We start from the raw sequence: 55,448 nt of genomic DNA, 5'->3' as shown, positions 1-55,448 counted from the left end.
GGCATCTTCCTGCATCGCGGCATCGACATGGTCGTGGCGCTCTACGCGGTGGCGAAGGCGGGGGCGGCCTATGTGCCGATCGATCCGGACCTGCCCGATGCGCGGGTCCTGGACATGATCGCGGATGCCGGCGTCGATTGCATCGTCGCGCAATCGGCGCAGGCCGGACGCGTCGCACCCGGCGGCGCGCGCGTGCTGGACCTGGACGGGATCGCCGATGCCCTGCGCGCAATGCCCGAGACCTCGATCGCGCTGCGCCAGCCATCGAGCGGAATCGCCTATCTCATGTACACTTCGGGCTCCACCGGACGGCCCAAGGCGGTGCAGTTTCCCATCGATGCCGCGATCCTGTCGATCCGCTGGCTCCAGCACCAATATCCGGTCGAGCCGGGCGATCATCATCTGTTCAAGACGCCGTTCGGTTTCGACGTGTCCATCTGGGAGATATTCTGGCCGCTCTACCATGGCGGCACGCTGGTGGTTTGCGGGCCCGACGGCCATCGCGATCCCGCCTATCTGCGCAGCCTGATCGAGCGGCATGGCGTAACCTGCGCCAATTTCGTCCCGTCCATGCTGCAGGTCATGCTCGACGAACTGCCCCCGGCGGCGAGCTGCCCGTCGCTGCGCTGGGTGCTGAGCGGCGGAGAGGCGCTTTCGCCCCAGCTGCGCGATCGGTGCCATGCGCTGCTGCCGCATGCGACGCTCGTCAATCTCTATGGGCCGACGGAGACGCATTCGGTAACCGACATCGTGGTGCCGAGGGATCCGGGCAATGGCTTCGTCCCGCTCGGCCGCCCATCCGCGGCCTATCGGCTCTATGTTCTCGACGGCGAGCTGGAGCCGGTGCCGATCGGCGTCGTGGGCGAGCTCCATATCGGCGGCGATATCGGCGTGTCGCACGGCTATCTGGGCAGGCCCGCGCTCACGGCGGAGCGCTTCGTCCCGGATCCGTTCGGCTCGCCCGGCGCGCGCATGTACCGCAGCGGCGACGTGTGCCGCTATTACGCCGATGGCGTGCTCGAGCATCTCGGGCGGGGAGACCGCCAGGTGAAGATCCGCGGCGTGCGCGTCGAGCTTGGCGAGATCGAGGCCGCGCTGCTGGACGAGCCGGGGATAAGGTCCGTCGTCGCCGCGGCGATCGGGGACGGCACGGATCGCCAGCTGGCGGCATTCGTCGTGCCGGAGGATGGCGGGATCGAGGCGGCGGCGGTGCTGCATCGCGTCGCGGGCCGGTTACCGCGGCACATGATCCCCGCGGCGATCGTTCCGCTCCCGGCGATTCCCCATTCGATCAACGGCAAGATCGACCATGCGGCGCTGGCCCGGCTCTGGGCCGCCCGGGCGGACGCCTTGCCCCTGGGCGACGGCGCGCCGGCGCTCAGCGACACCGAGCAACGGCTCAAGCGCCTGTACGAGCAGATTCTGGGCCGCTCCGACATCGATCCGGAGCGCAGCTTCTTCGAGATGGGCGGCCATTCGATGCTCGCGTTCCGCCTGACGGCGGCATGCGAGCGGGAATTCGGCATCGTGCTGTCGATGCAGGCGCTGTTCACGCACGACACGGTCCGGGGGCTCGCGCGCGAGATCGAGACGGTGCGGACCAGCCAGCGGCTGTCGCTGGTTCCGATGGAGCGCGGCCCGGAAGCCGGGCGACGGGTGGTCTTCCTGGTGCACGGCGCCGACGGCACCACGGTGCCGCTTCGCCATCTCGCAAAGGCACTGCGCGGCGATTGCGCGGTCTACGGCTTCCAGGCGCCGGGCCTGGACGACGAGAGCGATATTCCGCGATCGGTGCAAGCCTATGCCGAACGCTATGTCCGGATCGCGGAGCAGGTGGCCGAGGGGCGCCGGATCATTCTGGCCGGCTGGTCCTATGGCGGCGCGGTTGCGCTCGAGATGGCGCGGCTCTGGCAGGAACAGGGCCTGCCGGTGGAAGCCACGATCCTGCTCGACTCCTTCGTCCTCGCGCCCGTATCGGCATCGCGGCAGGGCGACGCCGATGCCGGGTTCGACGGCATCGATTTCCTGGGTGCCGGACCGGTGGGGGAGGGCGTGCTGCTCGATCGGCTCGCATCGATCCTGAAGGCGAATCTCCGCTCGTTCCTCCGCTATTTTCCCGAGCGGTTTTCCGGTCGCGTCGAATTGATCAAGGCCGGTCGCGGCTTTCCCAATCTGTCGGGCGCGCTGCTGGGCGATTACGACTCGACGTCCCGAAGCTGGGAGCACTTCCTCGACCATATCGCGACGCATGAGGTCGATGCCGATCATTTCGATCTTCTGTCCGAAGGAAGCGCCGAGATGACCGCGAAGAAGATGCTGAATATCATGGATTTATGCCATGAAACATAGATCTGGATCAGCCGAACTTCATGAAGTTCATGCTTAATATGGATAATAGATATGCCGGAACTTTGATGTTATGCTGGTTGGGTAATCAAGTTCACGGGAATTCGTATAGACAAGCGGGAGGGAAGGCATGTCCACGAAGAATCCGGTGGCATTCGTGCCAGAGGCCTATAATCCAGACGCCTATAATCCCAACGCGTATAACATGATCGTCTATTCGCGGCCGCAAAATCATTCCGAGCTGATGTTCTTTCCCCGGCGGCCGCAGGGCGGGCTTTCTACCCTGGAGGAAATTGCCAGCTCCAGCGGCGGCCAGGATATCCAGAGCGCGAGCGAACGAGGCGGGCAGCAGTTCGGCGCCGCGTTCACCGCCAAGGCGATGACCGCCGAATCCCGAAGCGAGCCGGGGGCGGTCGTGGCCTTTCTCGAAGGCTGCTATCCGATGGCGGTCATGTTCAACACGGCCACCGGCGCCTGGACCTCGGCACAGGCGCAGGCCGCCATTGCCGCCGCGGACCGGACGAACGTGTTCCGCGCGCTCGAAGGGCTTCCCGGCCAGACCGAGGTGCCGGTCGTGGTGGAATCGGCAAAGGCGCTTGGCGACGCGATCGGCAAGGTCGCGAGCAGCGCCGGGCGTGCGCTCGTCCAGTCGAGCGTGGCGCCGATGTGCGCGGACATGCGGCTCGTCGACGTCTCGCGCAGCCCGGCCGTGCCCGTCGATATCTATGAAGCGGCGACCAAGACCTCTCCCGATCATCTCCTGATCGTGGCGCCGTTCCTCGGCCAGAAGGACTCGAAGCCGGAGATCTGCTGCGACGGCATTCTCGCGAATGGCGAACTGGTCTTCTCGGCCTTTTCGGAAAAGGCGCGCGTCGCTTCCGAGCCGCCTTATGAAGATCTTCGCATCGTCACCTCCGATGATCTCGATCCCGCTGTCCGCGAGGCCGCGCGCGATGTGGCGGCGCAGCTGGCGGCGAAGCTCGGGGTGCGGAACTGCGTGTTCCATGCCGAATTCTGGGTTACCGGCAATGGGCCGCAACTCAGCGATTTCATGACCCGTCCGGGCGGCGGGCTCATTCCCGAGATGGTGAAGGCCAAATGGGGCGTCGATCTGCGTGCCGCGCACGTCTATGCCAGCTTTGCGATGGCGGACGAGCTGGTGCGTATCGCGAGGGAAGCGAAGACCGCTCCCGAGCAAGTGGCGATCGGCAGCCTTTATTCCGCTCCCGGGAAGACCGCGACGATGCTGGGGAATGACGAGCGCGCCACCCTGGCCGAGGACGGGCGCGTGATCGCCTACAGCGTCGTGAGCGAGTTCTCCAACTCCGCCGTGGGCAGCAACGATTCGCGTGGGGCCTTGTGCGTGAAAGGAGCCGATTCCGCCGGAGCGGTCGCCGCGCTCGATGCCATCGCCGCGCGCTTCGGCCTTGCTTGAGCATGACCGTCAGTTGAGCCGGATCATTTTGGGAAGGGAGGGCGCTATGCGAGCCTGGTTGTCGATCGCGGGCTGAGATGCCCGCACAGCAGCGCCCGTCGCGCGACCGGGATGCACCGTGAAGCAATGCATTTCGGATCGGGCGAGGGGCGCTCGTTCCTGTTGTCCGGGTCAGTCGCGGTTGCGCGGTGACTCGCCGGACGAAGTGCGTCTCGGCGGCCGGGGACCGGCATCGATTGGATATTCCCTCGTTGCGCGTGGGGGTGGGCGGCTTCGTGCCCGCCATCGGTGTCGTCGCGCCCCATGGGACTGGCATTGAGTCATAGGGGGCAAGCCATGCGAGACGAGTATCTTTCGTTGTTTCTGCCGCAGGACATCCTGCTCGAATCCTTCACCTTCCCCTTCTTCGACATCAACTACACCGTCGATCCGGTGGCGATGGCGAGCCTGTTCCACAACACCCCCGATCCCACGCCGGGGCGCGGCAAGCGCGGGCTCTATGTCCACATACCGTTCTGCGAGACGGTCTGCGCCTTCTGCCCCTTCATAAAATCGGTCGGCACGCTGGAGCGGATCGAACGCTATCTCGAGGCGCTCCATCTCGAGATCTCGATGCTCGCGGAAACGCCGCTTTGCGGGTCCTGGACGTTCGATGCGGTGTATCTCGGCGGCGGGACTCCGTCGGTGCTCAGCCCGCGCCAGATCGATGCGCTGCTGGTGCATATCCGCTCCGCCTTCCGCCTGTCGTCCGATCTCGAAATGACGATCGAGGTCGAGCCGAAATCGGCGACGGAGGCGTTTTGCGCGGCAGCGGCGGGCGCGGGGGCGAACCGCGTTTCGTTCGGCGTCCAGACGCTGAACCCACGCTATCGCGAGATGATGAACCTCACCGCCTCGCTCGACCAGATCCAGGCATTGGCCGCCCGGTCGCGCAAGCTGTTCGAGGCCGCCAATTTCGACATGATCGTCGGCTATCCGGGCCAGACCGAGCGCGAGGTGGAGGACGACATGGCCGCCGCGCTGGCGCTCGACGTGGGGAATATCTCGGTCTTCCCGCTCGATTATCTCGCCACCTTGCCCAGTTTCCTCGATCGTGTCCGCCGTGGCGAATATCCGCCGCCGCCGCCGAGCGCGCGGCGCTGGGAGCTCTTCCATCACGCCCGTGCCGAGCTCGCCAGGGGCTATGACGCCCAGAACATGTATTTCTTCTCGGAGCCGGGAATGCCGGGTTGCCGCTACATGTTCGATATCGTGTACGGCGGCTATTTCGACGAGTTCGTCGGGGTCGGGGCGGGTGCCTACAGCATGCTCAGGGGGCTGGCCTACAGCAACGATCAGTTCGAGAGGAACTATACGCAGGCGCTGCTCGAGGAGCGCAGGCTGCCGATCGCCATGGCCACGCCGGGCCATGCCTATGAGAAACACTATGTCTATTTCGGCAAGCGCACGCGCGCCGATCTCTCGGAGGCCCGGGAGCTCGGCATCGATACGGTCATCGCCGCGAAATTGAATGCGCTGGAGGGTGCGGGCTATGTCGCGCGCGATCGGCAGCTTTACACGCTCACCCCGGCGGGGGAACGTATCTATGCCCAGATCATGGTAGGTTTTCTGAGCGACCATCAGCGCCGACTCTACGATCGGGTCTGCCTGCGGATGAAAGACAAGCTGAACTGGAACTTCGACGGCGCCCAGAGCGCGGACACCGCCGCGGCGCGGGGCCTGGCCGCGTTCAATGTGATGCCGCAGCGCAAGGCGCTCTAGTCGAGCGGCGGTTCGTGGGCACTGCTGGCTGGTCAAACAAGGCAAAGCGTCAGCGCGATCGCCGCCATGGGCATCCAGGGAGCCGTGGCGATCGCAGGCCAGCGCGAATGGACGAGGACGAGTGTCACTCCGCTTGCCGACAATAGCGCGAGCCACGCGGGAACGGCCTGATAGGGGCCAAATCTGTGCGCCGCGGCGAACAACGAGGCGAGGAGCAGGAACCAGCCGATGATCCGCGCCCGAGGTTGAGCGGGGCGGAGCGATCCGGCGCGTCGCTGCTTCCCCTGCGCGAGATTGGCGAGACCCGCATAGCCGAGCAGGGCAACTTCAAGCGACATCGGCAGCCTCCCGAACCTCGGGCCGGGCAACCTCGGGCCGGGCAGGGACGGTGCGCCGGCTTGGCCGGGCCGCGGCGATCGGCCGCTTTGCCAGCCGCCACGCCGCGAAGCCGAGCGCCGCGGCCAGCAGGGCCATGGTGGCGTCGAACGCGAGGAAGAGGCCATCGAACGGCTGCGGCGCCGACGGAATCCCGCGCATGGCGGCCAGATCCGCGATGGGGATCGCCGCGAAGACCAGGGCAGCGATCGCCAGCGTCTCGATCCACGCCCGGCGGGCCGGACGGAGCAGCGACAGCCCGGCCAGCCCGAACCAGGTCCAGAACATGGCGGAGACCTCCAGATCGGCACGGCCGGGCAGCATCGGCGGCAGCAACCGGTTGGCGAGCAGATAGGCCGCCATTCCCGCGGGCAGGCAGGCGATCACCCCGATATTGAGCCGTTCGACGAGCGACAGGCCGAAGAAGGGCTTCGCGCCCGGCCTGCGTCGCTTCACGGTCCACAGCACCAGGCCCGTCGCGACCATCGCGCCGCCGGTAAGGCCGAGCAGGAAGCAGACCCAGCGCAGCAACGGCCCGGCGAACCAGGCCAGGTGCAGGCCGAGCATCACGCCGGCGGTCTCCACGGCGGGGCCGGGCGCGGGAGAGGCGGCCAGCCTTTGGCCGGAGCCGCCGGCATAGGTGATCGATGCACCGCGCGCGTTCAGCCTGTCGTCGCTCGAGCGGAGCAACGTGACGGTGGAGGATGCGTCGTCGGGATTGCCCACGATGATCCGCGAGACCCGGGCACCCCGCCATTCCGCCGATGCCGCCTCGACGAACCGTGCGATGTCGGCGAGCTGTCCCGGCCGCCCCGATGCGCGCTGATTGGCGGTGTCTCCATAGAGGCTCGCGGAAAAGGCGGCGGGCTGCGGATAATTGGCCGCGATCGGCCAGGGCATGTACATCACGACGAGCGTGATCAGCCCGGTATAGGTGATCATCGCATGATAGGGCAGGGCGAGCACCGCGGAGACGTTGTGCGCGTCCAGCCAGCTGCGCTGCCCCTTGCTCCAGCGCAGCGTGAAGAAATCGACGAATATGCGCTTGTGCGTGATCACGCCGGACAGGATCGCCCCGAGCATGAACATCGCGCACAGCCCGGCGAGCCACCTGCCCCAGGGGTGGGGCAGCTGCAGCTGGAAATGGAAGCGATAGAAGAATTCGCCGCCGCGGGTCTCGCGCGCCTCGACGGGGAGGCCGCTTGCCGGATCCAGGCGGATTTCCGGCCGGCGCGGCGCACGCGGCGCCCTGGGATCGGAGTTGGGCCGGGCGCGTGTGAACACCCGGGTCACGAGCGTGCGCTCGGTCGGGAGGTAGATGGTCCATTGCTCGTCGTGCGGCGCGTTCCGCTGGAGCCAGGCGATAGCGCCGCGGGCCGCTTCGGACTGGGCGACGGGCCGCGGCCGGAACTCCGGTTGCATCCACCGAGTGACCTCGGGGCGGAAATAGCTCGCGGTGCCGGTCAAGAACATCGCGAAGAGGATCCAGCCGGCGACCAGTCCGAGCCAGCCATGGATCCACGCCATCGACTGGCGCAAGCCCTTGCCCCTCACGGGCGGATCCCCAGCAGCAGCGCGGTGCCGCCGGCGGCGATGGCCGTGCCCCAGATCAGGCCCGCAACCCGCACGAGCCGCGGCTCGTGAAACGCCCATAGCCCGAACATGGCATAGAGCAGGAAGGAAAGGATCATTCCCCAGACGGTGGCTTCGACCCGCGCGACCGGCAACGACCGAGCCGCCAGCGTCGCCAAGGCCGCCGCCGCGGCATAGCCGCCGACCAGCGCGGTCAGGCAGCGCCCCGCCATCGACCATCGCTGCCCGACTCCCTGGGCCCTTGCCATTCCATTCCCCCTTTTCCCGCCTTGCATCGGCTGGCGATCCCTCCTAGCAGCAAATGCGAATCGTTATCAATAACAAAGGGGGTTTTGTGGCTGCTGCTTCCCGTCGCTCGCGTTTCCGTGGATTCCTGATGCATTCGGCATGGGTGCCGGCGTTCGCGCTCCTGTGCGCACCCGCCCATGCCAAGGATGAGCCGGACGAGGACAAGGCCCAGGATTCCGCCATCGTGGTGACGGGCCTGCGCGAGAAGCAGGCGGGGTCCGGCACCAAGACCGACACGCCGCTGATGGAGACGCCGCAGACCATCACCGTGATCGACAATGACGAGCTGGTTCGCCGCAACGCGCTGTCGATCAACCAGGCGCTCGGCTATGTCGCGGGCGTGGCGGCCAATCAGCGCGGAGGCATGGTCACGCGCTACGACCAGCTCATCCTGCGCGGTTTCGCGCCGGGGGTGTATCTCGACGGCATGCGGCTGCTGGCCGGTCCCTATTCGACACCGCAGATCGACTTCAATCGCATAGACCATATCGATGTCGTGAAGGGCCCCGCATCGGTTCTGTACGGCAATTCGACGCCGGGTGGCCTGATCAACCTGACGAGCAAGATGCCCGAGCGCGTGGCGTCCGGCCGGTTCGAGTTGCAGCTGGGCAATTACGACACGGTCCGCGCGGTGGCCGACATCAACCAGCCGCTCGATGCCGACGGCCGGTGGCGCGCGCGCATCGTCGGCGGCTGGCAGAAGGGGGACGGGCTGACCCGCGGCACCTTCTCCGAACGCTATCACGTCAGCCCGATGCTGACCTTCGCGCCCGACGATGCGACGAGCCTGACGCTGATCGCCTCCTACCAGCGCTCGCCGAGCGGCGGAGGCTATTCGGGCGTTTCGGCCTATGGCTCGGTCCTGCCCAATCCCAATGGCCGGCTGCCGCGCGACATCAACACCGGCGATCCCGGCTATGAGCGCTACGATCACCGCGCCAAGTCGATCGAGGCGCTGTTCCGCCACGATTTCAACGCGAACCTCTCGTTCCGGTCGAGCGCCCGCTTCCAGAACAACTGGCTGAGCTATCGCCAGCTCTATGTGACGGGCTTCGCGACGACCGGGACGGGCGCGAACCGCAATACGGACTATTCGACGATCATTCGCGGCGGCGGCGGCGCGGACGAGAATTTCGACACGCTGACGCTCGACAACAGCTTCAACGCCCGGTTCGAGACCGGACCGCTCCGGCACAACATACTGGCGGGCATCGACTATCAGCACATCGCGGGCGAGAATTTCCAGCAGTTCAACACCGGGGTTTCGAGCAATCCGCTCACCAGCATCCCCAATCTGAACCTCTATCGTCCATCCTATGGCGGCACCCTGCCGAGCTTCGACCTGACCAAGCTGTCGAGCGCCTATACCAACAGCTACAGCAAGCGCGATCAGGTCGGCGTGTATCTGCAGGACCAGATCGCGATCGGCCGGCTCCAGCTCATCGCCAGCGGACGCTATGACTGGTACGACCAGACGACGCTCAACAAGCGCAGCAATGCGATGACGCCGTTCGGCCAGACCGCGTTCACCGGCCGGCTCGGCGCGCTGTACGAGCTGCCGTTCGGCGTCTCGCCCTATGTGAGCTATTCGGAATCGTTCGAGCCGCAGACGGGCGCGACCTGGGACGGGGTTCCGTTCGATCCGGTCTCCGGGCGCCAATATGAGGCGGGCATCAAATATCAGCCGCGCGGCACCAATGCCCTGTTCACCGTCTCTGCCTATGACCTGCGTCGCCAGAAGGTTCCGGTGGGCGATCCGCGCGCCGGCACCAACGGAATCCCCTCGACGGCGCAGATCCAGATCGGCGAGGTGCGTGTGCGCGGCCTCGAGTTCGAGGGGCGGGGGGAAGTGACTCCGGGCTTCGACGTGGTGGTCGCCGCCGCCTATACCGACGCCATCATCACCCAGGGCGCGCCCGCCGTCGCGCCGACCGCGACCAGCAGCGGCACGCCGACCACCACCGGCACCCGTCAGCTCGGCACGCCTGAATGGGCGGCCTCGACATTCCTGTCCTATGATTTCGGCAAGAGCGGGCGCATCGCCGGCCCTCTTGGCGGGCTCAGGACAGGCTTCGGCGTTCGCTATGTCGGCAGCTCCGACGGCACCACCGCCTACAAGGTGATCAACGGCGTCACCACGTTCGAGCGCTTCACGACCGGGAGCTTCACTCTGGTCGACGCGATGCTCGGCTATGATCTCGGGCGGGCGACGCCGGCGCTGCGGGGCTTCTCGCTCGCGCTCAACGCGTCGAACCTGTTCGACAAGACCTATGTGTCTGCCTGCCCCTTCAGCAACAGCTGCTATTTCGGCGCGGGGCGGACAGTGGTGGGTTCGCTGCGCTTTCAGTGGTGAGCGGTGCATCGGGGCGGCCATCCGAAGGCCGCGCCTGGTGTGTTCCTGCCGGATGAGCGGTCAGGTCGTCACGGCCCCTTGCGGACGATCTCCTGTCGAGATGTCCAACGGGGGCCTGATGCGTGTCGTGAGCCCCAGCGTGCGGCCCTCATTGTCCTTGAAGAAGGCCATCCATTCCTCGGTGCCGTCTCCGTACCGATGGATCCTGCGCGGCGGGTTCATGAATTCCACGCCCGCGGACTGGAGCGCGACGAGCGTCAGGCGGATATCCTCGACTTGAAAATAGAGGATCGATTCTCCGCCGCCGCCGCCGGGCTCTTCGGTCAGAAGCAATCTGACGCCGCCACAATCGAAAGCGGCCAGATCGCCGAGCGAGAAAACATGCTCGAGCCCAAGCACCTCGCCATACCAATGCCGTGCAGCGGCGATATCCTTTACCTGGCGCGAAATCTGGCCGATCGGCCCGATGACCAGCTGGGTTGCCATTTTGTCGGTGCCCTTCGCATGGAGTGAGCCATCGTTGCGTCGCCGATCCGATCCCCGAGTTCGGCGCGGCTGCGCGGGTTAGGTTTCGCGTGAATGCTGGTGACGCGATATTTGGCCAGGATATCGTGCAGTGACCCGATTTTCCCTCCCCTTGGGCGATATGCCGGCGTCAGCGCCTATACCGGCCTTTCGGACCTCGGAGGCGGGGAGTGAAATTCCCGTCTCGCGTCGATAAGCTTCGGGCATGAACGCCAACCGGAAGAGAGGACGGCCCGCCCATCCGGATATTCTGACGCCGGGGGAGTGGCGCGTCGCGAAGGCGGCACGGTTCGGCATGACGAACCGGCAGATCGCCGAGCGGCTCGAAATCGGCGTCGAGGCCGTCAAATTTCATCTCGCGAACATCCTGCTCAAGCTGAGCATGGCGCGCCGGCAGGACCTGGCGAACTGGCCGGGCATGCCGGCGACCGATCGGAATTCTCAGGAGGCCGAAATGCAGCAATCGACCAGGGAAGAATCGCAGCCGCTCATCCCGCCCGGCTTCACGCGGGTCTTCCCCTATCTCTTCGTCAGGAACGCCCGCGACTATCTGGGATTCCTTGACGAGGGCCTGGGCGGCGAAATCATCGACATTCACGCCGCGCCCGACGGCACCGTCCTGAATGCGCATGTTCGCTTCGGCGACACGACCATCATGGTCAGCGAGGCTCGGGGCGAGCAAGCCGCGTCGCGCGCGGCCATCTACCTCTATGTCGTCGATGCGAAGGAAGCCATGGCGCGTGCCGTTGCGGGTGGCGGGCGCGAAGTCAGTCCGGTGGGTTTCCGGCCCTATGGAGAACGGCAAGGCGGCCTGGCCGATCCCTCCGGCAACATCTGGTGGCTCTCGCAAAGACTGGCCCCGGGCGGCTATTGAGGCCGCTCAGCCGAGCGTCCACGCCGAATGGTGCAAGGCATTCGCGATCAGGCGCAAGGACGCATCCCGGTCAGCGCGCGGCCAGCGACCTGATACCGGCGGCGACAAAGGCGGGCAGGCGGTCGGCAATTCCCGCGAAATCCTCGGAGGAGACGGACCCTCCGGAGATTCGGTCGATGCGGCCGGTCTGGCCAAGCGAGAAGGTGAAAGCGCCGGTGAGGAAGTGATAGCCCCAATATAGGGTTTCGCGCGGAACCTCGGGCATCAGCCGCTGCATGTCGTCGATCAGCACGCGCGAGACCTCGTCGAAGACTTCCGACATCAGCGCATGCATGGTGCCGCGCGAGCTGTTCACGAACGCGACGATGGCGGCGTAGTTGCGGTGCCCCTCGCTCAGCATGCCGAACTCGAAGCCCGGGCGGGTAAATGCCTCGAGGAGCCCCTCGAGCGTGCCTTGCCCGCCGGTCGCGGCGCGATAGGCGTCCAGCGCCTGCACGCGCAGCGCGTTGACCACGGGACCGCGCCTGCGGAAGACGGCGGCGAACAGTTGCTCCTTGTCACCGAAATAATAGCGCATTAGCGCGGCATCCACGCCCGCGGCCTCGGCGACGCTCACAAATGTCGTGCCGTCATATCCCTTGGAAGCGAACTCCGCCTCGGCATGATCGAGAATGATCGTCATCGACTCTTCGCGACGTTCGGCGTTCGAGCGCCGCGATGACGGCGACTTTCTCGACTTCCGTTGCGTTGTCACGTCCAAACCCCAGTTGAAACTGTTGCCGCCCCGCCTCTCCCGGCGGGGGAGAAACTCGCGGTGATGCCCAAGCCTCTCGTTCTCGGTAGGCACTTTTTTCCAGGAAAGAAAATAGATTCGCCCCCGATTCCGAAGGGGTTCGCCGCCAGGGGCGAACCGGTTGCGAAACATATTCCTTCCTAACAAAAGAAAGATATTGACTTGGCGGCGCTGTTGGCGGAGTCATTGGATGGAGAGGACGGGCAGACGACGATGGTCGCGCCCAAGCTGAAAAGGGGCGGGTCAATGATCAGGCCGATATTGTTTGCGTCCGCATGCTCGGCAGCGCTGATGGCGGCTCCCGTATATGCGCAATCCGCAGCGAACCCGTCGGGGGAGACGCTGCCGCAAGACTCCCAGAAGGATGCGGGAGCGACTCCCGCCGACGGCGCGGATATCGTCGTGACCGGATCGCGGGCGATCCGCGACGGGTCGCAGGCTCCCACGCCCGTCACGGTCATGGCCGCGGAGGATCTCGCCAAGGCCCAGCCCGGCCTGATCGGCGAGGCGCTCAACCAGCTGCCGTCGTTCCGCGGATCGACGCGCCCGGCAGGTGCCTTTACCGGGGCGGTGGGGCCGCAGTCCGGAAGCTATCTCAACCTTCGCAATCTCGGCGTGCAGCGCACGCTGGTGCTTATCGACGGCCGCCGCGCGGCGCCTTCGTCCCGCGACGGTTCGACCGACATCAACCTGTTCCCGCAAGAGCTGGTGAAGCGCGTCGATGTCGTGACCGGCGGTGCCTCGGCCGCCTATGGGTCCGATGCCGTGGCCGGCGTCGTGAACTTCGTGCTGGACACGCGCTTCACCGGGATCAAGGCGAGCGCGCAGGCGGGCATCTCCGACAAGGGCGACGCCCCGACCTACAAGGCCAGCATCACCGCCGGCCAGTCCTTCGCCGACGGGCGCGGGCGGATCGTGGCCAGCGCCACCTATTTCGAGATGGGCGGCATCCAGAGCGTCGGCGACCGGGACTGGGGGCGGCGCGGCACCGGCTTCCTAGGCAACCCGGCGGTTCCGGGCCAGTTGATCTTCCGCGACGATCTGCGGTCGTCGACCGCGTCTCCCGGCGGCCTGATCCTGAGCGGACCGCTGGCGTTCCAGCAATTCGCTCCCGGCGGAACGCTGGTTCCCTATTCGCGCGGGTCGGCGCAATCGGGGCTGATCCAGGTCGGCGGGGACGGCGCCCAGGTGTTCAGCAACCTTTCCGCCGACGTCACCACCCGCAGCTATTTCGGGCACGCGGAGTTCGACGTAACGCCGTCGCTCACGCTCTATGCCCAGGGCAGCCTGGCACTCGCGCGCAACCACTATAACCAGGCCCAGCAGTTCAACCCGGGCGGCTTCAACGGCTTCACCATCTTCAGCGGCAACGCCTTCCTGAATCCGGCGGTGCAACAGGTGCTGACCACGACGAACACGCCCGCCTTCGCGATGGGCCGGGTGAATTTCGACTTTGGCGAGCCGGCGAACGCGACGGCGCGGGCGCGCACGCTCGATCTCACCGCCGGCTTCCGCTTCGCCGGGGCGGGCGGGCTCCAGGTCGAGGGCTATTTCGAGCATGGCAGGAACCGGACCAACATCCGGACCTACAACAACGTGGCGCTCGAACGCCTCTATGCCGCGGTGGACGCGGTGCGCGATCCTGCCACCAGCCAGATCGTCTGCCGGGTCACGCTCACCAACCCGGGCCTGTATCCCGGCTGCGTTCCGATCAACCTGTTCGGAGCCGGCGCGCCTTCCCAGGCTGCCATAGCCTATGTCGAGGGGGCTTCGAGCTACACCACCAACTTCACCCAGGACGTCGCCGACCTTTCGTTGCGCGCGCAGCCTTTCTCCACCTGGGCGGGGCCGGTCTCCCTCGCGGCCGGCGGCCAGTATCGCCGCGTCGCGCTGGACCAGGTTGCCGACGATATCGCGCAGAGCATCAACGACGCCACCGGCATGCGCGGCTTTCCCCCGGCCTATCAGAACCAGCCCGGCGGCTGGCTGCTCACCAACGTCTTTCCGGTGAAGGGCGCCTATCATCTGTGGGAAGTGTTCGCGGAGGCGGCGGTGCCGCTCGCCCGCGACCTGCCCTTCCTGCATGCGCTCGATATCAACGGCGCCGTGCGATATACCAACTACAGCACGAGCGGCGGAGTGACGACCTGGAAGGCCGGCGCGGTGTGGGAGCCGGTGGCCGGGGTGCGCCTGCGCGGTACCGCCTCGCGCGATATCCGCGCGCCCAACGTGCCGGAGCTGTTCGCCGGGATCGTGCAGAACACCGGCTCGGTGATCGATAACGGCGTCACCGTGCCCATCGTCCAGGCGGCTCGGGGCAACCCTTCGCTGCAGCCCGAAAAGGCCGACACCTATACCGCGGGTATCGTCCTCAGCCCCGCCTTCGCGCCGGGGCTCACCCTGTCGGTCGACTATTATTCCATCGACATCGCCGGCATCATCTCGTCGCTGACGCCGCAGCTGACGCTGAACCAATGCCTGGCCGGCGCCACCAGCCTCTGCGCGAACATCACCCGCAACCCGGCGGGGCAGATCACCCGCATCGAGTCCCCGACGCTGAACCTCAACCGGCTGGCGACATCCGGCCTCGACATCGAGCTCAATTACCGGCCGCGCGGGCAGGTCCTTGGCGGTGCCGCGAGCCTGAGATTCATCGCCAGCTATCTCGACAAGCAGCGGCAGGACATCCGCAACGGCCCGTCCATAGACCGGGCCGGGGAAGTCGGCCTCAGCGCCAATCCGCGCTGGAGCGCGACCGCCGGCCTGGATTGGAAGAGCGGCCCGGTCGAGCTCTTCGCGCAGGAGCGGTTCATCGGCGCGGGAACCTATGACGTCACCCGGGTGGAACCGAAGACCATCGAGAACAATCGCGTGAAGTCCGTCTTCTATACCGACCTGACCGCCGCCGTGCGGCTCAAGGATGGCTATCGCTTCTTCCTGACGGTCAACAATCTGTTCGATCGCGCTCCGCCGCTGGCGCCGAACGGTACGCTCTTCACGTTCATCCCCACCAATCCGCTGCTCTACGACGTGACTGGACGCCAGTTCACGGCGGGTGTGAACATCAAATTCTAGCCCGGCGCCAGAACGCTGCCGAACACGAATGGGAGATCGCTCGATGCATGACCAATCGCTCATTTCACGCCGGAGCGCGCTCCTTGCCGCCGCCTGCGCGCTGGCGAGCGCGAGTGCCCCGGCCCGCGCGCTCGCATCGATGCCGCTCCGCCGGGCGCCGGTGCCGCTGCCGTCCGCCGCGGATATCCGGCGGGACTATCAGGAAATGGTCGATTTCGGCCCCCGGCTTCCCGGCAACGCCAACCATCTCGCGTTCGTGGACTGGATGGCCGGCCAGTTCCAGGACGCCGGCCTCCTGCTCGGCCCGTGCGAATCGTACAGCTATCGGCGATGGGATCCCAAACGCGTCAGCCTCGAAGTCCTGGACGGCGGCGCGCGCAGGCCCGTCGACAAGGTCACCTTCTTCGTCCGTTCGGCGCCCACCGGTCCGGAAGGCGTCACCGGGCCGCTCGTCTATGGCGGCTCGCTGAAGCCGACCGGCCCCGAGGCGCTTCCCGATTTCCCGAAGGGCAGCATCCTCGTCTTCGACGGGCAGCTTCCGCGGATGACGATGGGGAAGCTCACTCATCCCCATTTCGTCCATGTGCGGGACGAACCGGCGGCCGCGTCGCTCGACGCGCCCTATCACCGGCTGTGGACGACCCCGGCATTTCCGCTCGACGCGCTGGCCGAGCGTGGCGTCGCCGGCGTGGCGATCATCATGGACGTCTCGTCGGCGATGATCGAGGGCAATTATTCCCCCCATGCCTCCCATTACCGGCCGAAGGTACCGGCGCTGTTCGTCGGCCAGGATGCGGGCGAGGAACTCCGCCGCGCGGCCAAGGCCGGCAAGACGGCCCGCCTCACGCTCGATGCCGAATGGACGACCGGAGACGTGCCGCAGCTCACCGCGATCCTGCCCGGCGAAAGCGACGAGGTGATGATCATCGACACCCACACCGATGGCCAGAATTTCGTCGAGGAAAATGGCTGCATCACCCTGCTGCACCTCGCCCGTCACTTCGCCAGCCTGCCCAAGGGCGAGCGGCTGCGCCGGAGCCTGGTCTTCGCGGGCTGGCCCGGCCACATGACGGGCGAGATGCCGGAGGCGCCGGGCTGGGCGCTGGCGCACCCCGAGCTCATGAAGCGCGCGGCGGCGGCGTTCACGATCGAGCATCTGGGATCGAGCGAATGGCTGGACATCCCCGGCAAGGGCTATGGGCCCACCGGGCACAACGAATATATGAACTGTCCGACGTCCGCCGGGCCGCTGACCGATATCGTGATCGAGGGCATTAGGCGGCACGACCTGCTGCGGCACGGCGTCGAGCCGGGCCCCGGGGTCACCACGGGCGTGGTGTTCCATGAAAGCGGCGTTCCGCACATGGCGCTCATCGGCGGCCCCAGCTATCTGCTGAGCATCGCTGCCAACGGACATATGGACAAGCTGGATGCCGGGCTGGCGGCGCGCCAGACGGCGATGCTCGCCGAGGTCATCCGCAAGGCGGATCGGGTTCCGATGGCGATGCTCAAGGGCAGCGACCCCAGCCTCGGCGCGAAGCCGGTGACCGGGATGGACACCAGCAGGCGCGGTGCCTGCCGCCCGCCACGGCGCACCACGCCCAATTGATCGCAACTGCCGCCGGAGAAGCCGTGACCACCCCGAGAATCCTGATGACGCCGGCAGCGGATGCCTATGCCTATCCCCTCCTGCTGCGCCACCTGCTCGCCAATGTGGCGCAGCAGACAACCGCGGAGATCGTGAGCGGCCGGCGGCGCTTCAGCTATGCCGACCTGCTCGATCGCGTGACGCGCCTGGCGACGCTGCTCTCCGAACGCGGGGTGCGGGCCGGCGACACGGTCGCGGTGATGGACTGGGACAGCCATCGCTATCTCGAATGCTATTTCGCCATTCCGATGATGGGGGCGGTGCTGCAGACCGTGAACGTGCGGCTGTCATCGGCCCAGATCGAATATACGCTGCGCGAATCCGGCGCTTCCTTCGTCCTCCACCATGCCGATTTCGTTCCGCTGTTCGACGGGATCCGGCCGAACCTTCCCGCGGTACGCGACGCGATCCTGATGGCGGAGGAAGCGAGCGCGGACAGCTATGAGGCGCGGATCGCGGCGACCCCGCCTTCCTTCCGGTTCGCAGATTTCGACGAGCATGCGATCGCGACCACCTTCCATACGACCGGCACCACCGGCAGCCCCAAGCAGGTCTTCTTCAGCCACCGGCAGCTCGTCCTCCACACGCTGGCATTGGCGGCTACCCTGGCGAGCCAGCCCGTCGGCCAGGGCCTTCGGCGTGACGACGTCTATATGCCGATGACGCCGATGTTCCATGTCCATGCATGGGGCCTGCCGTTCGTCGCGACGATGCTGGGGCTCAAGCAGGTCTATCCCGGGCGCTATGATCCGAAGCACCTGCTGGCGCTCAAGCGGCGCGAGCGGGTCAGCTTCTCGCATTGCGTTCCGACGATATTGCGCATGTTGCTCGATGCGCGGGAAGGCGCGGAGTCCCTGGGCCCCTGGACGGTGATCATCGGCGGTTCCGCCCTGCCGCCGTCGCTGGCGGAAGAGGCGGCCCGCGCCGGCCTGTCGACGCTGGTCGGCTTCGGCATGTCCGAGACGGGACCGGTCGTCGCGCTGGCGCGGTCGCCGGGCGGCGATACCGCGGAGCTGTGCCGGGCCGGCTTTCCGATCCCGCTGGTCCATGCGCGCATGGACGAGGCAGGCGGCGGCGAGCTGATGCTGCGCGCGCCCTGGCTGACGCAGGGCTATGGCGCCCAGGCCGCCTCCGACACGCTCTGGGAGGGAGGCTGGCTCCACACCGGCGATGTCGCCGCGATGGACCGGGACGGGGCCATCCGGATCGTCGACCGCCTGAAGGACGTGATCAAGACCGGCGGAGAGTGGGTCTCGTCGATCGCCCTCGAGGCGCTTCTCATGGAGCTGCCCTCGGTGGCGGAAGCCGCGGTCATCGGGGTTCCGGACAGCAAATGGGGCGAGCGGCCCGTCGCTTTCGTCGTCGCGGCCGCTCGCGGCGATGCACCGAGCGCCGAGCTTCTGCGGAACGGCCTGATGCACCATGTCGATGCCGGGCGGCTGAGCCGATACGCCATTCCCGAGCGGGTGCTCGTGCTTGCCGGCCTTCCCCGGACCAGCGTCGGCAAGGTGGACAAGAAGGCGCTTCGCGCCCGCCTGGCCAATGACGAGGCAGAGGCGGGCGCCTGAGAGTCCCGGCCGGGATGGCTTCCCCGAATTGCGCCGCGCAGCCGCCGCGGATCACCTTCGCATGGGTTTCGGGCATGCGCCTATACCATCGTAGCGTTGCGCCATACCGACCACGGGGAATAGTCCGAGCGCGGCATCGGGCATCTCGCGCCCATGCAGTCAAGGGGATGAGATGAACCTGCGAACCGGTATCCGTCGGACGATTGCGGCAAATAGGGGCGCTCAGCGCCACGGTCCGCATCGTGCGATGACGGAAGGTCGATGAACATCGACGCCGCGGTGCCGGCGACGAGCTGATCGCCTTCGCCTTCCGGGCCGTTCCCGAGGGGGCAAGAATGCGCAACGCCTGATTTCATCGCCGCCAGCGCGCCGCCGGCGGCGGTCGCGAAACCTGTTTCCTACCCACGCCTCATCATCTGCCGTTCGCGCGGCGGACGGATGGCGCGTGCGCCGTTTTAAGAAAGAATTCCCGTGCTCCCATTCTCGAAAATCCTCATCCATTGCGGTCGATCGGCGCTGGCGATCGGCCTGATCGGCGGTGTCGCCGCGCCGGCCCGGGCGCAGACATCCGATGCGGTGACCGCGCCGGCCGCGGAACCCCAGCTGGACGCGGAGATCACCGTGACCGCGACGCGCGCGGCGCACTCCGACGGCACGAAGCGCCCGGTCGAGGCAGGCGATTATGCCCTTACCAAAAGCGACTGGTCCGACGTGCTGTCCGGCAGCAGCGCCCTGGCGCTGGTCAAGAATCTGCCGGGCGTAACCTTCACGTCGACCGATGCCTATGGTCTCGATCTGTCCGATGGCTTTCTGCTGGTGCGCGGGTTCCGCCAGAACGAGCTGGCGATCACCTTCGAGGGGGTTCCGCTGAACGACGGCAGCTATGGCAGCGTAACCGGAACCGCGCCGCTCAACATCGGTGTCGCCGGCAATATCGATTCGGTCAGGATATCGCCCGGCTCCGCCGCGGTGAGCACCTTCTCGAACACCGGAAATGGCGGCGAGATGCTCTACGCCATCGCGGATCCCAAGGCCGATTTCGCGATCGAGATGACGCAGGGCGTCGGCGGGGATCATAGCCTGGTGAGCAGCGCCACGGTCAATACCGGCCGGATCGGCGAGGCGGGGCCGCGAATGCTGTTCGGCATCGAGCGGATATCCAAGGACAAATATACCGGCGCCGGAACCCAATATATGCTGCGCGCCAACGCCAAGCTCGTTCAGGACCTGCCCTGGGGCGATCTCACCGCCTTCTTCTCCTTCGCCCGCGCCGAGATCTGGGGCTACAACAACACATCCTTCGACATGCTGGCCAAGCTCGGCTGGAACGGGACCGACATCCTCTATCCGAACTATGCGCGTGCCGTCTTCATTGCCGGGCCCGAGAATGCGAACAAGTCGTGCGGAGCGTATAGCTGTGGGGAACTGGCGTCGCTCATCCCCTATGACACGGGCCAGGCGACCGACGATTTCGTCGGAAACGTCACTCATCGCTTCAACCTGACGGAGCGGCTCTCCGGAAGCGTGATGGGCTATGCCGCGATCGGCAAGTCGGACATCGAGATCTCGGATGTCTCGACGCCCTCGCAAACCGGCGCGCCATTCTCGTCCCAGGTCTGGCAGACCCGCCCGCGGCGTTTCGGGAGCGCGGCGAACCTTGGCTGGAAGGGCGGGGGCCACACCGTCTCCGTCGGCGTCTGGGTGGAGCGCGGCTCGTCCACCTCGCGTTTCGCCTATTATGATCAGCCGCTGCCGGGGCAGGGCGCGCCGCTGCGGGCGATCGGACCCTATGATGTCTATGGGCCAGCCTTTCAGATCGCCAATGACTCGCGCTGGAGGACCGATTCCTTCCAGCTCTATGTGCGGGACGTCTTCAAGCCCAGCGAGACCGTGACGATCGATGCCGGTTTCAAATCGGTGGATTTCTCGACCAGGGGCGGCGGCATCGGCCCGGACCGCGCGCCGAACGGGACGCTGAGGACCACCGATCCGTTCCTGCCGCATCTGTCGATCGACTGGCATCCGGATGGCCGCACCTCGCTCTATCTCGATATCGCCAAGACGGCGGTGGGCTATCGCGTGTCGTCGCGCGGCAATATCGGGCCGGTGTCTTCCGCCTGGGCCGCCGACAGCCAGGAACTGTTCGATGCGGCGCGTGCCACGCTCAAGCCGGAGAAGGACTGGAACTTCACGATTGGCGGATATCACCGGCTCGGCGCGCTGAGCATCAATGTCGACGCCTATTACGGCATCATCCTCAATCGCCTGCTCAATGGAACGAGCGGCCCGCAATTCAATCCGGTGCGCACCGTCGGAGTGGTGCCGCGATCCGAGCTGCTCGGAGCGGATGCGATCATCGACCTGAAACCCGCCGCCTGGCTGGACATCTCGCAGTCCGTTTCGGTCAGCAAGCTGCGCTACGCCGATGATCTGGTGGTGGCGGGGGAGGCGACACCGCTGAAGGGGCATTTCCAGCCGGGCTATCCGGGGGTCTCGCTGATTTCCCAGGTCTCGGCGAAGCGCGGCCGGTTCGAGGCGGGGGCAACCAGCACGCTCTATCTCGACGATCCCTTCACCTACAGCAACGACATATATGTGCCCGCCTATTGGCAAGTGAACGCACACGCGTCGTACCGGCTGCCGAAGCGCGCCGGCATGCCGGAGCTGCTGTTCCGCCTGGATGTCACCAATGCCCTTGACCGGAACAACATCGGCTCCGTGGGGATCGGGGGCTATTCGGTTTCGGGCGACTATCAGACGTTCATGCGGGCCGCGCCGCGCACCGTCCTGTTCAGCATGAACGCGAAGATCTGACACCGGGAGAACGGCCATGCCACCAGATCACCCTATGCCGATGCCACTGAAGCTCCGGCTGCGATTGCGATTGCTGGCCGGCATGGAGGTCCTGTTGCTGCCCCATCGCCGAAGAAGCCGCGCGGCGGCGGACCTGCTGGCATGGATCGATGCCGAACATGTCCGCATCCATCATGCGGTCCGTCGCGACCGGAGCAGCCGGCCCTAGGCGTGGATGCGATCGAAGGCGCGGACGAGATCGGGCAGCGTCCGCGCCTCCATCTTGCGCATCATGTTGCCGCGGCGGACCTTTACCGTGATCTCGCTCAGCCCGAGCTCGGCGGCGACCTGCTTGTTGAGCAATCCGCGCACCACCAGCCGCGCCACCTCGCGCTCACCCGGGGAGAGCGCTTCCCACAATTGCCGCACATGCCGCGTTTCCGCCGCCGTCGCGCGGCGCGCGCGATCGATCTCGATGCCGCGATTGATCGCGTCGAGCAGGTCCTGATCGCGGAACGGCTTGGTGAGAAACTCGATCGCGCCGTCCTTCATCGCGCGAACGCTCATCGCGATATCGCCATGGCCGGTGATCATCACCGTCGGCAGGGCGGTGCCGCGTTCGGCCATATGGGCGAGGAACGCCATCCCGCTATGCCCCGGCATCCTGACGTCGAGCACGAGGCACGACGGCACCTCCGCGCGCGCCGCGCCGACGAATTCCTGCACCGAGGCGAACGAGCGCGAAGCGAGCGCGACGGACGACAGCAGATCCTCCAGCGCTTCGCGGACGGAGCCGTCATCGTCGACGATATAGACGATCGGGGATTCGGGATCGGTCATGTTCCGGCTTCCTCCGCGCCATCGACCGGCGCGACCGGCAGGGTGAACAACAGGGCCGCGCCGTCCAGCTCGCTTTCCTCGACCCAGATGCGGCCGCCATTGGCCTCGACGATCGCGCGGCTGATGGTGAGCCCGAGCCCGATGCCGTCCTGCTTGGTGGTCCAGAAGGCATCGAACAGCCGCTCCGCTTCCTGACCACGAAAGCCGATGCCGGAATCCGCAACCTCGAGCGTAACGCTCGACCCGTCCGGGGCGAGGGAGGCGATCACCTCTATCTCATGCCCGCGCGCCGGATCCGCCATCACGGCGTCGATGGCGTTGAGCAGCAGATTGCCGACGACCTGGCCGATCTGCACCCGATCGCCAAAGACCCGCGGCAGGCCTTCCGGCAGGTAGAGCCGCAGCAATATGCCGTTGCGATCAATCTGTCCGCGCGCCAGTCCGACGATCTCCTGCACCAGCGTGCCGAGATCGAATGCTCCACGTATCGGCGACTTGCCGCTGGCAAGGCCCCGCACGCGCGCTATCACCTCGCTGGCGCGGTTGGCTTCCGCGACGATCCGTTCGGCGGCGCGCTCCGCCTTTTCGATATTGGGAGGATCGGCGGCCAGCCAGCGCCGGCACGCCCCGGCGCTCGTCATCACTGCGGCGAGGGGCTGGTTCACTTCGTGCGCGATCGAAGCGGTGAGTTCCCCCAGGCTCGTCACTCGCGCGATGCGGGTGAGCCGCTCGCGCGCGTCGTGGATCGCGGCCTCCGCCGCGACCAGCTTGAGCGAGAGATAGGTGGTCACCGCGATCGCGACGAGGCTGATCCCGGTGTTGATGATGCCGACCTCGTACAGCCCGGAATGGGTGAGCGTGAAGCTGATCACCGTCAGCGCCCCGCAGGCCGATGCCAGGATGACGACCGATCGGGGGCGCATCCAGCGCGTGGCGAGCAGGATCACCGCGACGTAGAATACCGCCGCGGCAATGGCGTAGTTGGTCACGGTATCGACGACGAAGATCGCGGCGATCGCGGCGACCAGCAGGGCGATCCTGATTGCCGGCCCGCGCTCCGGGCCGCTTCCGAGCCGCCGCGTCACGACATTGTGCCTGAGTTCATCGCGAAGCCTTCGGGTATGCCTGCGCCGTGCGTGTCGACTTCCTTCTCTATGCCGCGCGGATCGCTTGCCGTCGATCATTCTGCGCCGTCCGCTGCGGCGGCGCCCCGGAAAGCCCGTCCGCATGGTCATCCGCTCCTGCGCAGGATGCCGAGGGCAGCCTGTTGAAGACGATGGCAGAAGCGCGAGGCGTGCAGCCATTGCCGCCGGGAGATCGCGCCGCGCCGGGCGAGCATCGCGGCCATGGCGAGCAGGTGCATCGCGCCGGTGACCATCGCCCAGGCGACCAGTCGGGCCAGGCGCGCCCGCCACGAGGGTTCGGGCGGGGGCCCGGATCCCTCGGGTCGTCCGCCCGGGCCATTGTCGTGCCAGTCTTCCTGCGGGAAGGGGGCCCGGAACGCCAAGGCACCGCGATTCAGAACCATTGCCCGAACCGCCGGATGTAGAGCGCCTTCATCGATTGGGCGACGATGCAATAGCTCAGCAGGATGCCGGCCAGCCAGGGGAAATACTGCCAGGGCAGCGGCTGAAACCCCACCATCGCCCCGAGCGCGGAGAAGGGGAGAAACACGCCGAGCGCGCAGATCAGCGCCGTCATCACCAATACCGGCAACGCCGCGACGCTCTGCAGGAAAGGGATGCGCTGGGTGCGCAGCATGTGTACCACCAGCGTCTGCGACAACAGCCCTTCGACGAACCAGCCCGACTGGAACAGCGATTGATGCTCGGGCGAATTGGCGCCGAATACGAACCACAGCAGCGCAAAGGTGGTCACGTCGAAGATCGACGAGGTCGGCCCGATCCACAGCATGAAACGCCCGATATTGCGCGCGTCCCACTTGCGCGGACGCATGAGGAACTCGCGGTCCATCCTGTCCCACGGCAATGCGAGCTGAGACACATCGTACATCAGATTCTGGATCAGGATCTGAATCGCCAGCATCGGCAGGAACGGGATGAAGGCGCTGGCGATCAGCACCGAGAAGACGTTCCCGAAATTCGAGCTGGCCGTCATGTTGAGATACTTGATGATGTTGCCGAAGGTCTCCCGTCCCTTCAGCACGCCTTCCTCCAGCACCATCAGGCTCTTTTCGAGCAGGATGATATCGGCCGATTCCTTCGCGATGTCGGTGCCGCTGTCGACGGAGATGCCGACATCGGCGTCCCGCAGCGCGGGGGCGTCGTTGATCCCGTCGCCGAGGAAGCCGACGGTATGGCCATTCGCCTGCAATGCCTTGAGCACCCGCGATTTCTGGAGCGGGGTAAGCTTGGCGAAGATCGTCCGCTCGTCGACCAGCCTGCGCAGCCGGGCATCGTCGAGTGCTTCGATCTCGCGCCCGAGCAGCGGCTGACCCGGCTCCAGCCCCACCTCGCGGCAGATGCGCGCGGTGACCACTTCATTGTCGCCGGTCAGCACCTTCACCACCACGCCATGCGCGGCGAGCGCGGCGAGCGCCGGCGCGGCGCTTTCCTTCGGCGGGTCGAGAAAGGTTAGGAAGCCCTCGACGATGAGGTCGCGCTCGTCCGCGATCCCGTAGAGCGGCTTGCGCTCGTCCCGCGGCACCCGCCGCGTCGCGACCACCAGAACGCGGAAACCCTCCGCGTTCATGGCGCGGGCGCGGGCGATCAGCGCATGGCGCTCCTCGTCGCCGAGCGGACGCACCGCGCCGCCATCGCGGATGGCGTGCGCGATGCCGAGCATTTCCTCCACCGCGCCCTTGCAGACGATCAGCTGCCGGCCCGCGGCGTCCTCGACCACCACTGAAAGGCGGCGGCGGACGAAATCGAACGGCAGCTCGTCGATCTTGCGATAGCTCTCGACCGGGCGGATCACGTCCGGCAATTCGCTTGCGAAGCGGAGCACCGCCTGATCCATCAGGTTGCGCACGCCGCTCTGGTGGTGGCTGTTGATCCAGGCATGGCGCAGCACGGCTTCGTCGCGCTCGCCATGGATATCGAGATGCTGCTCGAGGATGATGCGATCCTGGGTCAGCGTGCCGGTCTTGTCGGTACACAGCACGTCCATCGCGCCGAAATTCTGGATCGCGTTGAGCCGCTTCACCACAACCTTGCGCCGCGCCATGGCCACCGCGCCCTTGGCGAGATTCGACGAGACGATCATCGGCAGCATTTCGGGCGTGAGGCCGACCGCGACGGCGAGGGCGAACAGGAAGGCGTTGGTCCAGTCGCCCTTGGTGAACCCGTTGATCAGCAGCACCACCGGCACCATCACCAGCATGAACCGGATCAGAAGCCAGCTGACCGAGTTCACGCCGCGATCGAACGCGGTTTCCGCCCGCGAGCCGACGATCGCCTTGGCCAGCGAGCCGAAATAGGTCCTCGCCCCGGTCGCGACGACGATTGCGGTCGCGGTGCCGCTCACGACATTGGTGCCCATGAAGCAGATCGTCGGCAGGTCGAGCGCATTGGCGTCGTCGTCGGCCGCGGCGGTGGCCGATTTGCCGGCCACCGCGCCCAGGGTGTCGTATTTTTCCACCGGCAGCGCCTCGCCGGTCAGCGCGGCCTGGCTGACGAACAGGTCGCGCGATTCGAGCAGGCGTATGTCGGCGGGTATCATGTCGCCGGCGGAAAGCTGGACGATGTCGCCGACGACGATCGCCGCCATCGGAATCTCGCCCGTGTGCGGCTCGGCATCTTCATTGCTGCGCCGCCGCACCGTGGCGGTGGTGCGCACCATCGCCTTCAACGCATCGGCGGCCTTGCCCGAGCGATATTCCTGCCAGAAGCGCAGCAACGCGCTCAATATCACCATCGTCACGATGATGACGACGCCGGTATAGTCCGCGGCCTCGCCGTTGCGCAGCGGAATGATGATGTCGGTTATCGACGAGATCGCCGCCAGCGTCATCAGCACCGCGATGAAGGGATTGGCGAAGGCATGCAGGAGCTGAACGGATACGGGCGGCCGGCGATCATGCGCTACTTCGTTCGGCCCATCCTTGGCCAGGCGCGCTGCCGCCTCCGCCTCGGTCAGTCCGTCGCCGCTGGCGCGGAAATTGGTCAGCGTCGTCCCCACGCTGTTGCGCGCCTCGCGGATCGCGCGCACCGATAGCCTGGGATCGCGGGGCCGTTTGGGCGCGCCCGGCGGGGCCTTCGTCATCAGGGTCATGTCGTCTTCCTGGCTTTGACCAAGCGAGCTTCGTCAATGTGAGCTGCGCCGGAGCACCGCCCGGGTCCGCGCCGCGAATGCGCGTTTCCCGAGCCGGCTCGCTGCGGCGGAATTGGGTTGTCGGGGATACGCTTTCGTGCATCGGCGGCGCGACGGCGCGGATTGCCGCTCTGGCGGCCTGGCGGCGGGGCACGGATGCGTTCCGCTTCAAGGGATGTTCATGCCGGCACCTCGCTGTGGCGCGACCGCGCCGCCAGCAGGAAGCCGAACCTCAGCTCCGACCAGACGGCGACAGTGGCGCGGTTTCTCGACTACTGTCGCATTGCATGGTTGTTGGTTCCTCGGTGCGATCCGAAGCGAAGCCAGCCCGGGATTGCAGCATGCGACTTAGGTTCCGGCAGGGCGATCAGCTAGAGATACCAACGGCGTCGCCGCTATCTCTTGGTCGCCTCGGTCTATACGAAGGTATAACCAGCCGCCCCGCGGGTCGGGATGCGCCGGAGCCCGGAGCCATCCACCGTGAAAAGCCACCATTTCGGGGACGCGCCATGGCGCTCCGCCGCGAGCGTTATATACAGCTTCGATGGATCACGCCGAAGCACTCCCCCGGGATTCCCATGAAATCGAGGAAGCCCCGGCAAGCGATGTGCCGGAACCCCGCTACCGCGAGATCAAGCGGTCGATCATCGGATTGGTCCGCTCCGGCAAGCTGAAGCCGGGCGATCGGGTGGCTTCCGAAGCGGAGATCGTCGAGCAGTTCGGCGTGTCGCGGATGACTGCGAACCGCGCATTGCGCGAGCTGACCGGTGCCGGCTTCCTGACGCGCCGCGCCGGTGCGGGCACGTTCGTTGCGGATCCCAAGCCGATCGGCCACATGATCGAGATCCGCAACATCGCCGATGAGGTGCGCGCGCGCGGGCACAGCTACAGGGCGCGGGTGCTGCGCAACGAAGCGATCAAGGCCGATGCCGCGCATGCGGCGCTGCTCGACGTTCGGGTGGGCACGCGGCTGTTCCACAGCCTGATCGTTCATCACGAGGCCGATTTCCCGCTGCAGCTGGAGGACCGGCTGGTGCTGGCGTCGATGGCGCCCGGCTATGGCGACATGGATTTCCGCCTGCAGACTCCCAATGAATATCTGACTCGCATCGCGCCGATCGCCCGGGTGGAGCATCGGGTGACCGCCGAGATGCCCGATCCCGGGGTGCGTGCGGTGCTCGGCATGCAGGCGGACGATCCCGTCCTGGTGATGCACCGCCGGACCTGGAGCGGGAAGCGGCTGGTTTCGCACGCAATGCTCACGCACCCGGCGAGCCGCTACGCGCTGACCGCCACCTTCGAGGTCAAGCTCGACTGAACCGGGTCAGCGCATGGCGGGCTTGCGGCGGCGCAGCCAGCGGAAGTCGGATTTCCGGAAGCTCTTGAACAGCAGATAGAAGCCGGTGCCCGACAGCCACAGCACTCCGAAGGCGACGAGGATGATCAGCGGGTGGTTGAAGCTGGTCCGGCTGGCATAGTCCATGTTGTGGAGCATCCAGAAGAAGTCCCAGGTGCGCCAGGTGTCGCCGCGAGTGACGAGGTGCCGGCCGGTCGTCGCCGAGACATAGATGCTGGAATGCTCGGCGTCGCCAAGGTCGATGCGCCACATCGGCGCGGCATGCTCGCGCGCTTCCAGATTCGGTCGCTCGAGCAGAGTGGTGCGCAGGACCGGCGCGGTGGCGCCTTCACCGGCGATCGCGACGGCACGGGGGCCATCGATACGCACCGGCGCGCCCGACCGGGCATCGACGAGCCGGACGCCCGCTGCCGTGGTCAACTCATAGACGGGTGTTCCGGCCAGGTCGCGCAGCGCCATGCCGCTGACCGCCTGCACCCCCGCGATCCGGGCGGGGGCGATCAGCCCGTCGGTCGCGACGGGCATGACGTGCGCCGCCGGGCCGTCATGGCCGCCGACGGCGTCCGCGTCGAGCAACGCCATCATCGAGCCGCTGAGCGCCCAGAGGATGAACTGGATGCCGAGCACCAGGCCGACCCATTTGTGGATGCGGCGGAACAGCAATTGGGAAAGGCGCAGGCGCATCAGATCGACTTTCGCTTCTTGCGGCGGGGAAAGGCCCAGACCAGCAGCCAGGCGCCGGTCAGCGCCATGGCGAGCGCGGTCCAGGTGGCGACGCGCAGCAGCGGGTTGTTGACGTCCGTGCGCTCGCCATAGTCCATGATGTGGAGCATCCAGGCGAAGTCGAAGACTCGCCACAACAGGTGCCGCCGGGCGAGCAGTTCGCCGGTCTGCGGCGCGATGTAGAGGGTGGGGCGGTTCCAGCCGGCGAACTCGACCTGCCAATAGGGCAGGGGGCGCTTGCCCATTTCCTGAACCGGCGCCGTGAGGCGGGTCGCGCGGACGATCTCCGCATCGCCGGTGAAGCGCGCCTTCGCGGCGGCACGAACCTCGCCCTCGCTCAATTCACCCAGGCGCGCGCCGGACCGTGCGTCGAACACTGCTACACCCGCTGCGCCCTGCACCCGCCAGGCGGGGCGGCCGAGACGGGAGATCAGCCGCACTTCGCTCGCTCCGGGCACCGCGGCTGCCGCTGCTCCCGGTGGGGACAGTCCGGCAAGTGCGACGGCGGGCGCCGGCGCGGGGCGGACGAGATGATCGCCATGGATGGTGTCGATATGGACGACCACCATGTAGAAGCCCGTGGCCGTCCAGAAGACGACCTGGACCCCGATCAGCAGCGCCAGCCATTTGTGCGTCCGCCGCACCAGTTGCGGCCATCGGATCGCGCGCATCGCGTCAGAACGCCGTGCGGAAGCCGACATAGAAACGGCGTCCGAGCAGGTCGTACGTCATCGTGTCGGTGTTTCCGTCGGTGAAGCTGGCGATATAGGGCGCCCTGGTGTCGAACAGATTGTCGACGCCCAGCTGGAAGCGGGTCTTCGCGCCGATCTCGAAGGCGAGTTGGACATTGTGATAGAAGATGTCCGGCGTGCGATAGCCGATCGCGGTCGGTGCCGCGTTGAAGTCCTGCGCCTTGCCGATCCACTGGGTCGACCAGGTAAGGGCCACGCCGTCCTGCCGGGCGGTCGCCACCCCATAGCCGCGCCATTTCGGATAGCCGCCATTGCCGCCGCCGATGCGTCCGTCGAAGACGATTGGCGCGCCGCCCGGGAAGGGCTCGACGACGTAGCGGTTCAGATAGGTGGCGTTGAGATCGACCTGCAGCTCGAGCCGGTTGAGCTTGCGGGCATAGACCAGCCCGAGATCCAGCCCGCTCATCCGCTCGCGGCCGGTGTTGATCGGCTGGGCGGAGAGATAAGTGACTTCGCCGGTCAGCGCGCTGCGGGTGAAGTCGCGGCAGAAGGGATGCGACAAATTGGCGCTGGCATAGCAGACCGCGAGCTTGGTCGAGCCGGGGATGGCGCGGATCGCACCGGCGATGTCGATGTCGAACCAGTCGGCGGTGAGCGACAGCCCGGGCACGATCCCCTTGGGCTGGAGGACGGTGCCGATGGTCCAGCTCTTCGAGGTCTCGGGCTTGAGGTTCTGGTTGCCGCCGACCGTGGTCAATATGGTGGTGCCGAGCTGGACATAGCCGGCCGGCACGCCCGAGGCGCGGCAATTGGCGACCAGGGTGGTGTTGCTGCTGCTCGAATAGCGGCTGCACGGATCGGTGGTGGTGAGATTGCCTTCGGAGACGCCGCCGAACAGTTCGGGGACGTTGGGGACGCGGAAGCCGGTGCCATAGGTGCCGCGCAGGCGCACGCCGTCGACGATCATCCAGTCGGCGCTGAGTTTGTAGTTCCAGTCGTCGCCGAACAGGTCGTAGCTCGAATAGCGGACCGCGCCGTCAAGGGTCAGCGCGCGGAACAAGGGTATGTTGGCGAGGACGGGAACCGACAGCTCGAGATAGGCTTCCTTGGCGCGGACCCGGCCCGAGATGGGGGATTGCTGGTTGGTGTTGGCCACGCCGGCAACGGTGAGCGGATCGGGATTCCGCCAGCCCTTCTCCTCGCGATAGGAAACGCCCGTCGCGAAGGATACCGCGCCCGCCGGCAGCCGGAACAGCGAGCCGTTGAGGTCGCCGGTCAGCGACAGGAGCGAGTTGCCGCCGGTATCGCGCGAGGTGAACAGGATATAGTCGAGCACCTTCGGCGTCAGGTCGCCAAAGCCGAGATAGTCCGCGCAGGGAATGGCGGCGCCGGCCGCGAAGCTGCATTTGGCGGTGTCGAGCGAGTTGCGGACATGGTCGAGATTGGCGACGTTGGTCGAACCTTCGACACCGGTGTTGCGGCCATAGGCGCCGGCCACTTCCCAGGCCCAGTCGTTGGCGAGCTTGCCGCGGAAGCCCAGCGTGCCCTGCCAGGTATCGGTCCGCTGATAGAATTCGCGGGGCCCGGGCTCGGCGAGGCGCCGCTGGATCAGCACGAGGTTCTGGCCGGTCGGGTTCGTCGGATTGGTCGCCGCGATGTTGAGGTTGCGCAGCGTCCCCGGCGTCGCGATTTGGTTCGACGTGCGGTGGGTGTAGAGGAACTCGCCGAACAGCTCGATCCGGTCGGTCAGGTCATAATCGCCGAATATCGCGGTCGAGATGCGCTCGATCGGGCTGACTGCGTAGAGGAACGGGTTCGAATTGAAATTATGCTTCGCGGCGCTGTAGGGCTCGTAGAAATTGCCGTTGCCGCCCGGGACCTGGTTGAAGTTGATCTGCTGGCCGTTCGGCAGCGCGGCGCGGCCGCCGATGGTCGAGGCGCTGTTGACGCAGCTGAGCGATCCCGGCGTGGTCTCGGCCAAGGAGCAGGGCGCGCGGGTCGCCATGTTGACCGGCTCGGTCTTCTGATAGGTGGCGGCAAGCAGGATGCCGCCGCGGCTGCCGCGCTTCCCGGCGAGCAGGTCGACCGTATAGTCGCCGCCATCGCCGCGCCCGGTGACGCCGCTGCGGCCGCTGACGCCGATGCCATTGAAATCCGCTCGCGTCACCAGATTGACGACGCCCGCCATCGCATCGGCACCGTAGATCGCCGAGGCACCGTCCTTGAGCACATCGGCACGGGCCAGGGCGACGGTGGGGATCATGTTGAGATCGGGCGAGGAGTTCGCGCCGGTTCCACCGGCGACGAGGCGGCGGTTGTTGAGCAGCACCAGCGTGCGCTTGATGCCGAGGCCGCGCAGGTTGACCTGTGCGGTGCCATAGCCGTTCCCGGTCCAATAGGCCGAGGTCTGGTTGCCCGCGAAGCCCGCATTGGCGGGCAGGCGCTGGAGCAGAGTCTCGACATTGACGATGCCGGTGCTCTCGATCTGCTCGGCGGAGACCACCGTGGCCGGCCCCACGCCGGCAATGTCCTGTCGGCGGATGCGGCTGCCGGTCACCAGGATTTCGTTTCCATTCTCGTCCTGCGCACCGGCCTGGTCGGCAGGCGGCGGTGTGTCCACGGCCTGCCCGAACGCGGGTGCGGCGGTGGAGAGAAAAGTGGCGGCGAGAAGTAAGGTCGAGAGTTTCATCGCATCCCCCGGCAATTTTGGCCCTGGGGAGGAAACAAGCATTATTTGTATATACAGGTCAACTGGATTCTACAAGTAATTTCAAATACTTATCTCGTAAATTTCTGTGCATTCCCCCGATTGAGTACGCATGGCCGGCGGGCATCCCTCAAAAAAATGACGCCGGGTTCAGAATGCTCGCCAATGCCATCGGCTTTGGCTGGCGGACGCCCGGCGACTCCGACGGGCAGCTCGTCGTGCATCATCCCGGCAATCGGGCGAGATCGAGGGGGCCCGTAGGCCCCCTCGGGAGCGGAGGTCATGCTCCGCCAGGCCGGCTCAGGCGTCCGCGGCGGCCGCGGCGGCCTCGATCAGGCCAAGCTGGGTGAGCGCGGCCACGCCGTCGTCCAGGCCGATTTCCTCGACGATCTTGCCGTCGATCACCTTGAGCACGGTGGTGCCGGTGAAGTGCATCTTGCGGCCGGTCGCCGCCGGCAGGCCGCCGACCAGGAAGTCGCTGAAGGCCGGGCCGCTATGCGTGCCGCCGCCCCGCCATTGGCCGACGACATAATCGCCTTCGGCGATCAGGTCGGCGGTGCCCCAGAAATGGAGATCGGGGAAGGCCGCGCGGAAATCGGTCATGAACGCCTTGATATCGTCGCGGCCGCGGCGCGGCGCATGCAGCGAATATTGGAGCAGCATGTCGGGCGCGGCGATCTCGTCGACTACGGCGAGGTCGACGTCCTTGCCCCAGAATTCGGTGAACCAGCGGCCGACCACGGCCTTGTTGTCTTCTTCCTTGCTCATTGCAGCAATCCTCATGGAGTTTGGGTGAAGCTCATCGACGGTGTTCGACGGCCTCGGCACCTGGCTAGGCCCCTGCCGATCGGCTCGAACTCCGGTTCTTGTCCTGAAATCGAAAAGCGATCTGCCGGCGAGCGCTCCAGGGCAGCCTTCAGGGAATGGCTCGCGGCCGGCGCGCCCGCTCGCTGTTCGCCTGCTATCTCGGTCGCGGCGGCCTGCTCGCCGATCACGATCATCACCGGCTGCATGAGCCGCGTCTCGGCAAAGGCGAAGGCATCCCAGGCGAGCGTCTTCTGCGCGTGCGAGAACGGCATGCGGGTGGCGCCGCCGGTCGCATTGCCGCCCGCGCGCGACCGCTGAGGTCAGGCAGCGAGCGCAAGGGCCCGGCTTTCCCCGATCGCGCCCGAGACCTGAAACGCGAGTCGCGCAAGGTTGCGGTCGACGATTCCGTGGCTTCGCAAGGCATCGTCGGTTCGAAAGAGATAGTCCGCGGACGTCCCCCAACTGCCGGCCGCAGTCGCAAGCCGCATGACTTGCGTGCCGGTCGGCAGATTATCGACATAGTGCGGGGCATCGCGATCGATGACGAAAGCAATTGCCCATCCAAAGGCGATGCCTTCAGCGTTCTTCACCTCCAGCCATTGCGGGATATAGCCGGCGATCAGCATCTCGCGGTTCCACAGGATCGGCAATTCCGTTTCGAGATCGGTATCGGCGATGCGATAGGCCATGCCTTCGCAGCCGCCGCCCCGATCAAGGCCAAGCGCGAGCCCCGGCCTGTCGGCCGTGCCGCGGCCAACGGGCATCGACAGGCAAAATGCGCGATGCCAGCCGTCAATCCGGGCGCGGCGCTCTTCGGCGATCCTGAGCGCGGGATTCCAGATGAGCGAACCATAGGCAAACACCCAAAGATCGCCGGACGGACGATCCCGGAGGAAAAGGCGAAGCGATGCAGACCGCTCGGCCTCGCTGGTCAATCGGATCGCAGGGTCATCCGCGGCGGCGAGCGCGCCCGCGCCACCAGCTGCGATCAGCGCGCGCGAGAGCACCGGTCGCGGCCGAGCGGCCGATGTCGCCGCACATCCCATATGGGTGGATTTCCTCGTCACCTGCCTGGCTCCCTGCATTCTCGCCGGCGGCCAGGGCGGCCGCTGCGTGCACGTTTCACTCGAGGAGGGGAGGCGGACCGACACTCCGGATCGTGCTTTTCAATCCTTCTTCGATTTGACGGCAGAAAACGGAGGCTGACGCGTTTGCTTTCCCGATAGCCTGGCCGGCCGCCTGCGCCGCGGCAGCGCTCGAATGGAAGGTCAGGTTCTGCCGCTTGGGCGTCTGGATCGGGCAGATCGGCCGGCAATGGATGCCGGTCGTCCGGACGCCGACGAACAACCGTCCGTCGAACCGGGCGTCACGCATCGACAGCGCGCGACAACAAGCATCGGCGTCCAGGATCATGGACGACAGATGGTACCGGAAGGCACCGGCTGTCTGGCGGTTTTCGGACATGGTCATTGGTCGCGCTGACGATTGCGGCAGGCGCCGCTCAGCGCGCGTCGTGGAAAATGATGCCGACGGTATGGCGCATGCCCGAACGCAGCCGGCTCACGCCGTGCCGTAAATTGACCCGATAGTCGCCGCGCGTGCCGCGAACCGGGCGATGGTTGACCGCGAATGCCACGGCATCGCCCTGGCGCAACGGCACGACCTCCGTGCGACTCTGCATCCGCGGGCGCTGTTCGGTCAGCACGAACTCGCCACCGGTGAAATCGGCCCCCGGCTCGGACAGCAGAATCGCCACTTGGATCGGGAACCAGATATCGCCGTACAGATCCTGGTGCAGGCAGTTATAGTCACCCTCGACATAGTGGAGCAGCAACGGCGTTGGCCTGGTCTGGCCTGCGGCATGGCAGCGATCGAGGAACGCTCCGTGCGTGTCGGGAAAATGCTCCGCAATGCCCATACGCCGGTTCCAGCCGTTCGCGATCCCGGCAAGGCGCGGATAGAGCGCGGTGCGGAAATCCCCGATGAGGCTGGGCAGCGGATAGCTGAAATAGCGATATTCGCCTTTGCCGAAGCCATGACGCGCCATGACCACGCGACTGCGGAAATGATCTTCCTCCGGATAGAGGGCGGCGATCCCGCGGCACTCTTCCGGAGAAAGGAGACCCGGCAGCATGGCGCAGCCGGCATTGTCCAGCTCCGCGGCAACCGTGTCCCAGCAATAGGCAGCCACGCGCGCCTCCGCCGGCATGTTCCCGGCAACCGGAGCGATCGCGTCCGTGAGCCGCGGGGTCATGCCAGGGTCTCCCGCTGGATCAATGCGCGCTTGCGCTCGATCCCCCAGCGATAGCCGGCAAGGTCGCCGTCGCTGCGGACCACCCGGTGGCAAGGAATGGCCAGTGCGATGGGATTGGCCGCGCAGGCGCTGGCGACCGCACGCGGATGCGACGGGGGCGTCATGCTGCTGGCCAGGGCCGCATAGGTCGTCGTCTCGCCGGCCTTGATCCGACGCAGCGCCTGCCAGACGCTCCGCTGGAACGGAGTGCCGCGCATATCCAGCTCCAGATCGAGGCCCCTTGCGGGCCGCTGGATGTAGTTCAGGACCCTGAAGGCATCATCCTTCGCCACATCGTCGATCCGGAGGCGCTTCGATGCCGGGAAGCGGCCGGCAAGATCCGCCTCGAGCTCCTGATCAGCCTTGCCGATCAGGATCGAGCAGACGCCGTGCCTGCTGCGCGCGACCAGTATCTTGCCGATATCGGCATCGACGATGGTGTAGGCGATCGCGTCGACGGCTGTCGTGCGGGTGGCTGCCCGGGAAGACGCCTGCATATCTTCGTTCGTCATGAGGTTCATTGCCGTGACTCCTTGGCGTTCACTGGCTCGACGCTAGGGCGCCCTTCACGGCGCCGAACTCCGTTCCTTGTTTTCAAATCGGGAATGGATGGCGGGACGATCGACGCTCGCGGGCCGGCAATGCGCGCTTGCGCCGGACGCCTGCTCCGTCACGGCTCGATTCTCGCTGAACTCGAGCCCCACGATACCGCGGTCGGACATGGCGACCAGGAAGTCGCCGAGCGCGCCGGCGCTGTCGATCAGGCGAGCCGCAGGATCGATGCCTGCCCGAGAAGATAGATATCGCCCGAGGTGAAGCGCACTTCGATCTCGCCACGGGTTTCCACCGTGAACTCGGCATATCCGGCGGCGACGATCTGGGCGATATGGTTCAGGACCAGCTTCTTTTCCGGATCGACATCTGCAAAGGCGACGAGGTCGTCAAAGGCTCTCCGTGCCTCCACCGATTTTCGCCGCTTCGCGTTTGCGTCATATCCGCTCTGCGAAAACATCGCCCTGCTTCCCTGTCTTGCGCCATCGCGCCCACCAGTCCGGCTTCATCATTCAGAGCGGGGCCATGCTGCCTTATCCAGCCCGACAAGCGGAACGCCGGCACTCCGGTTATTGCGGTCAAATTCAAATAACCCCGCCAAATGCTAGCGCGCGTGGCGGAAAGTGAGATTGATCCGCACGGCGCCGAGCAGGGGATGGTCGCCCGCCTTCAGTTCCGAGACGCCGTGAAAGCGCAGTCGCGAAGGTCCTCCCCAGACCGCGACATCGCCATGGCGCAGCGCATATCGCTTCACCGGATCGTTGCGCTTCAGGCCGCCGAACTGAAAGGTCGCCGGCAGGCCGAGCGAGACCGAGACGATCGGGCTGGCAAAATCGCGCTCGTTCCTGTCCTGGTGCAGCGTGAGCCTGGCGCCGGGTACGTAGCGATTGACCAGGCAGGCATCCGGCGCGAAATTCGGATAGCCGGCACGGGCCGCGGCCTGGGCGGCGAGCGCCCGGAAGCAATCCGGCATCGGCGGCCATGCGCGCCCATGGAGTGGATCCTCGGGATCATAGCGATAGCCGGTCCGGTCGGAGACCCAGCCGACGGCGCCGCAGTTCGTCATGGCGACCGACATCGGATATCCGCCGGGCGTGACCAGGTGCCGGAATGGCGATCGACCGGTAATGTCCTCGACCGCCGCGAGAAGCTCCCCGTCGAAGGCGAGTGCCTCGCCGCGCAGCAGCATGGCGCCCTCGGCCAGCATTTCGCTGACCGGTTCGGTCGGTTCCAGTTTCTCGAACAGGTCCATCATGGGATAAATCGGCATTCTCGGAAGGGATCGGCTATTTCAGGACGTTTCCGCGCGCGCGAGGAACGCGCCAGAGATACCAGGCCGCGACGGTACGATGCGGCGCCCATGCGCGCGCGATTTCGCGCAGCGCCTTCGGCTTGGGTTGCGCGTCCAGCGACTTGAGCACGCGATAGCCCTCGCGCACTCCGAAATCGTCGACAGGAAGTACGTCCATGCGCTCCAGCGAGTACATCAGCAGCATCTCCACGGTCCATCGGCCGACGCCCTTGATGCTGATCATCCGCTCGATGAGCGTCTCGTCGTCCATCGTGACGGCAGTCTTGCGCGCCGGAACGACGCCGGCGATCGCCGCCGCCGCGACGGCCTGGATGGTGGCGGTCTTGCTTGCCGAGAATCCGCAGGCACGCAGAAGACCGGCATCCGCATCGACGAGATCTCGCGGCGTCGGGAAGATGCGATCCCCGAACAACGCCATGAGCCGCCCGATCATGGCGTCGCCGGCCTTGGCGGTGAGCTGCTGATACGCGATCGCGCGCACCAGCGCCTCATAGGGTTCGCGAGCGGCCTTGGGATCGTGACGACAGGGGCCGATCTGCGCGATCAACTGCGCCCAATCCGCGTCGACACCAGCCAGGAATTCGACCGAGGCATCATATCGTGCCGAGAGACTCATGCGACCTGCGCCGCCTCGCGGCCGAGGATCGCGCGCTTCCTCTCGACGCCCCATGCATAGCCGGAGATCGCGCCATCGTTGCGCACCACGCGGTGGCAGGGAATCGCCACGGCCAGATTGTTCGCGGCGCAGGCCCCCGCAACTGCCCGCACGGCCTTGGGCGAGCCGATGCGACGCGCGATTTCGGCATAGGACACGCGCTCCCCTACGGGAATCTCCTGAAGCGCTTGCCAGACGCGGCGTTGAAACGCCGTGCCGCGAACATCGAGCGGCAGGTCCAGGCCGATGCTGGGATCCTCGACGAAGCCGACCACGCGCGCGATCAGCGCTTCATAGTCGCGGTCCATGCCGATCAGATGCGCCTTGGGGAAACGGTCCTGGAGGTTGCGGACCAGCGCATCCGGGTCGTCGCCGAGCAGGATCGAGGCGACGCCCTTCTTGCTCGAGGCGACCAGGATCGCACCGAGACATGACGCGCCGACTGCGAACTTGATTTCCTCGTTGACGCCGCCGGCACGATATTGCGTGGGAGTCATGCCGAGCATGCTGGTCGATTTCTCGTAGAAGCGACCGCTCGAGTTGAACCCGGCATCATACATCGCCCCGGTGACGCTCGCGCCCGATTCCAGGCCCTCGCGCGCCTTGCGCGCCCGATCGGCCGCCGCGTAAGCCTTGGGGGTCAAGCCGGTTGCGGCCTTGAATACCCGGTGGAAATAGCTCGGGCTCCGGCCGATCGCCGCGGCCACTTCCTCGAGCGACGGCTCTTCCTCGCACGCCTCGATGAAACGGCAGGCCCTGGCGACGAGCTCCGCATTCTCGTTCTCGAGGGACGGGCCATCGGGATGGCATCGCTTGCACGGCCGAAAGCCGGTCGCCTGCGCGCTTTCGAGCGTGTCGTGAAGCGTGACGTTGCGCGGGTTCGCCGTGCGCGAAGGGCAGGACGGGCGGCAGTAGACCCCCGTCGTGGCGACGGAATACCAGAGAATATCATCGGCGGACTTGTCGCGTGCGACGATGCGCTCCCAGCGCGGATCGCCCTCGGCCGCGACGGGCAGGCCGCGCGCCGATGATATGGGTTGCGAAACAGTCATTGCTCTTGTTCTTTCCATCACGTCCGCACGCAACGTGTCGCGATGCCAGGGTCCGAACACTCCGATCCTTGCTTTCAAATCGACTCCCCGCGGAATGCGCTGCCGCGAAGACGAGCCGCCAGGGCACCGGGACCAATGTCATATAGTGGCGTTTCGGTGATGTGCCCTGTGAGGACAAGAAACGGAGTGTTGGCCGATCCGGCCCGTGACGATCTCCTGTCGTCTTCAGGGACGGGAGTGAGAGATGACCAACGCCACCGCCAAGCGCCAAGCCTTGCGCAAGCTGCATGGCGGTTTCTTCGTTCTTCCCGATGCCGCGACGCCGGGTGAAGCGAAAGCACTCGAGAAACTGGGCTTCAAGGCGATCGCATAGGCCAGCCATGGCCTGTCGCTCCCAAGCCGGTCCACGTCATCCTCGTCGGCCCCGATATGAAGGCGTCGGACTTCGAGGCGCTCGGCGCGCGCGGATTTCCTGTTCCCGCGATCGTTATCGGCTGCGCGGACAAATGCTCGCGAACAGGGAGGGGTCCGGGCTTCGCACCAGGGCGAGGCCCAGGCCTTGTATCTCGCAGCCCGGAACATGTCGGATCAAAGGGATTGCCGCGCGACCGCCGCCAGGGATATCGCGCGAGGCTATCGCCGGACGGGCGCGCCGACGGTGGGATGCCAGACCGGCACGAAGCCCTCCCGCAACACCGCGACCGTAGTGGGCGGGGTCACCAGGCGCAGTTGCTGTCCGGAAAGGCAATCAAGCGGGATCGGGCCGGAATAGCCGGCGAACGACCATTTGTGCGCATTGCCCGCACGGAGCGCATAGACCGCCTGGGTCGCGGCGATCATCGTTCCGTCGGGCAGATCGCCAAGCGCGTCGAGCGTCACGAAAGGGAGCCGGCCGCCAGAGGCCGTCCGTTCCGCGTGCAGCCGCCTGTCGATCATCGGCGCGCGCGGCTTTTCGATGTCGAATGCCTGGCCGAACCTCGACGCGAAATCGGTCGCGCGATCGCGTCGACAGAAGAAGCAGGGGCGATGGCCTGCGGCCAGTGCCGTCACCTCGTCGAGAAAGAACAACTCCGTCCAGCCGGTTTTCCCGCCCGGCCGGTTCCTGCCCATCGGCTCCCGTCGCCAGTCGCGATATTCGCAGGTGCAGATGATCCAGGCCGGCAGGGTCCAGCGCTTCTTGAGAAGCGTCTTGGTCTCGGGATCATGGATGATGCCGCGATTGCCGGTGAACAGGCCGCGCTCCGGTGCGGCATGGATGGCGCCGAAGGGATCGACCCGGTTCTGCAATGGCATCGCATTCTCCCTGGTGGACGAGCCCGCTCCCGAGAAGGCGGCGACCCTGTCCTTTCTACGCCCATTCCGCTCTCCGATTCCTGCTTTCAGATCCAGGAATGCGGAACGTCGCGTCGGTTCGCTCGCGACCATGTCCGAAAACCGCCAGCCATGCGCGGGGATACGCCCTATATCGGTCGAATGTCGGTGGATCGCCGCAGGCGACGCCACACGAGCCAGCCATATCCGTGGCGTGGCCGAGATGTCGAGGTGCCGGAGTGCAGACCGAATTGTTCGATATGCCGGCTGTCGTTCCCGGCCTGGGCTTTCGGGATGCGATCATTTCTCCCGAGGAGGAGCGCGCGCTGATCCGCGAGATCGATGCGATCGAGCTTCCCCATTTCCCGTTTCAGGGATGGACGAGCAAGCGTCGCACCCGCTCGTTCGGCTGGCATTATGATTTCGACAAGTCCGAGTTCGGGCCGGCCGATCCGATCCCGGCTTTTCTGTCGCCGCTGAAGTCGCGGGCGGCGGCGTTCGCCGGTGTCGCGGCCGATGACGTGGTGCAGGTCTCGATCCTCAAGTACGAGCCTGGCGCCGGCATCGGCTGGCACAGGGATCGGCCCGAACTCGATGCGGTTATCGGCATCTCGCTCGGATCACCGGCGACCATGCGTTTCCGGCGGCGCAACGGGGAGCGCTATGATCGCGCCTCCATCTTCCTCCCGCCGCGCTCGATCTATCATCTCGACGGAGACGTCCGGCACGGATGGGAGCACAGCATCGTGCCCGGTACCGCGACACGGTGGTCGATCACCTTTCGCGGCCTTTCGGAAACGGGAAAATGCAAGGCCGGGCACGCGGGGTAGGGCCTGACGAAAGCCGTCTTCCCGCGACTATGACGCCGGCTAGGCCGTGCATGTCGCCCACGCGAACAGCGCGTCGAGGTCCATGCTTCCCAGAGCGACCGAGGCCCACGCGCGCAAGAACACGCATTCAGGACGAGCGCGCGACAATTCAGACGCGTTGGCGCAACGACGCAAACCCTTCGATAAGACCATAATGGTTATATTACGGGAGCGGATCGATCGCCTAAGATAAATTAGAACAAGAGTCAAGTAGATTATGGTCTGATATTTGATCTATATCGCGCTTGACATAAAAAAATCCAAACCTTTAATGATGGATGCGACCGATGGGGGATAATTCGGTGTCAAATATTGATGTGGCGCGTGATATAACTCGCGCTGTTCGTTCTGCTGAGCGTTTCGCTAAGGGCTTGCGCGAGATACAATTAAAACTAGATGACCTTGCGCAGCAATCTGTAGAACAAATAAATGCATCTGCTACAATTTTTAGTGCAAACTTATCGGATAGCCTGAGTGCATCCGATGTGAAACTTGCATTGTCGCGGTCGCAATCGCGGCCGAACTTCGGGGCGCCCGATCTTTTCGGAAATGCGCTTTGGAGCCTTATGCTCGAGCTTCTGCTGGCCGAGATGGACGGCGAGGCCGTTCCCGTCAGCAATGCGTGCATCAGCCTGGGTGGGCCGCAAAGCACGGCTATCCGCCTCCTAAACTGCATCGAGAAGCGCGGATTGGTGGTGAGTCAACCCGACCCCAGCGATGGCCGCCGACGCCTTCTGCGCCTTGCTGAATCGGTCAGGGCAAAGCTGATCGCCCATCTTGAGGCTGAGCACTCGGGCGGCGCGGTGCGTTTCCGGGTCAACATGAGGCTGACCGAGATGCGCGAAGATTCCGCAGAGGGGGCGCAGGGGGATGAAGTATCCCCATTGCGTATGACAAGTTTTGATCAGAAAGCTCCAGTATTGGATGCAGTCAATAACGACGCAAATTCTGTATTCCTCAAAGTATCTTGAGATGGGATGTAGCATTAGTCGAATTGCAACAGGTGCTTTCGACTAATCTAAGGGGAAATATGATGCGTAATCTTTCTCTCGTCGAGCTGGAAATGATCGTCGGCGGCTATGGCGAGTTCGATGCCGGAAGCTATGCCAGCGTCGCCACGGATAATGGCGATGGCAGCTACTCGCTCGTCGTGAGCGAGGCGCAGTATTCGGCTCAGGCCGGTGCCGCAGCCGACAATGGCTGGGGCGTCGAGGTTACCGGCGGCTGGACTCAGAACGGCGGCTTCTCGGTGGGCGTCAAGGCCTCGAAGAAGTGCTGATGTGATCGCGACGCCCCGGTTCGCCGGGGCGTCGCATTTTGCAAGTGTGGTGTCATGGCAGATCCCGTTCCGTTGCCGTCGCAGAGCGAAGCTGATCGCCGTGGCGCCTACTCCCTGGCCGAACGTGGTGTCCGCCTATTGGCGCGTCTCCCGATGCAGGTACGCCGGAAGCTGCTCCGCTCGGCCTTTAGCCTCTCGCGGGCATCCGGGTTGTTGCGGCCCTGCGGCAGGAGCGCGTGGATGATGGCCAGGGTCTTGCAGTTGCCTCGTGCGCAGGCGTGGAAGCTGGCCGGCGAGAACGGCTATCATGATCTGCTTTTCCAGATGGAATGGCTCGCGCTCGCCGATCGCTCGCTGCCTGGGCTGCTCGCCGATGCCGCAAACGTCCGGACTGAAGATGATGATGCGCTGCGCTGGATTTCGCGCCAGCGCGGCGCGGTTCTGGCGACGCTGCACATGGGGCCCTATTCGCTGGCGCTTGCCTGGCTGCTGCATCGCTATTTCCGCGACCGCGACGTCATCATCGTCAAGACGCAAACCGCGGATGATGACGAGAGCCGGGCGATGAACCGCCTCGATCAACTGGGCGTACGCGTGGCACTGATGGCGCCGACGGAGCCGGCGGAGTTTCATGCGCTGCTCAAGCGAGTGCGCATGGGGGCGATCCTGATCGCGCTGGTTGACCTGCCCGAAAGCTATGGCCGTGCGGTAGATGCCGACTTGCTCTGGACCCCGGCGCGGATCGCGGCGGGTGCGGTCGATATCGCGGCACTTTGTCAGGTTCCGCTTCTGCTGTTCCGGGCCGAGGCCCGGGGCACGGGCGACCAAGTCACCGTGGCGGACCTGCTCGAAGTGCCTTCGCGACAAGGCGAACGTGACCGTGCGACCGGAAAGGTCGCGTCCTTCATCACCAACTCCGTGCGCGGCTGCCCCGAGCAATGGCATATGTGGCAGCGCTTCGACGAGTTCGTCACTGCGCGGCAGCGGTGCGCGGCATGACCGCCATCCTCACCAAGCCGCGTAGCGCGGCCGACATGAATTCGAAAGTGCTGCTCGCGCAGCCCGTGTTCGACCATGTCTTGAGCATATTCTTCGGCTCGCTGCTCATCGTGGGGGGAATCTTCTGCTGGGCCACGCAATATTCGAAGCAGGAGACGGTATCCGGCGAGATAGCCGCGGTCTCGGGCTTCTCGGCGGTCGTCGCCGATCAGGGAGCGATCGTCTCGCAACTGCGAGTCACCTCGGGCACGCGCGTCCATAAGGGGCAGGTGCTGGCGGTGCTCAGCCTGCCGCCGGTGATCAGCGGCGACGGCGACACTATCGCGCAGAGCATCCAGCGCATGCGCGAGTCCATCGCGAACATGGACAGTCAACTCGCCGAATATGCGCGGTCGAGCGAGGAGGCGCGCCACCAGATCACCGAGGTCGAGGCGAGCGCCCAGGCATCGCTCGCCTCGGCGCGCAATCGCGGCAGCGCGACCAAGGAGCGCCAGCAGATGGCCGAGCGGCGCCTGCGCGGCTATGAGCAACTCGCCAGCAAGGGCTTCATCACCGACATGGCCGTGGACCAGGTGCGCGGCGTGGTCATGCAGCTCAACCAGGAAGCCTCGGACACCGAACTGACCCTGCAGGAGGTACGGCGCTCCCGCGCCGATCGCGTGACCGCGCTCGAGAACCGCATCGCCGAGATCCGCCAGGCGATGCTCAACCTCAGCACCCAGCGGCTGCAGACCGAGAACCAGCTGCACGGCCAGACCTCGCTGCAGACGCGCGAGATCGTCGCCCCCGCCGACGGCGTTGTCGCGGCAGTTTCGGTGCGGCCGGGCGAGCGCATCGAGGCCGGCGCGCGCATCCTCGCCATCGGCCAGCCTGCGGCACGGCTGACCGCCGTCCTCACCGTGCCGTCCAAGGCGATCGGCATGATCGATGTCGGCCAGCGCGTCGTGCTGAAGTACGACGCCTTTCCCTATCAGAGCTTCGGCGTGCGCTACGGCAAGGTCGTCCGGGTCGAGCAGGCCTCGATCGACACCGGCGCACAGAAGCCCGACGACGCCAAGCAGATCGAGCGCAACTTCATCGTCGAAGTGGCGCCCGCCGACGACGCGGTCGAGGCCTATGGCCGCCGCCGCGCGCTCAAGGTCGGGATGACGCTGACCGCCGACATCGAAGTCGAGCGGCGCAACCTGCTGCAATGGTTCCTGGAGCCGCTCGTCGCACTCAAGGGACGCATGGGATGAACCTGTTCGAATCCGGGCGGCGGACGCTGCCCATGATCCTGCAAGAGGCCAATGGTGAGTGCGGGATCGCCTGCATGGCGATGATCGCGCACTGGCACGGCCACCGGCTCGACTTGACCTATCTGCGCAGCCAGTACCGCACGACGCGGCGCGGCCTCAGCCTTTCCGACCTGGCCAGTGTCGCCGACCAGCTGCGCTTCGATGTGCGGGGTTTCCGCGTCGATGATTTCGCCGATCTCGCCCATGTCCGCACGCCGGCGATCCTGCACTGGGACAACAATCACTTCGTCGTGCTGAAGTCGGTCCGGCGCGGCCGCGTCGTCATCCACAATCCCGCGATGGGCGTGCGCACCTATGACATGGCCGAGTTTGGCGAGCATTTCAGCGGCACTGTCCTCGAGGTCTCGCCGGGCGGCGCGTTCGAGACGATCGTGCGCGCCAAGAAATACACGCTGTCGCGGATCTTCGACCTCACCCACGGCTTGAAGTCCTCGCTGATCCAGGTGATCGTCGTTGCCACCGCGGGTGCCGTCATCGCGATGCTGATGCCGATGATCGTTCAGGTCGCGCTCGATTCGGTGCTGCCGCGCAACGACCTCGACCTGCTATGGGTGCTCGCGGTCGGCCTTATGCTGGTCTCGATCAGCACCGCGGTGGCGACCTGGATCCAGAAGCGCGTCATCGCCAATGCCGGCAGCGCCTTCTTCGCGCAGCTGACGCGCAACGCCGTGGGCCATATCTTCCGGCTGCCGCTGCGCTATTTCGAGGGCCGCCATCCGGGCGACGTGGCCACCCGGCTCGATTCGATCGATTCGGTGCGCAATGTCGTCACCAAATCCTTCTCCGCCGCGGCGGTGGACCTGATCATGATCCTGCTGAGCGGCGCGATCATGTTTCTCTACGCCCCCGGACTGGCCGCACTGGTGAGCGCGATCTTCCTGATAGTCATCGCGATCCGGCTCACGCTCTATCCCTATATGCGCCGCCAGGGCGCAGTCGCGCTCAAGGCCAAGTCCGACGAGCGCTCGCGCCTCATCGACAATCTGCGCGCGGTCGCCGCGATCAAGACCGGCAATGCGACGATCGTCACCACCAACCGCTGGTACGACAGTCTGGTGCGGCACGTGAATGCCAGTTTCCGCATCCAGATCACCGAAGCCAATGCGGTCCTGCTGGTCGAGCTGGTCACGGCGCTGGGCATGGCGGTGACGCTCTATTACGGCGTCGCCGCGGTGCTGCTCCAGCAAATGACCGTCGGCATGCTCTATGCCTTCTTCACCTATCGCACGATCTTCTTCGACCGGATCGACAATCTGGTCACGACGATGACCGAGGTATCGCTGCTCGGCGCGAACATGACGCGGCTGTCCGATTTCCTTGAGGAGGAGCCCGAGCCGAGCGACCAGCCGATCGAGCGCCATATCCGCGACGCGGTCAAACTGCGCGGCGTGACCTATCGCGCCGGATTCGCCGACGCGCCGATCCTGTCCGACATCGATTTCGAGCTCGGTGCGAAGCAGGGCAACGCGATCGCGATCATGGGTCCGTCAGGCTCGGGCAAGACGACGCTGCTGAAGATCCTGGCCGGACTCTACACGCCGAGCGAAGGCGCAATGGAAGTGGACGGCGTCGGTCTCACGACCTGGGGTCTCAAGGCCTATCGCGCCAATGTCGGACTGGTGCTCGGCGCGGACAAGCTGGTGCGCGGCTCGATCCTCGAGAACGTCACCGGATTCGAGGAAAGCCCCGACCGCGGCCGCGCGCTTTCGGCACTGCGGGTGGCCTGTCTCGATGACGTAGTCGAGGGATTGCCGCGCGGACTCGACACGGTGGTGAGCGAAGAGAACGGCACGCTCTCCAGCGGGCAGCGTCGCCGTCTGATGCTGGCGCGCGCGCTCTATGGCGATCCCCCTTTGCTGCTGCTCGACGAGGTTACTTCGAACCTGGATGCGGAAACCGCCACCCGGATGATCCGGGCGCTCGCCGAGCATCCTTCCACCAAGGTGATCACCTCGCACGACTCGCAGGTCCTGGAGATCTGCGACACCGTCTACCGCATGGAAGCGGGGCGCCTGACGCGCGACGCCGCCTATGAACAGCTTTCAATCCACGAGCGGAAAGGTCTCTGAGATGAACGAAGACATTGAAGCCGATGTGATCTCGCTGGTCCGCGACGCGGCCCGCGTCGGCGATGTCCCGATCGATCTCGATACCAGCCTGGAGCAGCTGGGAATCGAATCGCTCGACATGGTCGAGCTGCTCTTCGCGATCGAGGACCGTTTCGGTATCGACGTGCCCTACAACGCCAATGCGGTCGGCGAATCCGGCCTCGCCAAAGTGCGCGATGTCGTGACGGCGATCCGGCAACTCATCTCGCAGCGGACGGCGCAGGCGTGAGACGGGTCGCGATCACCGGTATCGGCGCGCTCACTGCCGGGGGCATCGATGCGGAGCGCAGCTGGCAGGCGGTACGCGATGCGCACCAGCCCTTCGGCGCGCCTTCGCGGCTGGGCGACAAGACAACGGGCGTCAGCCGGGTCGCGGAGCTGCGCGACTATGACCCCGAGACCTATTTCGACCGGCGCCGGCTGAGCGCGCTCGATCCCGCCGCGCAATATGCAATCGTCGCCGGGCGCGAGGCGCTGGCCCAGTCGGGCATCGATTTCGCCGATTACGATCCGGACCGCACGATGTGCGTGATCGGCAGCGGCGCCGCGGGCGAAGCGACGCACGACATGAGTTCCGAAAGGATCTACCGCCACGGCGCCGACCGGCTTCATCCGCTCACCGTGCCCCGGCTGATGGCGAGCGCGCCGGCGAGCCAGCTGGCGATCGAATTCGGGATCCGCGGCGGCGTATTCCTGATCGCATCTGCCTGCGCGTCGGCCGCCCATGCGGTCGGACAGGCCTATCAGGCGATCCGTTACGGAATGGCCGATATAGCGATGACCGGCGGCACCGAGGCGAGCCTGACCTTTGGCTGCCTCAAGGGCTGGGAAGCGCTGCACGTGCTTTCCGACGATCTTTGCCGGCCCTTCTCGTTCGGGCGGCGCGGGCTGATGCTCGGCGAAGGCGCCGCGATCCTGGTGCTCGAGGAGATGGAAGCGGCGCGCAGGCGAGGGGCCGACATATTGGGCGAACTGCGCGGGTTCGGGATGAGCTCGGATGCGGGCTCGCTGACCTCGCCCGATCCCGCCGGCATGGCGCGTGCGATGCGCCTGGCGCTCGCCGACGCGGGAGCCGACGCCGGCGCAGTCGATCATCTGAACGCGCATGGCACCGGCACCAACATGAACGATGCGAGCGAATGCCAGGCGTTGCATCAGGTGTTCGGCGATCGCGCCACGCGCCTTCCCGTCACCGCCACCAAATCGGTGCTCGGCCATTGCCTGGGCGCTTCGGGCGCGATCGAGTTGGTGATGGCGGTGAAGTCGCTCGGCGCGCAGACGCTAGCGCCGACCGCGAACTTCGTCGAGCCGGACCCCGAATGTCCGATCGACTGCATCCCCAATGTCGCCCGCGATGCCAGGATCCGCACGATCGTCTCCAATTCCTTCGCCTTTGGCGGCCTCAACGCCTCGCTGGTGCTCGGACATGCTTGAGCGGGTGGACAGCTTCCTGACCGCATGCATGACGGTGAACCCGGCCGCGCGGGATGCCGGCCTTCCGCCGTTCACAGCGCCGCTCGGGCGGGAGACACCGCTCGACAGTTCGCCTTATGTCTACGACGTCGCGCGCTTCGCCGATGCCTTTGCCGGCTCGGAACAGAGGCGGGTGCTGCTGACCGCGCTGCTGACGCGGGTCGCGGCGCTCGAGCAGGCCGGGATCCGTGTGGATCTGCTGCTCGTCGGCGGCAGCTTCTTGCGCCTCGGCCAGGAGCCGCGCGATATCGATGCGCTGGGCGTGTACACGCTGACCTGCGATCCCGAGGCAGGCGCGGCGGCACTGTCGCAGGCGATGGCGCGCGGCGACATGGCAGATCTCCATCTCTGCCCTGCCGATGCGCATCCCGCAGTGCTGATCAAGCGCGCGATCTATTTCTCCAACACTTTTGCCTATGACAAGGGAACAGGGTCGCTGGATCGCGGAATCGTGATGGTGGTGCCGCGCCGTGCCGCCACGGCGGCCGCGGCATGACGGGCGTTTCGATTGCCGGCCAGGCGATGCTGCGCGGCGAGGCGCTGGCTGTGCCCGCCCGCATGCTGCTTGCGCCGGAACCGGCGCCGAACATGTTCGCAAGCAGCCCGCATGTCGTGCGCTTCGCCTGGCTGTTCGAGCATCTCGCCTGGTCGCCCGAGCGCCGCGCTTTGCTGGAGCGCTTCGCGGCGCGGATCGAGGCGATCCGGGTGCAGGGCGTGATGCCATTGTGCGCGCTGATCGGTGGCAGCTTCGTCGGGACTGGCGAGGCGCCCAACGACCTGGACGCGCTTGTCATCTACCGGGCCGATGCCGCGCCGGAGGCGATCGCCGCGGCGTTGAGCATGAAGATCGAAGGGCTCGATTTGCGCTACGTTCCCGAAGATGCCGACCCGATCCTGCTCATCAAGACGACGTGCTTCTTCCACACGCTCTATCAGGGGATCGACAAGGGCGGCGGTCGCGGCAGCATATTGGCATTGTTTCACGATCCGACATTGGCAGGAGCGGACTAGATGCGTTTTTCGATGACGATGTTTGCGGTCGCGGCCGCGTGGATGCCGGCCGCGGCAATGGCCCAGGCAGGGGCGCCGTTCACGGGCACCTATGCCGGGGTAGAGGCAGGCGCGCTCGAGCACCATATCTATCTGGAACCGCAGGGCGGCAACGGGACCGCAGGGCGCTATTACCGCGCCTGGGGCGCGGGCGGGGGCGTGTTCGTCGGCCATGACATCGCGGTGGGAGAACATCTCCGCATCGGCGGCGAGGCCGGCGTGACCGCGGGCGGGGGCGACAATGTCGTGCGCTTCGCGGGAGGATCGGAGCTGCGTCTCGCGCCGCGCTACGGCTATCGCGTCTCGCTGCACGGCGGGGCGGTGATCGGCTCGGCGCTCTTCGTCTATGCCAGCGGTGGCTATGGCGGCAATCGCTATCGGATCCGCAACACCGCGGGGGTCACCGGCGTGTCCGAATGGGGCGGCAGCTTCGAAGTCGGCGCGGGCGTCGAATACCGGATCTCGCCACGTCTCGGGATTCGGGTCGACTACAAGCATGTCGACAACCAGACCCATCAGTTCTTCGTCGGCGTGCCGGTCCGCTTCTGATGGGGCACGGCAAGTCGGTCCTCGCCCTGTTGCTGCTCGGGCTGTCGATCGGCCTGGCGCCCGGCTGGGCCGGGCAGATCGACAGCCGCATCTTCCGGCCCGATCCGATGCCACGCGAGGTGCACTGGGCGGGGCCGGCGCCGGCGGAGGTCACCACCACCACGGCCGACGGCCTTCAGCTCAAGGGCTATTGGTGGGCGCCGACGCGCGTGGGCGCGCCCGTGCTGGTGTTCTTCCACGGCCAGAGCGGCAACCGCTTCGAATCCGCGACCATGGCGGCCGCGCTGGTGACCGACGGTCAGGGGGTGCTGGTCGCCTCCTATCGGGGCTATGGCGACAATCCGGGCAAGCCGTCAGAGACGGGGCTCTATGCCGATGGCGACGCGTTTGTCCGGCTCGCGGGGACGCTCGCGCCGGGCGCGCGGCTCTATGTCTGCGGCTTTTCGCTGGGCAGCGCAGTCGCCCTGCACACGGGGACGGCCCCCGGCGTGCGCGGGATCGTGACGATCGGCGCCTTTACGCGCATCGCCGACCTCGCCTCGCCCGTCACACGTGCCTTCGTCGGAAACCGCTTCGACAATCTCGGCGCGATCGCGCAGGTCGAGAAGCCAGTGCTCCTGATCCATGGCACGGCCGACGAGGTCGTGCCCTTTGCCCATGCGGAGCGCTTGCGCGCGGCTGCCAGGCAGGCGCGCTTGCTTAAATTACCCGGCGCGCCGCACAGGCTGGATTTCGCGCAACTCGCGCCGATGCTCTGGAACAATCTGGCGCAGATGCCTGCGCCGCGCGACTAGGTTCCGATGGCATCTCCGGATCTGGCCTGGCGGAAGGCTCTGGGCACCGGAAGCGCCTGAGCGAGCGGCCGTTCTCGCAAGCTCTGTGCCGGCCGAGATGAAAGCGTTCGCTGACTGGTTCAAACGCTGGCGTCCGGACGGCACCTGACCGCTGAGCGCAGTTGAACGGGCAGGCATCGCCCACCTTCGATTCTCACTGGCGCTTGCCGCTGGCACCGGTCGTGCCAGGGCCGCGCTGGTGGCGCTCGCAAGATCCTTCCTATCGGTCGTTCTTGCTTCCGCTCCGCGCGGGATGAACCAGCGACAGTTTTCAGGATCCCAAGCCGATAGGGCGAATGGTGACAGCTGGGGCGCAAATCCGCCATCCGTGGACATTCTTCCGCCATCGCCATCGCCGCCGAAACCACGATCGGCGCCCCATAGCTCTTTCCCGGCCAGCCGCGCCTCGCCAAATTGCTCCCGAAGGCAGATCAGAAGCTCCGCCGACGCAGCAAGGAATTGCGGCCCATGGCGGGAGAGTGCGTGTCGAACCCGGTGGTGGCGGGGGAGGATGTGGAAATCAGGTGCATCAAGCCTAGGCCAAGCCCGATTTTCTACTCTGGCCGAGAGCGAAACAGCATCCCGGATCGGCGCAAATCGCCGAAGCAGCAGCGAAATCCCAGCCCGGATTTCGGCTGTTTCGCGCTATGCTGGAGGATGGCTCCCTGAGTAGGATTCGAACCTACGGCCGCTCGATTAACAGTCGAGAGCTCTACCGCTGAGCTATCAGGGATCACCATCTCTCCGCCCGGCGAACCGCGACGGAGGCGGCCCTATGCAGCGGGTTTCTGCGGATTGCAAGGGGTCAGGCGACGAATTGTTCCATCGTTATCCGATCATCCAGCGCATGCTCCGGATCGAAGAGCAAGGTGAGGTCGCGGTGATGGTCGATCGCTATCTCCACCCTGGCGACATCGCGCACTTCGCGCTGGTCCGCCACGGCGCTCACCGGCCGCTTGTCCGCCTCCAGCACGCGAATCGCGATACGGGCCTTGTCGGGCAGGATCGCGCCGCGCCAGCGCCGCGGGCGGAACGGGCTGATCGGCGTCATCGCCAGCATCGCGGAGCCGAGCGGCAGGATCGGCCCCTGGACGGACAGGTTGTACGCGGTGGAGCCGGCGGGCGTGGCGACGAGCAGGCCGTCGCACACCAGCTCCGGCAGCACGACGCGATCATTGACGGTGACTTCGAGCTTCGCAGTCTGGCGCGTCTCGCGCAGGAACGAGACTTCGTTGATCGCCGGCAGTTCGAAACGCTCGCCGGCGGCGTTGATCGCGTTCATCTTGAGCGGACTCACCTTGAACGGCTTGGCGCGGGCGAGCCGCTCGTCGAGCCCCTCGCGCCGCCAGTCGTTCATCAGGAAGCCGACCGTGCCCAGATTCATGCCGAACACCGGAACGCTGCGGCGGCTCTCCAGCAGGTTGTGGAGCGTCTGGAGCATGAAGCCGTCGCCGCCCAGGGCGACGATCACCTCGGCCTGTTCGACGGGAACCCATTCATATGCCTCGCGCAGCTCGTCGGCGGCGAGCTGGGCGGGTTCGGTGGGCGAGACGACGAGCGCGCGGAGCTGGCTCATCCGCCGGTGACGCTCATATGGCGGCGCGTTGCCGGGGCGGCTCCGGCCGCGATGCGGAAATCGTGCCGGGCCGGCTTGCGCCGCAGCGCGGCATCGATCGCTTCGTCGAGGCCGGCAGGGCCGCTGCCGCGCAGCGCGGCCTTGATGTCGACTGCCGCGTCATGGCCGAGGCACATATAGAGCTTTCCGTCGCTGGCGAGGCGGACGCGGTTGCATCCGTCGCAGAAATTGGCGCTGAGCGGCGTGATCAGGCCCAGCCGCGTGCCGGTGTCCGCGACGCGCCAGTAGCGTGCGGGGCCGCCGGTGCGATGCGTGTCGGGGATCAATGCGAAGCGCGCGCGCAGCGCGGCCAGCACGCCGGTGAGCGGCAGGAAGCGATCGGTGCGATCTTCCTCCACCTCGCCCAGCGGCATCGTCTCGATCAGGGTGAGATCCATGCCCTCCGCCGCCGCCCAGGCGAGCATCGCGGGGATCTCGCTTTCGTTGAGGCCCTTCAATGCGACCATGTTGAGCTTGATCGCGATGCCGGCGGCCCGCGCGGCGGCGATGCCGGCCAGCACCTTTGCCAGCTCGCCATGCCGGGTGATGTGCCGGAAGGTCTCCGGATCGCGGCTGTCGAGGCTGACGTTGATGCGGCGCACCCCGGCGTCGCGCAGCGCCTCGGCATGGTCGGCGAGGTGGGTGCCGTTGGTGGTGAGGGTGATTTCGTCGAGGCCCGCGCCGAGATGGCGGGCGATCCGGCGGACCAGCGCCATCGTGTCGCCACGGACCAGCGGCTCCCCCCCGGTCAGGCGGATCTTGCGCACGCCGCGCGCGACGAAGCGATCGGCGACCAGCGCCAGCTCGTCGAGGCTCAGCAGCGCGCCGCGTGGCAGGAAGCGCATCTTCTCGGGCATGCAATAGCGGCAGCGCAGGTCGCAGCGATCCGTGACCGAAATGCGCAAATACTGGATCGCGCGGCCATGGGCGTCGATCAAGGCGGGCGCGGCTGCCATGCAAGACGAGTTACGCATGATGATGGCGGCGGGCAAGCGTTCGCGTTATCGAGAGGGGAATGTCCGAAGATTTCACAGTCATCGAAAGCGCCAACGCAGATGCTGCACCGGTGTTCGTCCTCAGCTTTCGCCAGCGCGACGAAGTCGCGGCGGCCGCGGCGGGGGGCGGCTGGCGGGTGGTGGCGGCGCGGCGCTCGGATGCGCTCGAGCGGCGATTCCTGTCGAGCGGGGCCGCCGTCGCGGTGATCGACGCACGCGGCGCGCTGTCCGAGGGGATGGACGCGGCCAAGGTGCTGGGGCCGACGATCGAGGCGCACGGCGCGGCGATGCTGATCCTGGTCTCGCAGAGCGACACGGTGCATATGCGCCATTTCTTCGATGCTGGCGCCACCCACTTCCTGTCCAGCCCGATGTCCTCGGCGGCGATGGCACATGCGATCCGCTTCGCCCAGCGGCATGTCGAGCGGCTCTCCGGGTGGAACGGGCAGGAGAAGGGGCCGCCCGAGCCGCTCGGCTGGCGATTCGATCCTGGGATGCGCTCGCTGCAGCTCACGCCGGCGCTGGCGAGCCTGCTGGGCCTGCCCGAAGCGCCGGGCACGCGGACCTTCTTCGCCAGGCTCGATCCGGCGGACCGGGTGCTGGCGCGCAGCGCGCTGCGCCGCCTGAACGCGGACACGCCCTCCACTGCCTTCGCGCATGATCTGGCCGGCGTGGGGCGGGTGGTGCAGCATCTTCAGTATGACGCGCAGACCAACCGGCTGCACGCGCTCGTCGAGGCGCTGGGCGTGGCGCCCGATGCCAATGCGGCGGTGCGCGACGCGCTCACCGGCGCGCGCGACGGGCCCAGTGCCCGGCGCTGGATCGACCGGCGCCTGGCGGAGGGCGGCCGTGTCGGCGTCGTGCTGATCGGGCTGACGCGTTTCGAGACAGTGAACACCGCCTATGGCCGGGCCGTGGGGGACGAGCTGCTGCGCAGCGTCTCGCGCCGGGTGGGCGAAGTGGCGCGCGAGACGCTCGGCAAGGGCGCGATCGTAGCGCGGATCGGCGGATCGGAGTTCCTTGTCGCCAGCGACGATGCCGATGCCGCGCGGATCGGCGCGGCGGTGGCCCGGCTCGAGGACGCGCTGGCGCGGCCCTTCGTGGTGGGAGGCGACATCGCCCCGCTCGGGGCCCGGCTGGTGACCGGAGAGAGCCTGGCCGGCGACAATGCCGCGGCCCTGCTGCGCCGAACCAGCGAAGCGCTGCTCGGCGACGTGCCGCTGGAGAAGGGCGCGCCCCCGGTCGATCTGCTCGTCGACAGCCTGCACCGCGCGCTGGAGCGCGGCGAGATCGGCGTGCTGTTCCAGCCCCAGGTCTCGATCGCCACCGGGCAGATCGTGGGCGTGGAGGCGCTGGCGCGCTGGAACCACCCCGAGTTCGGCGAACTGGGCGCCGACACGCTGTTTGCCGCGGCCGAGCGGGCGGGGCTCGACGCGACGCTCTCCGATCATGTTCAGCGCCGCGCGCTGGCGGCGGCGGCGAACTGGCCCATGTCGCTCAGCAAGCTGCGGCTCTCGATCAACGTGACCGCGGCCGATGTGGCGCGGGCGAGCTTCGTCGATGCGCTGCTCGGCCGGATCGACGCGAGCAACTTCCCGCGCAATCGGCTGACGGTGGAGATCACCGAGGGCGGCATCATGTCGGACCTGGGCGAAGCCGCGCGGCTGCTCACCCTGTTGCGCGCGGCGGGGTGCCGCGTCGCCATCGACGATTTCGGCACGGGCTATTCGAGCCTCGCCTATCTCAAGGCATTGCCGCTCGACTATCTCAAGATCGACAAGAAGCTCAGCCAGGACATCACCGGCTCGCCGCGCGACCGGGTGGTGGTGCGGGGCGTGATCGACATGGCGCGCTCGCTGGGGCTGGCGGTGGTGGCGGAAGGCGTCGAGACCGCCGAGCAGCTCGACCTGCTCGCCAAGGAAGGCTGCCAATATTTCCAGGGCTTCCTCTGTTCGGCGCCGGTCGACGTGCCGGCGCTGGCCCAGCTGGTGAGCCGCGGGTGAGCGATCCGCGCGATCTGAGCGGCGTCTGGTACGGCCGCTATGTCAGCAGCGTCGACGCGCAGGACAATGGCTTCATCGCCCTGCTCGAGGAGACCGCCGGCGCCGTCTCGGGCAGCATTAGCGAGCGGGACGGGCAGGGCGGCGTGCGCGGCGCCACGGTGGCGGGGCGGCGCAGCGGCGCGCGAATCCAGTTCGTGAAGCAATATCACGGCCGCTGGGACCATGCCGTCTTCTACGAAGGCAGCGTGGACGACCAGGGCACCGAGGCGAGCGGCAGCTGGAAGGTGGACCAGGCGTATGGCGGCTTCAGCATGCAGCGCGAGAAATTCTCCGCGGACGAGCTGGAAGCCGAGGGCGAGGAGAGCCTCGCGCTTCGG

The 55,448-nt window shown here is 66.4% G+C and carries 51 protein-coding genes and 1 tRNA gene (1 of these 52 running past the window's edge); 27 read left to right on the top strand and 25 right to left on the bottom strand.

Going from position 1 to position 55,448, the window contains the following annotated elements; genetic code table 11:
• The 3 genes from OMP43_RS08515 to OMP43_RS08505 form a co-directional block, all read left to right on the top strand.
• Window positions 1–2,349 (top strand): amino acid adenylation domain-containing protein (locus tag OMP43_RS08515; RefSeq protein WP_280279279.1); only part of this gene is annotated, 2,349 nt, incomplete at its 5' end.
• 127 nt (window positions 2,350–2,476) lie between these two features.
• Entirely contained in the window at window positions 2,477–3,781 is a 1,305-nt protein-coding gene (locus OMP43_RS08510; RefSeq protein ID WP_280279278.1) for a hypothetical protein, read from the top strand.
• Window positions 3,782–4,117: 336 nt separating this feature from the next.
• Entirely contained in the window at window positions 4,118–5,542 is a 1,425-nt protein-coding gene (locus OMP43_RS08505; RefSeq protein ID WP_280279277.1) for a radical SAM protein, read from the top strand.
• Between the two features lie 32 nt (window positions 5,543–5,574).
• On the opposite strand, the gene OMP43_RS08500 is transcribed toward OMP43_RS08505, so the two are convergent.
• The 3 genes from OMP43_RS08500 to OMP43_RS08490 are packed head-to-tail and all read right to left on the bottom strand — an operon-like array spanning window position 5,575 to window position 7,758.
• Window positions 5,575–5,880, bottom strand: coding sequence for a DUF3325 family protein (locus OMP43_RS08500; protein ID WP_280279276.1), 306 nt, complete (start codon window positions 5,878–5,880; stop codon window positions 5,575–5,577).
• On the bottom strand, window positions 5,870–7,471 hold the full coding sequence (locus OMP43_RS08495; RefSeq protein ID WP_280279275.1) for a PepSY-associated TM helix domain-containing protein: 1,602 nt from the start codon (window positions 7,469–7,471) through the stop codon (window positions 5,870–5,872). The genes OMP43_RS08500 and OMP43_RS08495 overlap by 11 nt, the downstream gene beginning before the upstream one ends.
• The gene (locus tag OMP43_RS08490) at window positions 7,468–7,758 is read right to left on the bottom strand and encodes an iron transporter (protein ID WP_280279274.1); all 291 of its coding nucleotides are present in this window, start codon (window positions 7,756–7,758) and stop codon (window positions 7,468–7,470) included. The genes OMP43_RS08495 and OMP43_RS08490 overlap by 4 nt, the downstream gene beginning before the upstream one ends.
• A 128-nt stretch (window positions 7,759–7,886) precedes the next feature.
• Between OMP43_RS08490 and OMP43_RS08485 the strand changes: the two genes are divergently transcribed.
• The gene (locus tag OMP43_RS08485; protein ID WP_280279273.1) at window positions 7,887–10,151 is read left to right on the top strand and encodes a TonB-dependent siderophore receptor; all 2,265 of its coding nucleotides are present in this window, start codon (window positions 7,887–7,889) and stop codon (window positions 10,149–10,151) included.
• 60 nt (window positions 10,152–10,211) lie between these two features.
• Here OMP43_RS08485 and OMP43_RS08480 read toward each other — a convergent pair whose 3' ends face one another.
• On the bottom strand, window positions 10,212–10,637 hold the full coding sequence (locus tag OMP43_RS08480) for a VOC family protein (protein ID WP_280279272.1): 426 nt from the start codon (window positions 10,635–10,637) through the stop codon (window positions 10,212–10,214).
• A gap of 244 nt (window positions 10,638–10,881) precedes the next feature.
• Here OMP43_RS08480 and OMP43_RS08475 point away from each other — a divergent pair, with 244 nt between their 5' ends.
• Complete coding sequence (locus tag OMP43_RS08475) at window positions 10,882–11,550, top strand: LuxR C-terminal-related transcriptional regulator (RefSeq protein WP_280279271.1); 669 nt, start codon at window positions 10,882–10,884, stop codon at window positions 11,548–11,550.
• A gap of 70 nt (window positions 11,551–11,620) precedes the next feature.
• On the opposite strand, the gene OMP43_RS08470 is transcribed toward OMP43_RS08475, so the two are convergent.
• Window positions 11,621–12,475, bottom strand: coding sequence for a TetR/AcrR family transcriptional regulator (locus OMP43_RS08470; protein ID WP_280279270.1), 855 nt, complete (start codon window positions 12,473–12,475; stop codon window positions 11,621–11,623).
• 159 nt (window positions 12,476–12,634) lie between these two features.
• On the opposite strand from OMP43_RS08470, the gene OMP43_RS08465 reads away from it, so the two are divergent.
• The 5 genes from OMP43_RS08465 (at window position 12,635) to OMP43_RS08445 (ending at window position 21,656) form a co-directional block, all read left to right on the top strand.
• Window positions 12,635–15,418: a TonB-dependent receptor gene (locus OMP43_RS08465; protein WP_280279269.1), complete on the top strand. Its 2,784-nt coding sequence runs from the start codon at window positions 12,635–12,637 to the stop codon at window positions 15,416–15,418.
• Between the two features lie 43 nt (window positions 15,419–15,461).
• Entirely contained in the window at window positions 15,462–17,027 is a 1,566-nt protein-coding gene (locus tag OMP43_RS08460) for a hypothetical protein (RefSeq protein ID WP_280279268.1), read from the top strand.
• 23 nt (window positions 17,028–17,050) lie between these two features.
• A complete protein-coding gene (locus OMP43_RS08455; protein WP_280279267.1) occupies window positions 17,051–18,634 on the top strand; it encodes a long-chain-fatty-acid--CoA ligase in 1,584 nt (527 codons plus the stop codon).
• Between the two features lie 471 nt (window positions 18,635–19,105).
• Entirely contained in the window at window positions 19,106–21,448 is a 2,343-nt protein-coding gene (locus tag OMP43_RS08450) for a TonB-dependent receptor (protein WP_280279266.1), read from the top strand.
• Between the two features lie 34 nt (window positions 21,449–21,482).
• Entirely contained in the window at window positions 21,483–21,656 is a 174-nt protein-coding gene (locus tag OMP43_RS08445) for a hypothetical protein (RefSeq protein WP_280279265.1), read from the top strand.
• Here OMP43_RS08445 and OMP43_RS08440 read toward each other — a convergent pair.
• The 4 genes from OMP43_RS08440 to mgtA all read right to left on the bottom strand — a co-directional run bounded on the left by OMP43_RS08440 (window position 21,653) and on the right by mgtA (window position 26,500).
• On the bottom strand, window positions 21,653–22,267 hold the full coding sequence (locus OMP43_RS08440; RefSeq protein WP_280279264.1) for a response regulator: 615 nt from the start codon (window positions 22,265–22,267) through the stop codon (window positions 21,653–21,655). The genes OMP43_RS08445 and OMP43_RS08440 overlap by 4 nt on opposite strands.
• Window positions 22,264–23,352: an ATP-binding protein gene (locus OMP43_RS08435; protein WP_280279263.1), complete on the bottom strand. Its 1,089-nt coding sequence runs from the start codon at window positions 23,350–23,352 to the stop codon at window positions 22,264–22,266. Before OMP43_RS08435 ends, OMP43_RS08440 begins: the two co-directional genes overlap by 4 nt.
• A 146-nt stretch (window positions 23,353–23,498) precedes the next feature.
• The gene (locus OMP43_RS08430; RefSeq protein ID WP_280279262.1) at window positions 23,499–23,795 is read right to left on the bottom strand and encodes a hypothetical protein; all 297 of its coding nucleotides are present in this window, start codon (window positions 23,793–23,795) and stop codon (window positions 23,499–23,501) included.
• A complete protein-coding gene (gene mgtA, locus OMP43_RS08425; RefSeq protein WP_280279261.1) occupies window positions 23,786–26,500 on the bottom strand; it encodes a magnesium-translocating P-type ATPase in 2,715 nt (904 codons plus the stop codon). The genes OMP43_RS08430 and mgtA overlap by 10 nt, the downstream gene beginning before the upstream one ends.
• Before the next feature lie 646 nt (window positions 26,501–27,146).
• Here mgtA and hutC point away from each other — a divergent pair.
• Window positions 27,147–27,857, top strand: coding sequence for a histidine utilization repressor (gene hutC / locus OMP43_RS08420; protein ID WP_280279260.1), 711 nt, complete (start codon window positions 27,147–27,149; stop codon window positions 27,855–27,857).
• A gap of 6 nt (window positions 27,858–27,863) precedes the next feature.
• Here the strand turns inward: hutC and OMP43_RS08415 are convergent, their stop codons facing one another.
• From OMP43_RS08415 to OMP43_RS08400, 4 genes are all read right to left on the bottom strand, one after another.
• Window positions 27,864–28,580, bottom strand: coding sequence for a PepSY domain-containing protein (locus tag OMP43_RS08415; protein WP_280279259.1), 717 nt, complete (start codon window positions 28,578–28,580; stop codon window positions 27,864–27,866).
• The gene (locus tag OMP43_RS08410; protein WP_280279258.1) at window positions 28,580–29,290 is read right to left on the bottom strand and encodes a hypothetical protein; all 711 of its coding nucleotides are present in this window, start codon (window positions 29,288–29,290) and stop codon (window positions 28,580–28,582) included. The genes OMP43_RS08415 and OMP43_RS08410 overlap by 1 nt, the downstream gene beginning before the upstream one ends.
• Before the next feature lie 4 nt (window positions 29,291–29,294).
• The gene (locus OMP43_RS08405; RefSeq protein WP_280279257.1) at window positions 29,295–32,000 is read right to left on the bottom strand and encodes a TonB-dependent receptor; all 2,706 of its coding nucleotides are present in this window, start codon (window positions 31,998–32,000) and stop codon (window positions 29,295–29,297) included.
• Window positions 32,001–32,318: 318 nt separating this feature from the next.
• The gene (locus tag OMP43_RS08400) at window positions 32,319–32,786 is read right to left on the bottom strand and encodes an ester cyclase (RefSeq protein ID WP_280279256.1); all 468 of its coding nucleotides are present in this window, start codon (window positions 32,784–32,786) and stop codon (window positions 32,319–32,321) included.
• A 24-nt stretch (window positions 32,787–32,810) separates the two neighbouring features.
• Here OMP43_RS08400 and OMP43_RS08395 point away from each other — a divergent pair, with 24 nt between their 5' ends.
• A complete protein-coding gene (locus tag OMP43_RS08395) occupies window positions 32,811–33,143 on the top strand; it encodes a hypothetical protein (RefSeq protein WP_280279255.1) in 333 nt (110 codons plus the stop codon).
• 2 nt (window positions 33,144–33,145) lie between these two features.
• Here OMP43_RS08395 and OMP43_RS08390 read toward each other — a convergent pair whose 3' ends face one another.
• The 8 genes from OMP43_RS08390 to ada all read right to left on the bottom strand — a co-directional run bounded on the left by OMP43_RS08390 (window position 33,146) and on the right by ada (window position 38,689).
• Complete coding sequence (locus OMP43_RS08390; RefSeq protein ID WP_280279254.1) at window positions 33,146–33,892, bottom strand: gamma-glutamylcyclotransferase; 747 nt, start codon at window positions 33,890–33,892, stop codon at window positions 33,146–33,148.
• Window positions 33,893–33,947: 55 nt separating this feature from the next.
• On the bottom strand, window positions 33,948–34,295 hold the full coding sequence (locus OMP43_RS08385) for an Ada metal-binding domain-containing protein (RefSeq protein WP_280279253.1): 348 nt from the start codon (window positions 34,293–34,295) through the stop codon (window positions 33,948–33,950).
• A gap of 31 nt (window positions 34,296–34,326) precedes the next feature.
• The gene (locus OMP43_RS08380; protein ID WP_280279293.1) at window positions 34,327–35,034 is read right to left on the bottom strand and encodes a 2OG-Fe(II) oxygenase; all 708 of its coding nucleotides are present in this window, start codon (window positions 35,032–35,034) and stop codon (window positions 34,327–34,329) included.
• Window positions 35,035–35,075: 41 nt separating this feature from the next.
• Entirely contained in the window at window positions 35,076–35,639 is a 564-nt protein-coding gene (locus OMP43_RS08375; protein ID WP_280279252.1) for a methylated-DNA--[protein]-cysteine S-methyltransferase, read from the bottom strand.
• A 239-nt stretch (window positions 35,640–35,878) separates the two neighbouring features.
• Complete coding sequence (locus tag OMP43_RS08370; RefSeq protein WP_280279251.1) at window positions 35,879–36,082, bottom strand: hypothetical protein; 204 nt, start codon at window positions 36,080–36,082, stop codon at window positions 35,879–35,881.
• A gap of 192 nt (window positions 36,083–36,274) precedes the next feature.
• The gene (gene alkB / locus OMP43_RS08365; RefSeq protein ID WP_280279250.1) at window positions 36,275–36,940 is read right to left on the bottom strand and encodes a DNA oxidative demethylase AlkB; all 666 of its coding nucleotides are present in this window, start codon (window positions 36,938–36,940) and stop codon (window positions 36,275–36,277) included.
• Between the two features lie 16 nt (window positions 36,941–36,956).
• Window positions 36,957–37,529, bottom strand: a complete 573-nt coding sequence (locus OMP43_RS08360; protein ID WP_280279249.1) for a DNA-3-methyladenine glycosylase 2 family protein — start codon at window positions 37,527–37,529, stop codon at window positions 36,957–36,959.
• 65 nt (window positions 37,530–37,594) lie between these two features.
• The gene (ada, locus tag OMP43_RS08355) at window positions 37,595–38,689 is read right to left on the bottom strand and encodes a bifunctional DNA-binding transcriptional regulator/O6-methylguanine-DNA methyltransferase Ada (RefSeq protein ID WP_280279248.1); all 1,095 of its coding nucleotides are present in this window, start codon (window positions 38,687–38,689) and stop codon (window positions 37,595–37,597) included.
• Window positions 38,690–38,933: 244 nt separating this feature from the next.
• Between ada and OMP43_RS08350 the strand changes: the two genes are divergently transcribed.
• A complete protein-coding gene (locus OMP43_RS08350; protein WP_280279247.1) occupies window positions 38,934–39,062 on the top strand; it encodes a hypothetical protein in 129 nt (42 codons plus the stop codon).
• A gap of 260 nt (window positions 39,063–39,322) precedes the next feature.
• Here the strand turns inward: OMP43_RS08350 and OMP43_RS08345 are convergent, their stop codons facing one another.
• Window positions 39,323–39,982 carry a hypothetical protein gene (locus OMP43_RS08345; protein WP_280279246.1) on the bottom strand — a complete coding sequence of 220 codons (660 nt, stop codon included), beginning with the start codon at window positions 39,980–39,982 and terminating at the stop codon, window positions 39,323–39,325.
• A 98-nt stretch (window positions 39,983–40,080) separates the two neighbouring features.
• On the opposite strand from OMP43_RS08345, the gene OMP43_RS08340 reads away from it, so the two are divergent.
• The 12 genes from OMP43_RS08340 (at window position 40,081) to OMP43_RS08285 (ending at window position 50,419) form a co-directional block, all read left to right on the top strand.
• Window positions 40,081–40,830 carry an alpha-ketoglutarate-dependent dioxygenase AlkB gene (locus OMP43_RS08340; RefSeq protein WP_348538595.1) on the top strand — a complete coding sequence of 250 codons (750 nt, stop codon included), beginning with the start codon at window positions 40,081–40,083 and terminating at the stop codon, window positions 40,828–40,830.
• A 326-nt stretch (window positions 40,831–41,156) separates the two neighbouring features.
• Window positions 41,157–41,840, top strand: a complete 684-nt coding sequence (locus OMP43_RS08335) for a hypothetical protein (protein ID WP_280279245.1) — start codon at window positions 41,157–41,159, stop codon at window positions 41,838–41,840.
• A gap of 62 nt (window positions 41,841–41,902) precedes the next feature.
• Complete coding sequence (locus OMP43_RS08330) at window positions 41,903–42,148, top strand: hypothetical protein (RefSeq protein WP_280279244.1); 246 nt, start codon at window positions 41,903–41,905, stop codon at window positions 42,146–42,148.
• Window positions 42,149–42,388: 240 nt separating this feature from the next.
• Entirely contained in the window at window positions 42,389–43,147 is a 759-nt protein-coding gene (locus tag OMP43_RS08325) for a hypothetical protein (protein ID WP_280279243.1), read from the top strand.
• Window positions 43,144–44,385 (top strand): HlyD family efflux transporter periplasmic adaptor subunit, encoded by a 1,242-nt coding sequence (locus OMP43_RS08320; protein ID WP_280279242.1) that lies wholly within the window; start codon window positions 43,144–43,146, stop codon window positions 44,383–44,385. Before OMP43_RS08325 ends, OMP43_RS08320 begins: the two co-directional genes overlap by 4 nt.
• Window positions 44,382–46,514, top strand: a complete 2,133-nt coding sequence (locus tag OMP43_RS08315) for a peptidase domain-containing ABC transporter (RefSeq protein WP_280279241.1) — start codon at window positions 44,382–44,384, stop codon at window positions 46,512–46,514. The genes OMP43_RS08320 and OMP43_RS08315 overlap by 4 nt, the downstream gene beginning before the upstream one ends.
• A gap of 1 nt (window position 46,515) precedes the next feature.
• A complete protein-coding gene (locus tag OMP43_RS08310) occupies window positions 46,516–46,782 on the top strand; it encodes an acyl carrier protein (RefSeq protein WP_280279240.1) in 267 nt (88 codons plus the stop codon).
• The gene (locus tag OMP43_RS08305; RefSeq protein WP_280279239.1) at window positions 46,779–47,987 is read left to right on the top strand and encodes a beta-ketoacyl-[acyl-carrier-protein] synthase family protein; all 1,209 of its coding nucleotides are present in this window, start codon (window positions 46,779–46,781) and stop codon (window positions 47,985–47,987) included. Before OMP43_RS08310 ends, OMP43_RS08305 begins: the two co-directional genes overlap by 4 nt.
• 4 nt (window positions 47,988–47,991) lie before the next feature.
• Entirely contained in the window at window positions 47,992–48,522 is a 531-nt protein-coding gene (locus OMP43_RS08300) for a hypothetical protein (protein ID WP_280279238.1), read from the top strand.
• Window positions 48,519–49,037, top strand: a complete 519-nt coding sequence (locus OMP43_RS08295; RefSeq protein ID WP_280279237.1) for a hypothetical protein — start codon at window positions 48,519–48,521, stop codon at window positions 49,035–49,037. Before OMP43_RS08300 ends, OMP43_RS08295 begins: the two co-directional genes overlap by 4 nt.
• Complete coding sequence (locus OMP43_RS08290; protein WP_280279236.1) at window positions 49,038–49,625, top strand: outer membrane beta-barrel protein; 588 nt, start codon at window positions 49,038–49,040, stop codon at window positions 49,623–49,625.
• A complete protein-coding gene (locus tag OMP43_RS08285; protein ID WP_280279235.1) occupies window positions 49,625–50,419 on the top strand; it encodes an alpha/beta hydrolase in 795 nt (264 codons plus the stop codon). The genes OMP43_RS08290 and OMP43_RS08285 overlap by 1 nt, the downstream gene beginning before the upstream one ends.
• Window positions 50,420–51,116: 697 nt before the next feature.
• Here OMP43_RS08285 and OMP43_RS08280 read toward each other — a convergent pair.
• The 3 genes from OMP43_RS08280 to moaA form a co-directional block, all read right to left on the bottom strand.
• Window positions 51,117–51,191, bottom strand: a tRNA-Asn gene (locus OMP43_RS08280).
• A 72-nt stretch (window positions 51,192–51,263) separates the two neighbouring features.
• Window positions 51,264–52,034 (bottom strand): NAD kinase, encoded by a 771-nt coding sequence (locus OMP43_RS08275; RefSeq protein ID WP_280279234.1) that lies wholly within the window; start codon window positions 52,032–52,034, stop codon window positions 51,264–51,266.
• Window positions 52,031–53,029, bottom strand: coding sequence for a GTP 3',8-cyclase MoaA (gene moaA, locus OMP43_RS08270; protein ID WP_280279233.1), 999 nt, complete (start codon window positions 53,027–53,029; stop codon window positions 52,031–52,033). Before moaA ends, OMP43_RS08275 begins: the two co-directional genes overlap by 4 nt.
• Before the next feature lie 59 nt (window positions 53,030–53,088).
• On the opposite strand from moaA, the gene OMP43_RS08265 reads away from it, so the two are divergent.
• Window positions 53,089–55,071, top strand: coding sequence for a bifunctional diguanylate cyclase/phosphodiesterase (locus OMP43_RS08265; RefSeq protein WP_280279232.1), 1,983 nt, complete (start codon window positions 53,089–53,091; stop codon window positions 55,069–55,071).
• Window positions 55,068–55,448, top strand: the 5' portion of a protein-coding gene (locus OMP43_RS08260; protein ID WP_280279231.1) for a hypothetical protein. Its footprint extends 3 nt past the window's final position; 381 of the gene's 384 nt are visible here — the first part of the coding sequence; the start codon lies at window positions 55,068–55,070; its stop codon lies beyond the right edge, outside the window. The genes OMP43_RS08265 and OMP43_RS08260 overlap by 4 nt, the downstream gene beginning before the upstream one ends.

Source organism: Sphingomonas sp. CBMAI 2297, from assembly GCF_029870595.1.
Classification (GTDB): Bacteria; Pseudomonadota; Alphaproteobacteria; order Sphingomonadales; family Sphingomonadaceae; genus Sphingomonas.
Note: the sequence above shows the minus strand (reverse complement) of the source record. Positions and strands in the feature narration are given on the sequence as shown.

What these genes read in the sequence shown, in the direction of transcription:
- OMP43_RS08510 (WP_280279278.1), top strand. Translation starts at nt 2,477, where the DNA reads ATGTCCACGAAGAATCCGGTGGCATTCGTGCCAGAGGCCTATAATCCA.
- OMP43_RS08505 (WP_280279277.1), top strand. Translation starts at nt 4,118, where the DNA reads ATGCGAGACGAGTATCTTTCGTTGTTTCTGCCGCAGGACATCCTGCTC.
- OMP43_RS08500 (WP_280279276.1), bottom strand. Translation starts at nt 5,880, where the DNA reads ATGTCGCTTGAAGTTGCCCTGCTCGGCTATGCGGGTCTCGCCAATCTC.
- OMP43_RS08490 (WP_280279274.1), bottom strand. Translation starts at nt 7,758, where the DNA reads ATGGCAAGGGCCCAGGGAGTCGGGCAGCGATGGTCGATGGCGGGGCGC.
- OMP43_RS08485 (WP_280279273.1), top strand. Translation starts at nt 7,887, where the DNA reads ATGCATTCGGCATGGGTGCCGGCGTTCGCGCTCCTGTGCGCACCCGCC.
- OMP43_RS08480 (WP_280279272.1), bottom strand. Translation starts at nt 10,637, where the DNA reads ATGGCAACCCAGCTGGTCATCGGGCCGATCGGCCAGATTTCGCGCCAG.
- OMP43_RS08475 (WP_280279271.1), top strand. Translation starts at nt 10,882, where the DNA reads ATGAACGCCAACCGGAAGAGAGGACGGCCCGCCCATCCGGATATTCTG.
- OMP43_RS08470 (WP_280279270.1), bottom strand. Translation starts at nt 12,475, where the DNA reads ATGTTTCGCAACCGGTTCGCCCCTGGCGGCGAACCCCTTCGGAATCGG.
- OMP43_RS08465 (WP_280279269.1), top strand. Translation starts at nt 12,635, where the DNA reads ATGGCGGCTCCCGTATATGCGCAATCCGCAGCGAACCCGTCGGGGGAG.
- OMP43_RS08460 (WP_280279268.1), top strand. Translation starts at nt 15,462, where the DNA reads ATGCATGACCAATCGCTCATTTCACGCCGGAGCGCGCTCCTTGCCGCC.
- OMP43_RS08445 (WP_280279265.1), top strand. Translation starts at nt 21,483, where the DNA reads ATGCCGATGCCACTGAAGCTCCGGCTGCGATTGCGATTGCTGGCCGGC.
- OMP43_RS08440 (WP_280279264.1), bottom strand. Translation starts at nt 22,267, where the DNA reads ATGACCGATCCCGAATCCCCGATCGTCTATATCGTCGACGATGACGGC.
- OMP43_RS08430 (WP_280279262.1), bottom strand. Translation starts at nt 23,795, where the DNA reads ATGGTTCTGAATCGCGGTGCCTTGGCGTTCCGGGCCCCCTTCCCGCAG.
- mgtA (WP_280279261.1), bottom strand. Translation starts at nt 26,500, where the DNA reads ATGACCCTGATGACGAAGGCCCCGCCGGGCGCGCCCAAACGGCCCCGC.
- OMP43_RS08415 (WP_280279259.1), bottom strand. Translation starts at nt 28,580, where the DNA reads ATGCGCCTGCGCCTTTCCCAATTGCTGTTCCGCCGCATCCACAAATGG.
- OMP43_RS08410 (WP_280279258.1), bottom strand. Translation starts at nt 29,290, where the DNA reads ATGCGCGCGATCCGATGGCCGCAACTGGTGCGGCGGACGCACAAATGG.
- OMP43_RS08405 (WP_280279257.1), bottom strand. Translation starts at nt 32,000, where the DNA reads ATGAAACTCTCGACCTTACTTCTCGCCGCCACTTTTCTCTCCACCGCC.
- OMP43_RS08400 (WP_280279256.1), bottom strand. Translation starts at nt 32,786, where the DNA reads ATGAGCAAGGAAGAAGACAACAAGGCCGTGGTCGGCCGCTGGTTCACC.
- OMP43_RS08385 (WP_280279253.1), bottom strand. Translation starts at nt 34,295, where the DNA reads ATGACCATGTCCGAAAACCGCCAGACAGCCGGTGCCTTCCGGTACCAT.
- OMP43_RS08380 (WP_280279293.1), bottom strand. Translation starts at nt 35,034, where the DNA reads ATGCCGGCGGAGGCGCGCGTGGCTGCCTATTGCTGGGACACGGTTGCC.
- OMP43_RS08375 (WP_280279252.1), bottom strand. Translation starts at nt 35,639, where the DNA reads ATGAACCTCATGACGAACGAAGATATGCAGGCGTCTTCCCGGGCAGCC.
- alkB (WP_280279250.1), bottom strand. Translation starts at nt 36,940, where the DNA reads ATGCCGATTTATCCCATGATGGACCTGTTCGAGAAACTGGAACCGACC.
- ada (WP_280279248.1), bottom strand. Translation starts at nt 38,689, where the DNA reads ATGACTGTTTCGCAACCCATATCATCGGCGCGCGGCCTGCCCGTCGCG.
- OMP43_RS08350 (WP_280279247.1), top strand. Translation starts at nt 38,934, where the DNA reads ATGACCAACGCCACCGCCAAGCGCCAAGCCTTGCGCAAGCTGCATGGC.
- OMP43_RS08345 (WP_280279246.1), bottom strand. Translation starts at nt 39,982, where the DNA reads ATGCCATTGCAGAACCGGGTCGATCCCTTCGGCGCCATCCATGCCGCA.
- OMP43_RS08340 (WP_348538595.1), top strand. Translation starts at nt 40,081, where the DNA reads ATGCGGAACGTCGCGTCGGTTCGCTCGCGACCATGTCCGAAAACCGCC.
- OMP43_RS08335 (WP_280279245.1), top strand. Translation starts at nt 41,157, where the DNA reads ATGGGGGATAATTCGGTGTCAAATATTGATGTGGCGCGTGATATAACT.
- OMP43_RS08330 (WP_280279244.1), top strand. Translation starts at nt 41,903, where the DNA reads ATGCGTAATCTTTCTCTCGTCGAGCTGGAAATGATCGTCGGCGGCTAT.
- OMP43_RS08325 (WP_280279243.1), top strand. Translation starts at nt 42,389, where the DNA reads ATGATGGCCAGGGTCTTGCAGTTGCCTCGTGCGCAGGCGTGGAAGCTG.
- OMP43_RS08320 (WP_280279242.1), top strand. Translation starts at nt 43,144, where the DNA reads ATGACCGCCATCCTCACCAAGCCGCGTAGCGCGGCCGACATGAATTCG.
- OMP43_RS08315 (WP_280279241.1), top strand. Translation starts at nt 44,382, where the DNA reads ATGAACCTGTTCGAATCCGGGCGGCGGACGCTGCCCATGATCCTGCAA.
- OMP43_RS08310 (WP_280279240.1), top strand. Translation starts at nt 46,516, where the DNA reads ATGAACGAAGACATTGAAGCCGATGTGATCTCGCTGGTCCGCGACGCG.
- OMP43_RS08295 (WP_280279237.1), top strand. Translation starts at nt 48,519, where the DNA reads ATGACGGGCGTTTCGATTGCCGGCCAGGCGATGCTGCGCGGCGAGGCG.
- OMP43_RS08290 (WP_280279236.1), top strand. Translation starts at nt 49,038, where the DNA reads ATGCGTTTTTCGATGACGATGTTTGCGGTCGCGGCCGCGTGGATGCCG.
- OMP43_RS08285 (WP_280279235.1), top strand. Translation starts at nt 49,625, where the DNA reads ATGGGGCACGGCAAGTCGGTCCTCGCCCTGTTGCTGCTCGGGCTGTCG.
- OMP43_RS08275 (WP_280279234.1), bottom strand. Translation starts at nt 52,034, where the DNA reads ATGAGCCAGCTCCGCGCGCTCGTCGTCTCGCCCACCGAACCCGCCCAG.
- moaA (WP_280279233.1), bottom strand. Translation starts at nt 53,029, where the DNA reads ATGGCAGCCGCGCCCGCCTTGATCGACGCCCATGGCCGCGCGATCCAG.
- OMP43_RS08265 (WP_280279232.1), top strand. Translation starts at nt 53,089, where the DNA reads ATGTCCGAAGATTTCACAGTCATCGAAAGCGCCAACGCAGATGCTGCA.